The organism is Streptomyces sp. NPDC046261 (assembly GCF_040646235.1).
GTDB lineage: Bacteria > Actinomycetota > Actinomycetes > Streptomycetales > Streptomycetaceae > Streptomyces.
The window spans coordinates 115,019-172,689 of record NZ_JBEYZU010000011.1 but is presented as its reverse complement, the minus strand read 5'-3'; the positions used below and the strand labels follow the sequence as shown (position 1 = coordinate 172,689).

Sequence of the window (57,671 nt, the reverse complement as noted above, 5' to 3'; positions counted from 1 at the left end):
CACCGGTGACCTCGCCCGCTGGACGCGGGCCGGAGTGCTGGAATTCCTCGGCCGGACCGACGACCAGGTCAAGATCCGGGGCTTCAGGATCGAACTCGGGGAGATCGAGGCGGTGCTCACCCGGCAGCCGTCGGTCGCCCGCGCGGTCGTCGTGCCACAGCGGAACCGGCTGGTCGCCTATCTGGTGCCCGCCGCCGGGGAGCGGGAGGCGCTCGACACGGAGGCGATCCGGGCCGCTGTGCACGCCTCGCTGCCCGAGTACATGGTCCCCGCGGCCTTCGTCGCCTTGGCGGAGCTGCCGCTGACCGCGAACGGCAAGCTGGACCGCAAGGCCCTGCCCGCGCCCGACTTCACGCCCGCGGTGTCCGGCCGGGCGCCGCGCACGGCGCGGGAGCGGGCCCTGTGTGCGGCGTTCGCCGAGGTGCTCGGCCTCGACGAGGTCGGCGCCGACGACGACTTCTTCGCGCTCGGCGGCCATTCGCTGATGGTGATGCGCCTGGTCAGCCGGGTCCGGGACGCTCTGGGCGCCGAGGTCTCGGTCCGTGCCGTGTTCGAGGCCCCGACGCCGGCCCGGCTGGCGGAGCGGCTGGGCGACGGCGGGCCGGTGCGGCCCGCGCTGACGGCGGGCGGGCGTCCTGAGGTCCTGCCGCTGTCGTTCGCCCAGCAGCGCCTGTGGTTCCTGCACGAGCTGGAGGGCCCCTCGGCGACGTACAACCTGCCCCTCGCCCTGCGCCTGACCGGCGACCTCGACCGCGAGGCCCTGCGGGCCGCGCTGGACGACGTCGTCGCACGCCACGAATCGCTGCGCACGGTCTTCACCAAGGCCGACGGTGCGGCCCGGCAGACGATCCTGGCCGCCGGGGACGCGCGCGTCGACTGGGAGGTCCTGCACACCTCCGGGGAGGAGCTCCCCGCGGCTCTGGAGGCGGCCGCCCGCCAGACCTTCGACCTGGCGGTCGATCTGCCCATCCGGGCCCGGCTGTTCGCCACCGGACCGGACGAGCACGTGCTGCTGATCCTGCTGCACCACATCGCCGGCGACGGCTGGTCCATGGCACCGCTCTCGCGCGACCTGGTCGCGGCGTACACCGCCCGCAGCCAGGGCGAGGAGCCCGCCTGGCAGCCACTGCCGGTGCAGTACGCCGACTACACGCTGTGGCAGCGCGAGCTCCTGGGCGACGCCTCCGACCCGGACAGTGTCCTCAGCGGCCAGGTCGCCTACTGGCGCGAGCAGTTGGCCGGTCTGCCGGAGCAGGTGACCCTGCCCACCGACCGGCCGCGCCCTGAGCACGCGAGCTACACCGGTGACATCGCGCGGTTCGCGATCGACGCCGGGCTGCACCGGGGTCTCACCGAGCTCGCCCGGGCCCATGACGCCACGGTGTTCATGGTCCTCCAGGCGGCTCTGGCGGCCCTGATGACGCGCCTGGGCGCGGGCACCGACATTCCGCTCGGCTCGCCCATCGCGGGCCGTACGGACCAGGCGCTCGACGACCTGATCGGCGACTTCGTCAACACGCTCGTCCTGCGCACCGACACCTCCGGCGACCCCACGTTCGCCGAGCTGATCGCGCGGGTGCGGGAGACGAGCCTGGCCGCGTACGCCCACCAGGACGTCCCATTCGAGCACCTGGTGGAGGAACTCAACCCGCAGCGCTCCACCGCCCACCACCCGCTGTTCCAGGTGATGCTGGCCTGGCAGAACAACGAGCAGGCCGACTTCGCCCTGCCCGGTCTCACGGCCCGGCCCGAGTCCGCCACCACCGGCGTCTCGCGGCTCGACCTGACGCTCAGTCTCGTCGAGCGGCACGACGACGAGGGGCGGCCCGCCGGCATCGACGCCTTCGCGGAGTACTCCACCGACCTCTTCGACCCCGCCACCATCACCGGTCTCACCGCGCGCTGGACGGCCCTGCTCGACGCCTTCGTCGCCCGGCCCGACCGGACCGTCATGGACGCCGACGTTCTCACCGCCGAGGAGCACGAGCGCTTCCTCGCGGAAGCGGCCGGGGCGCACACGGCCCGTGAGCTGCCCGCCGGCATACCGCACCTGATCGAGTCGTTCCGGGCCCGGGTGGCCGGCACGCCGGACGCGGTCGCGCTGGAAGGCGACGACGCCGAACTGACGTACGCGGAGCTCGACGCCCGGTCCAACCAGGTCGCGCACTGGCTCGCCGGACGCGGAGCCGGACCCGACCGGACCGTCGCCGTCCTCCTCGAGCGCACACCCGAGCTCGTCGTCACCCTCCTGGGCATCCTCAAGACCGGAGCCGCCTACCTGCCCCTCGACGCCGGATACCCGGCGGCGTATGTGAGTCGTCTGCTCACCGACGCCGCCACCGATCTGGTCGTCACCGCCGGTCCGCTCGCGGACCTGCCGGGCGGCGCGGCCGCCGACGTCGTCCTCCTCGACGACCCGGAGACCGCCGCCGCGCTCGCCGCGCAGCCGGACACCGACCCGGGGCAGCGGCTCCGGCCGGAGCTGCCGGCCTGCGTGCTGCACACCCCGGGTTCCGGGCGCGTCGTGGTCCCGCACGAGAGCATCGCGGCTCTGGCCGCGTCGCTGCGCCGCGAGGACATCGCGAACGGTGACTCGCGTGTGCTGGCGCTGGCCTCGCCGGCGCTCGGGACGGCCGTGCTCGAACTCGTCACGGCCCTCACCGCGGGTGCCACCCTGGTGATCGCCGGCCGGGAGCGTCCCGTCGGCGAGGAGCTGGCCCGGGAGCTGGCCGGCCGCCGGATCACCCACGCGTTCGTCGCGCCCTCGGCGCTGGCGACGCTGCCGGCCGGCGCGGCCGAGCGGCTGACGGACCTCACCACGCTGGTCGTCGGCGCGGAGCCGGCTCCGCCCGGTCTCGTCGAGCAGTGGTCGGCCGGGCGCCGGGTGGTGGAGACCTTCGGCGCCGCCGGACTCCCGCTCGTCGCCCCCGCGTCGTACGTCCTGGACGAGCGGCTGCGCTTCGTGCCGCCGGGCGTGCCCGGTGACCTGTACGTCGCCGGTCCCGCCGCGACGGTCGGCGACATCGTCGCCGACCCCTACGGTCCGGCCGGGGCGCGCATGGTCCGAACCGGGGACGTGGCGCGGCGGGACGGCGCCGGCCGGGTGCGGCTGCTCGGCCGTACCGACGGCCGGGTCACCGTCCGCGGCGTCCTCGTCGCACCCGCCGAGGTCGAGGCCGCGCTGCGCGGCCGGCCCGGCGTGGCGCAGGCGGCGGTGACGGTCCGCGAGGAGACGCCCGGCGACCCGCGACTGGTGGCCTATGTGGTGCCGGTCGTCGCGACCGAGTTCTCCGCGGCACGCGTCCGCGAGGACCTCACGTACCAGCTGCCCGCGCCCATGGTGCCGTCCGCGGTCGTGGCGATCCCCGTGCTGCCTCTCACGCCCGACGGCGCGCTGGACCGGGCGGCACTGCCGGAGCCGGACTACGCCCCCGCCGCCGAGCGGGGCCCGCGTACGCCGCGCGAAGAGCTGCTGTGCGGCCTGTTCGCCGAGGTCCTGGAGCTGGACCGGGTCGGCGTGGACGACGGGTTCTTCGGCCTGGGCGGGCACTCGCTGCTCGCCACGCGGCTGGTCGGCCGCATCCGCAGGGCGCTCGGCGTCGAGCTGCCGCTGCGGGCCCTGTTCGAAACCCCGACCGTGGCCGGACTGGCCGCGCGGCTCGACAAGGCGGACGGTCCCCGGCGCGCGGAGCTGGTGCCCGCGGCGCGTCCCGAGGTGCTGCCGTTGTCGTTCGCCCAGCAGCGTCTGTGGTTCCTGCACGAGCTGGAGGGCCCCTCGGCGACGTACAACATGCCGCTGGCCCTGCGCCTGACCGGCGACCTGGACCGCGAGGCCCTGCGGGCCGCGCTGGACGACGTCGTCGTGCGCCACGAATCGCTGCGGACCCTGTTCACCCAGGTCGACGGTGAGCCCCGGCAGGTCGTCCTCGCTCCGCGTGAGGCGCGCATCGGCTGGACGGCCGAGGACGTGGACGAGCGGGAGCTCGACGAGCGGATGTCGGCGGCGGCGCGGCACGCGTTCGACCTGAGCGCCGAGATCCCGGTACGGGCCTGGTTGTTCGGCACGGGCCCGGCGGAGCACGTGCTGTTGATCCTGCTGCACCACATCGCCGGTGACGGCTGGTCCCTGGCGCCGCTCGCCCGTGACCTCGCCGGGGCCTACGCCGCGCGGAGCCGCGGCGAGGAGCCCGGCTGGGAGCCGCTGCCGGTGCAGTACGCGGACTACACCCTGTGGCAGCGCGACCTGCTCGGCGACGCCTCCGACCCCGACAGCGTGCTGAGCGGCCAGGTCTCCTACTGGCGCGAGCAGTTGGCCGGCCTGCCGGAGCAGGTGACCCTGCCCACCGACCGGCCGCGACCCGCGCACGCCAGCTACACCGGTGACGTCCTGCGCTTCGAGCTGGACGCCGGCCTGCACCGGGGTCTCACCGAGCTCGCCCGGGCCCATGACGCCACGGTGTTCATGGTCCTCCAGGCGGCTCTGGCGGCCCTGATGACGCGTCTCGGCGCGGGCACCGACATTCCCGTCGGCTCGCCCATCGCCGGCCGTACCGACCAGGCCCTCGACGACCTGATCGGCGACTTCGTCAACACCCTCGTCCTGCGCACGGACACCTCCGGCGACCCCACGTTCGCCGAGCTCATCGCCCGCGTACGGGAGACGAGCCTGGCCGCGTACGCCCACCAGGACGTCCCGTTCGAGCACCTCGTGGAGGAACTCAACCCACAGCGCTCCACCGCCCACCACCCCCTGTTCCAGATCATGCTGGCCTGGCAGAACAACAAGCAGGCCGACTTCGCCCTGCCCGGTCTCACCGCCCGGCCCGTACCCGCCACCACCGGCGTCTCCCGCGTCGACCTGACGCTCAGCCTCGCCGAGAAGCAGGACGCGCACGGCCGTGCCGCCGGCATCGACGGGTACGCGGAGTACGCCACCGACCTCTTCGACCCCGCCACCATCACCGGCCTCACCAGCCGCTGGACGGCCCTGCTCCACACCCTCGTCGCCCACCCGGACCGGCCCATCACGCACGCCGAGGTCCTCACGGACCGCGAACGCGCCCTGGTCCTCACCGAGTGGAACGACACCGTCCGGGACGTCCCGGACGCGACGGTCGCGGAGCTGTTCACCGCGCAGGCCGCCCGTACGCCGCAGGCCACCGCGCTCGTCTTCGACGGCGTGGAGCTGACGTACGCGGAGCTCGACGCCCGGTCCAACCGGATCGCGCACTGGCTCGCCGGGCGCGGAGCCGGACCCGACCGGACCGTCGCCGTCCTCCTGGAGCGCACCCCCGAGCTCGTCGTCACGCTCCTGGGCATCCTCAAGACCGGCGCGGCCTACCTGCCCATCGATCCGGAGTACCCGGGCGACCGGGTGGCCCACATGGTCACGGACGCGGCTCCGGCCCTGGTCGTCACCACCGGTCCGCTCGCGGAACTGCTGCCCGCGCCGGCCGCCGACGGCGTCGTCCTCCTGGACGACCCGCAGACGGCCGCCGCGCTCGCCGCGCAGCCGGACTCCGGCCCCGGGCGCCGGCCGCGGCCGTCCCACCCGGCCTACGTGATCTACACCTCGGGCTCCACCGGCACCCCCAAGGGCGTCGTCGTGCCGCACGGCGCGCTGGCGAACTTCCTCGCGGACATGGCCGTACGCTTCCCGCTGGCCACCGGTGACCGCTGGGTCGGGGTGACGACCGTCGGCTTCGACATCTCGGCGCTGGAGATGTACCTGCCGCTGATCAGCGGCGCGGCGCTGGTGCTGGCCGACCGCGACACGGTCCGCAACCCCCGCGCGCTGGCCGGGCTCATCCTCGACAGCGGGGCGTCCATCGCGCAGGCCACCCCGACCCTGTGGCGGGCCCTCGCCGAGGAGCGGCCCGACGCGCTCGACGGGCTGCGGGTCATGGTCGGCGGCGAGGCCCTGCCGTCCGACCTCGCCCGGACCCTGACCGCGCACGCGGCGGAGGTGACGAACCTCTACGGGCCGACGGAGACCACCATCTGGTCGACCGCCGCTCCCGTGCGGGCCGGCGACGCCCCCGCCATCGGCGCCCCGATCGCCAACACCCGCGCGTACGTGCTGGACGAGCGGCTGGGCCTGGTGCCTCCGGGCGTCCCCGGCGAGCTGTACATCGCCGGAGCCGGCCTGGCCCGCGGCTACCTGGGCCGACCGGGGCTGAGCGCGGAGCGCTTCGTCGCAGACCCCTACGGTCCGGCCGGTTCGCGGATGTACCGCACCGGTGACCTGGCCCGCTGGGACCGCGACGGCGCCCTCCGCTACATCGGCCGGGCGGACCAGCAGGTCAAGGTCCGCGGGTTCCGCATCGAGCCCGGCGAGATCGAGGCCGCGCTGTGCGAACAGCCCGGTGTGGCCCAGGCCGTCGTGGTGGTCCGCGAGGACGCGCCGGGCGACCGCCGCCTGGTGGCCTACGTCGTGCCGGGTGACGGCACGATGCCCGGTGCGCCGGAGTCGCGCGACCTGCTGCGCCGGCGCCTGCCCGAGTACATGGTGCCGTCGGCGGTCCTGACCGTGCCCGAGCTGCCGCTGACGCCCAACGGCAAGCTGGACCGGCGGGCGCTGCCCGCCCCGGACTACGCCGCCGCCGGCGGTGGGCGCGCACCGCGCACCCCGCGCGAGGAGGTGCTCTGCGCGCTGTTCCGCGAGGTCCTGGGCATCGACCGGGTCGGGGTCGACGAGGGCTTCTTCGACCTGGGCGGGCACTCGCTGCTCGGCGCCCGGCTGATCAGCCGCATCCGCGGCGTGCTGGGGGTCGAACTGCCGCTGCGGGCCCTGTTCGAGACGCCGACCGTGGCCGGACTGGCCCGCCGGCTCGACGAGGCCGAGAGCGGTGGCGAGAGTGGCGGTGAGAGCGGCGGCGACGCGTTCGACGTGGTGCTCCCGCTGCGTCCGCGGGGCCGGCACGCTCCGCTGTTCTGCATCCACCCCGGTGGCGGCCTGAGCTGGTCGTACGCCGGTCTGCTCCAGCACCTGGACCCGGACTTCCCGGTCTACGGCATCCAGGCGCGCGGACTGTCCGAGCCGGACCATCTGCCGCGGTCCGTCGAGGAGGTGGCCGAGGACTACATCGGCGAGATCACCCGGATCCAGCCGGAGGGGCCCTACTACCTGCTGGGCTGGTCCTTCGGCGGCGTCGTGGCCCACGCCATGGCCGCGAAGCTGCGCGAGCGCGGCCAGGAGGTGCCGCTGGTCGTCATCCTGGACGCCCAGCCCGCCCGGCCCAGGACGGAGGAGGAGCTGGCGGAGGAGGCGACGCTCGACGCGTCGATGGTCTACCTGACGCTGCTCAAGGCGCTCGGTGTCGACACGGACGCCCTGCCGGGCCAGGTGGCGGGCGAGCCGGTCACGTACGAGCGGTTCGTCGAGCTCGCCCGGGAGCGGAACTCGGTCTTCGCGGACTTCGAGGAGGAGCGGATCACCGCGATCCTCAACGTGATGATCAATGACATCCGCATCAGCCCCGCGTACCGGCACGGGCGCGTGGCGGCCGACGCCCTGGTCTTCGCCGCCACGGACAAGCCGAAGGACGTGCTCACGCCGGGCGTGTGGGACCCGTACTTCGACGGGGCGGTCGACTTCCACGAGGTGGACTGCGAGCACGCCGCGATGGCGACGCCCGAGGCGCTGCGGGTGATCGGGCCGGTCCTGGCGGAGAAGCTGAGCAAGCTCGTGCGCTAGGCGGTAGGCGGTAGGGAGAAAGGAGGCGGGGCCCGGTCGAAGGACCGGGCCCCGCTTCTTCGTCTTGTGGTGCTCAGCCGAGTCCGTCGACGAGGTCGATGAACTTGGAGGCGGTGGAGTTGCTGTAGAACTGCCGCATCGTCACCTTGGGCAGGCCCTGGGCCTTCATCTCCGAGAGCAGCCGGACGACGAGCAGCGAATTGCCGCCCAGCTCGAAGAAGTTGTCCTCCGGCCGCACGTCGACGCCCAGGAGACCGGACCACAACGCGAGGAGCTGTGGCCCGAGCTCACTGGCCTCACCAGCCTCACCGGCCTCCGGCACGGTGCCGGCCGGTGACGGCTGCGGCTCTACGGCGGCGGGGCGGGCGCCGGGTTCGGGCAGCCGGGCGGTGTCGACCTTGCCGTTGATGGTCAGCGGTATCGCGGGGACCGGGGTGAACGTGGCCGGCATCATGTAGTCCGGCAGCACCCGGCGCGCCGCCTCGTACGCGTCCTTCTCGGTGCCGCCGTCGGTGAGCGCGACGTACGCGTGGATGCGGGTACTGGCCGCGTCCCCGGGGGTGTCCTGGCGGAGGACCACGGCGGCCCCGCTCACCTTCGGCTCGGCGAGCAGGACGGAACGGATCTCGTCGAGCTCGATGCGGTGGCCCCGGACCTTGACCTGGTTGTCGAGACGGCCCAGGTGGTCGAGGCGGCCGTCCGGCGCGAGCCGGCCGCGGTCGCCGCTGCGGTAGACGCGTTCGCCGGTGAGCGCGTCGACGACGAAGCGCTCGGCGGTGAGTTCCGGGCGGCCCAGGTAGCGGTCGGCCACCCCGGCCCCTCCGACGTAGATCTCGCCGGACGCGCCGGGCGGCAGGATGCGCCCGCGCCCGTCCCGTACGGACACCGACCAGCCGGGCAGCGCCCGGCCCACGGACCGGGAGCGGGCGATCACCTCGGTGGGCGTCACGGTCTGCGCGGTGACGTGGACGGTGGTCTCGGTGATGCCGAACATGTTCACCAGGCGGCACCGGGTGTGGGAGTGCCGGGTGAGCCACTGGGCGAGCATCGTCACGTCGAGCGGCTCACCGCCGAAGACGACCAGCCGCAGTGCGGCGAGCGCGGTGGGCGCGGCGGATCCGGCCGCCGGGGCGGACTGGCGATCGGCCTCGGCGAGCTGCGCGAAGGCCGACGGCGTCTGGCTGAGGACCGTGACCCGCTGCGCGGCGAGCAGCTCGTGGAACTCGTCGGGAGCGCGCGTCACCCAGTACGGGACGACGACGAGCCGGCCGCCGGTGAGCAGGGCGCCCCAGATCTCCCATACGGAGAAGTCGAAGGCCGTGGAGTGGAAGAGGGTCCACACGTCGTCCGGGCCGAGCCCGAAGTCGGGCGCCGTGGCTTCGACGAGGGCGATGACGTTGCGGTGGGGGACGACGACGCCCTTGGGGCGGCCGGTGGAGCCGGAGGTGTAGATGACGTAGGCGGCCCGGCTGTCGTCGGTCGGATCCTCCGGCTCCACCAGCGAGCCGGATTCCACGAGTTCCGCAGGAGTGACCACACGTATGCCGTCGATGTGCGGGAACTGTCCGGGGTCGCCGATCACGACGCCGACCCCGGCGTCGGTGGCGGTGTGGCGGAGCCGTTCGTCGGGATAGCGGCTGTCCATGGGGACGTAGGCGCAGCCTGCCTTGAGGACGGCCAGCAGCGTGACGACGAGCGTGGCGTCGCGTTCCAGGCACACGCCGACCATGCCGCTGCCGGCCTGTACGCCGAGCGCTGTCAGCCCGGCGGCCATCCGTCCGGCCTGCTCGTCCAGTTGCCGGTAGGTCAGCTCCCGCTGTCCGTCGGTGACCGCGACGGCGTCGGGCCGGTGGCGGGCCGTCTCGGCGATGCGGGCGTGGATCGTGGTGGGCGAGCCGGTTCCTGCCGCCTGGTGTGCGGTGCCGAGGCCGCCGAGCCGCAGGACGTCGAGGGCTTCGCCGGCGTCCAGGAGTGCGACGTCCAGGAGGGGGCGCTCCCCCGGCAGCGCGGCCAGGTGCCGGGCGGCGTGCGCGACGCGGGTGGCGAACATGTCGCCGATCGCGGGGGCCACGGCACCTTCGTCGTACCAGCAGGTGCCGGTGACCGAGCCGTCCTGCTGCCGGACGAAGTGGAGGGTGAGGGGTGCGGGGGGCGCGAGGAACGGGCGGTAGTGGGTGCCGGGACGGGCCGTGGTGAGGACCACGGCGACCGGCGAGGCGTCGGCGGAGGGGGTTCCGTACGGGGGCCGGCAGCGGTCGAGGTGGGCGGCGACGGTGTCGTCCTCGTCCACGGTGACGGTCCAGGAGCGGAAGCCGTCGCGGTCGCTGTCGCCGTCGCTGTCGCCGGAGTGGGCGTGCCGGACGTCGAGCGTCACCTCCGGCTGGGCGGCGTAGCGGGCGAGGGTGAGCGATACGGCGGCGAGGAGCAGGTCGTCGCCGGCGGCTTCCAGGGCGAGGGGGACGGTCCCGTGGCGGCCGGCGCCGGCGGGTGTGCCGAGGCCCCATTCCGGGCCGGGCCGGTCGGTGCGCGGCGGGCGCCCGGCGGGCAGCGTCCGGCCGGTGGGCAGGGGCGCCGGCTCGCCGGCGCTGTCGGGCCCGTCGAGGACGAGTGCGGCCAGCTGCTCGAGCGTCTCCAGGGGCACGAGCGACCGGGCGGCGACGAGGACGAGGTCGGCGAGCCCGTCGGCGTACTCGACGAGGACGGCCCGCAGGGGACCGCCGTCCGGGCGTACGGGCCGCTGGGCCTCGGCGCGGACCCGGGCCCGGCCGGCGGGGTCCTGGGAGTCCACCGGCAGGCGCAGGGTCCACAGTCGCAGCGCGGTGGCGTCCTGCAGGCGACGGGCGGCCTGGGCGGTGTCGAGGGGGCGGTCGGCGCGTACGGTCAGGCTGTGGCAGGCCCGGCGCAACGCGGCTGCCCGCGGCGGGCGTGGGGTGGCTGTGGCCATGGGCGGCCTCCTGCGAGAAGAGTTGCGGTGAGGGAGGTGAACGGTCCGGTCAGCGGGCGCTGAATCCGCCGTCGACGGTGAGAACCGTTCCGGTGGCCTGGCGGGAGTCGTCCCCGGCGAGCCAGACGGCCGCGCCCGCCACGTCCTCCGGCTCGATGAGCGCGTTCATCGGCTGGTCCCGTACGAAGACGTCCTCGTGCTCGCCGACCGGGACGTCGAGCGAGCGGGCGATCTCCGAGAGCATGCGGCCCTCGACGGCCAGGTCGTCGCGTACGGATCCGGGGCAGAGCGCGTTCACGCGCACGCCGAAGGGCGCGTAGTCCAGGGCGGCCGCCTTCGTCAGGCCGACGAGGCCGTGCTTGGCGGCCACGTATCCGGCGAAGTGGCGGTAGCCGACGAGCCCGGCGGTCGAGGAGACGTTGACGATGCTGCCGGCCTGCTGCTCGATCATGGCCGGTGCGACGGCCTTCATCATCCGCCACGCGCCCGACAGGTCGATGTCGAGCATCAAGGACCACTCGGCTTCGGTGATCTCGTGGGTGCTCTTGCCGGAGGGCGCGGCGATGCCCGCGTTGTTGAGGAGGATCTCCACGGTCCCGAACCGGTCGAGCGCCTGGTCCACCGCCGCCGAGACGGCCTGCGGGTCGCGCAGGTCGGCCGCGGCGGTGGCGACGGCCACGCCGTGCCGCTCGCAGAGGGCCGCGGTGTGCGCGAGCTGGCCGGCGGACCCGAGCGGGTAGGGCACGCCGGGCAGGTCCCCGGCGATGTCCATCAGGAACAGGTCGGCCCCCTCCCGCGCGAACCGCTCCGCACAGGCCCGGCCCAGCCCGCGGGCCGCACCGGTGATGACGGCGGTCTTGCCTTGCAACAGCACGCCGCCCCCTCAGCCGGCGTGGGCGGCGGCGCCCAGCTCGTGTGCGACCGTCTCCAGCAGGCTCTTGGGCGAGTCGACGAGGTACATGTGCCCGCCCGGCAGCTCACGGTAGGAGAACCGCCCGCTCGTGGCCGCCTGCCACTCCTCGGCCTGCGCCCGGCTGACGAGCTGGTCGTCGGCGCCGCGCAGCGAGGTGACGGGAATCGGCAGCGGTTCGTCGGAGGCGGGCTTGTAGTTCTCGTGCATGGCCACGTCGGCGCGCAGGAGGGGCAGCAGTATCTCGCGCAGATCGGGATCGTCGAACGCTTCGTGCCGGTACCCGGCGAATTCCCCGACCCGCTCGATGAACTCCTCGTCCCCGAGCCCGGTCGCCCGCTCACTCCGCCCGCTCCAGGGCCCGGGAGAACCGCTCACGAAGAGGTGAGTGAGCCCGGGATGCCCCGATCGCTGGATTTCCCGCGCGAGTTCGAAGGCGAGAACGGCACCGAGACTGTGCCCGAACAGAGCGATGGGCGCCTGCTCACCGACGAGCTCGACAACCCGCGGCGCCAGCTCCGCGGCGGCGACGGCCGCATCCTCATAAGGGTCGTCGAGGAACAGCTCCTCCCGCCCGGGAAGTTGCAGCGGAACGACATGAACCCCTTCCGGCCCCAGCCCGTTCCAGGGCCGGTAGAACCCGGCCCCGCTCCCGGCATAAGGCAGGCACACCAACGAGAACGACGCTGCCGACATTGCTTTCCCAACCTCCTACACGCCGTGCCACAGGCGCGCTGGCCGCGCACGGCTTCACGTTCAGAGAACATCTCACGCGGGGCCGAAGGCGACCGCCGGCCGGGAACGCGGCACGGCGCGGGCGGGGACGAATGGCCGAACGACGATCAGCTGGCGCATCTCCGCGCAAGCCCGAAGACAACGACGACGGCCATACCAAACTCCCCCGAACTTCCCCCGATTCGTCGGCACTGCCCCCATACGAATATGACCAGCCCCGACCAGTTGTGATCGTACAGGCCGGGGGGTGGGTTTTCCATGGCGGTTGAACGCAGGTGAGGAGGGCGCCCTGAAAGGCGAGGTTGGCGATCCCTAGTGGCGTCTCGAAGATCGTTCGCGGCAGGAACAGCACAACACGACGCATTCCGCCCTCGCCATAGGCGGAGGAGCCATCGTCCTCGCTCACCGCCCGGCGGCGTCCGGCCAGCGGCGACGACTCATACCTCGCAGGTCTCACAAGGTCAGGACCGCAGTCCGTCGCCGAGCTCCGCAACAGCCTCACTGGCTTCGGACAAGTCCGGTACGTCCCGAACGCTCGCCAGAACAGTTCGTCGAGCCGAGCCTGATCAAAACGCTTCTCACGTGCGGCCGAAGCCCGAAGCCGACTACGCAGGGTGGCCGGCGCCGCGTAGCAAAGGCGGACTGAGAAGCCACGCGCTTCCCCGCCGGTAGAGGGCGGCTGGACGTCCGGTGGGGGGCAGCCGCTGTCCCCCTGTGGGTTGCACGAACCCCGCGGTGTTGAGCACTTTGCGGCGGAAGTTGCTCGGATCCAGGTTCTGCCCCCAGATCACTTCGTAGACCGTGCGCAGCTCGCTCAGGGTGAACGAATCTCCACAGAAGACCGTAGCGATAGCTGTGTACTCGAGTTTCCTACGGACCTCCTCCAGGGCGTCCGCGAGAATGACCGAGTGATCGAACGCCAGCTCCTGCGCACCGTCCGCCAGTTCTGACACAGGGGCCCAGTAGGCACGCCTGGCATCGGTACCACCCACAGGAACGGGAAGATCCGGCCCCAGGGCGAGATAGGCGATGGTGACCACTCTTCCCCTCGGGTCGCGTCGAGGGTCTCCGTAGGCGCCGAGTTGCTCCAAGTGCATTCGGCTGCCGTCGATCCCGGCCTCCTCCCGGAGTTCACGCAGCGCCCCCTCGCGCAAGGTCTCGCCCTTCTGGACGTAGCCACCGGGCAGTGCGGGCCGACCGAGGAAGGGCTCCAGCCCGCGTTCGATCAGGAGCACCATCAACTGATCGCTCCTGACGGTGAAGATGGCCAAGTCCACGGTCACCCACGATGCCTCCACCTCAGCGGAGTCTTTCAGCCAGTCATCCACCAGAGCCCCTAAAGGTCGCATTGACTTAAACACCCTCGACACTTATGGTCTCACAGACCATAACCCTACGAGGCAAGGGCAGGGCATGATCACTTCCGATGTGCCACCGGCCAAGGAAGCGACCGGCGAACCGAGCGCTGCCACCCGTCACTTATGCACCGGCGTGTACGTGGACGAACGATTCCGCGACCTCGTGATCGACAAGGTGTGCACCGCGCCGCACCGAAGGGTCGCCCCGTCCTACGGGTTCGACATCGTTCCCGTCATGCACCATGCGTGGCGGGCCGCCGCGCTGACTGCGCTTCTCCGCATGACACTGGTAGGGGCCGTGGTCACCCCGGCCTTCGCGGGCGCCCTGCCGACCAGCATCCTCATCATCTGCGGCCTCGCCCTCCTATGGCTGCTCCGCCTCACCCTGCTGCTCCAGAAGAGCGATTGGGAACCGAGGCCAAGACGGAAGCCCAAACGCCGCGGCCTGGGGCCTGCACGAGGCCATCGACACCCCCTCAGACTGCTCTTTCCCCGAAGGTGTTCCGAGAAGGAACGTGCACTCAGACGCATCGGTGTCGCCGCGTTATCCCTGGCGCTGACCGGTCTGGCCGTCGCCCTTTCCCATCCGGGCCACGCCACGACGGCCCTCCATGTGGCCGCAGGAATCATGCTCATGTGCCTCGGCGTCGGAGCCACACGGCAACTGATGCTCGACCACGTCTTGCATGCATCATCTCTTAGGCCCACACGCCTGTCCGGCCGACAACGAGCGGCAGACGTACAGCAGCGACACGTCTGTGCCGTATACCGCCGCCCTCGCCACAGTGATGACGAGGGCGAGGACGAGGACGACCTCACCGTGTTCACGCTCTTCGGGGACGAGTCACCATTCATCGGGGCCGGCGAACTCGTCTACCAGTGGAACCCACCGATGAGCATCCAGTTACTGCGCCCCGGCGACGACGATGCGCCGCTCCATGAACGCGAGCACCCCGTACCCCCCTTTCAAGCACACGAACTGGTCGAGTACCTGCGCGAGGCGGTTCAGCTGCTGGACACCGACAGCCAGGAAGTCCGGCTTCCCGCACAGGTCCGCGACCGCATCTACGTAGCCGAAACCGACGTGGCGATAGACCGCTGCCTCCTTCCACGAGAGTTCGGCGAGGCCGATCTGCGCGACATCATCAACACGCCCGGAACCAAACAACACCACTTCCTTGAAGTCGTCACTCCCACAGAAGGATCAGAGTTCGTCGCAACCGTCCTGTTGCGCGTCAGCCTGCAGGGACGCACTTTGATGATCTCTACAGCAGCATGCGTCCTCGCCCACACGCCGAGATCATTCCAGCGGACCGAGGAATTTGGTCACCACGGAGCCATAGCCGTCGTCTGGGCAGCATTCCGTGAACTGACCGCGCTGCCTTTGGAGATCCAGAACTCATGGCGGATCGCCCGCTACTTCTACACCCTGGGCAAGGCCGCCTTACTCCCTCGCGACCTCACGTCTATACCGATCCGCAACGTATTGATCGGCAGCCGAATAAGCATACGGGAGAGATCGGCCCAAGCATGGTCCAAGGTCCAACTGGAGAAGAGCGACATCCTGGGCCGAATGAAGACGATCGAGCGGCGTCTGCTCCGCGCCACCAGCGACTTTCCGCACGCTAAGGAAGTGGACATATCCGAGTTCAACGACCGCGCACTCAAGATCATCAACAGCGGCATCTTCAACTTCGGCGACAACAATACTTTCAGCAACAACGCCGTGGGTGACGAAGCCCAGGTCAGCATCTCCGGGAACCAGCCGACAGGCTCCAACAACCCAGGCAATGGAGGAAATCAGTGATCAGCAATCGAGGAATCGTCAGCCACGGCAACAACAACAACTTCAGCAACAACGCAGTCGGAAAACACGCCCGCGCCTCCATGGCTGTCCCCTCCCACGACGCCGGCACTCCCACCGACGAAGGGGCTCCCGACGAACGGACCGTTACATGGGACGTCGGAGTGGTCACAATCCTTAGCGAGGAACTGCGCTCTGTAGTAGATGAATTAAAACTGGAGCGCCACAAGGAACCTAGCGGACTGTACTTCTACCGGGGCGAACACACCACACCGGAATCAACCATCCGCATCGTGGCCACTCAGAGCCAGAGCCAGGGACAACGATCGGCGATGGCGGCCCTGGAGAACCTGCGTCGCCATTACGACCCGCGCCTGTGGGCCCTGGTCGGCGTGGGCGGCGGCATACACAACGAGCACGCTCGCATCGGCAACGTCATCATCTCCACCGACATCGTCTACTACGAGAATCGCAAGATCAATCCACATGGGAACGTTCGTCGCCGTGGGGAGCACCGACAAGCGCCGGCACCAGTCGTCCATGCGGTGAACGCCTTCTTTACCGATCACGGAACCCCAGCACGCGTACCCGGTCAGCTCTCCACGCACGCCTCGGAGGAATTCGAGGTCTATCCAGGAGTGATCGGATCAGGCGAAGCAGTAATCGCCGACCGCGAGAGCGATATCCGGAGCTACCTCACGACCTATCACGAGAAGGTCCTGGCGGTTGACATGGAAGCCGGAGGACTGAGCCAATACTGGCAGGAGAATTCCTTCCATGGCGCAATCAACCCCGGATGGATCGTCATCCGAGGCGTATCCGACAACGCCGACGAGAAGAAGGGCCACGGATATCACGAACTCGCGGCTCGAAACGCCGCACACATTCTGCGGCAACTCCTACCCTATCTCTGCTGATCGCGAAGCCAAACCATCGGGATCACCCAAACACAGGGAGATGGCTCGCATGACTGATTTTCTGTTCGGGATACTCAGTTCTCTGGCAGCCAGCGCGATTGTGCTCGTCCTCGGCCTCCTACGCGGCTCACGCCCACTATGGTGGCTGATCGCCGCATGCTCTTGGTGCACCGGCACAGGGCTCGGCCGCGTGTACCGTCATCAATCGTCTGCCGAGCAAGACATCGCACGCGACCTGAGCCGGGCCCGCTGGATCAAGGTTCTGGCAGGGCGTGGAAACGTGCTCACCCGCGAGGTCTTCTCCCCTCTGTGGTCGGGTGAGCTGTCCCCGGATTCCGTTCAGGTCCTGCTGCCCGACCATCGCACCCAAGCTGACTCCTGGCTTGACCGGCGCTCGCACGACGTGCGCCGGTTCGATCCCGGCTTCACCCCGGACCTGCTCAGGAGCCAGGTCCGGACGAACATCGATTACCTGACCCGTGTGACCCGCACACAACGCAACGTCGAGCTTCGCAACTTCAACCTGCCGAATACCTGCCGCGTGATCGCAACAGACCGGGCTGCCTACCTCACCTTCTACAGCCGCTCCGCTCACGGCAGGAACTCCCCGTGCCTGTACGCCCGGGCGCCCGGACTCCTGTACTCCATCGCCCTGCAGCAGTTCGATGCAGCCTGGACGAACAGCTCACCCGCACTCCCGGCATCCCAGCCCTGATGACCTCAGCAAGCGCCCAACTTCACCGGCATCAGGATCACCGTGATTGGCACGCTGGTCCCAGGTGTGTGACCGGAAGTCGGGGCGTCCTTACAGAACCACCCGCTTCCCGGCGTACATACGGATCATCATCGACCGCGTCGGGAAGAGTTGTGACGCCGACTGGCGGCCTGCGGAGGCAGCGAGGGAACGGCCCGCGCACCGCTGACGATCCCAGGCGTGCGGCCGTCCCCGCGCCTGGACGGGGCATCCGCCCGGCGCCCGCACCTGCCACCCCGCCCTGGACACGGACGACGACTTCACCCCCTACATGACCACCCTGTGCACCGCCCAGAGACGCAAGCGCAAACTGACGGCGATGCTCGAACCAACACGTCCGGTAGCACCCAGGCCTCATGCGGTCAGCCGGTCAGCCCCGGCTTCCGCTCCAAATCGGGGGCATGCTGGTGCAGGTCCGACCCGTAACGGCGCAGCCGATAACTCGTGTGCGCCGCGCTCCCTTACACCGCGCCGGGTCGAGCAGACGGCCGTCTGTAACGCTCCTGTCGAGGTGATCCCCTCCAGCAGGTGTCGCAGACCCCGGCGAGCGCGGCCTCGCCCCGGCGGGTCAGTAAGTATTGGAGGTTGCGCGGCTCGTACTGCTCGGCCGTGCGGTAGTTCCCAGGGTGGGCGTGGACCACGTCCAACAGCTCCCACTGTGTCGGCTGTCACAGGACGTCGTGCAGCTCATCGTCTTCCAGTGCGGCCTGCCACCCCACCGTAGGCAACCGCCCGCGCACGTCGTCGAGCCCCAGCGCCCAGGCGCTCCCCAGCCGCGCCGAAGGCGCCGAGCACCGCCCTATAGAGGTCTGCTTTGTCTCCCGTGGTGAACCGGAACATCTCCGGCGGAACCCTGCGCACGGCTCTCGGCCCCTCCTCGACGCTCAGGCTGCGGAGACCGACGGTGAACCGGACGCCGGCCCGTCCGGACCGAGCAGGTCCGTGGCCGGCAGGGCAGTGTCGTCCGCGTCCGGCGGCAGGAAGCGGCTGGCCTTGCCGCTCCACGTCACGACGAGCTCGTCACGGGCCCGGGTCGCGGCGACGAACACGAGCGACCGGGCGCGCTGCTCCTCCTGGCGGTAGCGGTCCAAATTCGAGAGCCGGTACTGCTCTATACGCTGGTACAGCACTTGCCCCTCGCCCACGGACGTCAGAAAGACCCGCTGGAATTCGAGCCCCTTGAATCGGTACATCGTGCCGATGCGCACGGCGTCCACGTCCGAGCGGACGCCCTCCTTGCCGAGCGGGGCGACCGGGATCCCGAACCTGCTCGCGAGCACATAGGCGAACTCCTGGGCAGAGCCGCCATCGGGCACCGCGATGGCCATCGCCGCGTAGGACGCCCCGTACGCGTCGTGGCGATCCTTGATGAGCGTCGCCACCGCCCGGATCCCGGTCTGCCAGTCCGACGCCCGCCAGAACTGCGGCGCGGGCCCCGCTCAGCACCGAACGTAGCCGTCGAGCGTGTCGGATCCGGTGTCCAGATCGTCGAAAGGGGCGCCGTCGATAAGGCGGTTGGCACTGCCCAGGATCTGCCGGCGGTTCGGTAGTTGAGCGTCAGCCACCGTGAGGCGCGCCCCCGGATTCGACGGTGGGTGAGCCACATGCCACTTCCGGCCTCACGGTGGAAGAGGTCGCGGCCGCCCTGCTCGTCCTTGTAGTAGGCCTGTTCCTCGACGCGGTGCATGCGGTGCTGCTCCAGGCCGGCCGCCCGGGCGGCGATGAGCGCGTACGCCGTCTGCCGTGACGCGTCCAGGTGGGCCCGGTACGCCTGCACCAGATGCCAGACTTCATGCTGCTGGGCGGTGCTGATGCGAGGCCACCCCGTGCGGCCGACGCGCCCGTACAGCTCCCACGAGCCGCACCGGTTGGCCAGGATGACGTGCTTGAACTCGGCGTCGAGAAACTCCGCTTCGTAGTCGAGCAGGCCGGTCTCGGCGCCTACGGTGTGCCACAGGTTCATCGCCGCGTCGTCGTCCAAAGGCCGCCCCCGTGCGGGTCTCGTGGACAACCTCGCGGGCCAGCATGTCTACTGCCTTGACATCGACCCGGTGCAACAGCTCCTCGCCGTGGTGATCTTCCGGTTCGTCAGCAGGAGGGACGGAAGGACACCCAGCCCGGTAAGGAGCTCGTCGTCATAGGTGGCGAAGAGCGGTTTACGCAGACTGCTGGGAGCCGACGGGACGTCCTCTGCGGCGGAGGCGGGCTCGGACCGGTCGGGCAGGGCCCCGACGTTGGCACTGACCTCGCTCTGGTCGACCACCTCGACCGCGCCCGACACGGAGTTGATCGCCATGGTGAAGGGGGGAGCTCGTCGCGAGCGAGGGCGCCGTTGCGCACCGCGAGAATCCGCATCTCGTCGCCGCCCTCCGTCGCCAGGAGCACGCACAGCCACCCTCGCCGACGGGAAGCCCGACCCCGGTCGCCCCGACGCCGACGAGTTCGGCGCCACGCTCACCGAGCCTGCCAAGCTCTACGAAGAGGTACGGCGCCGTTCCGCCGACGAGCCGCTCACCCTGTCGATCCGGGACTTCCTCGCGGTCTGGGGCGTTCCGCGTCGGTACCCTGCCGCGGTCGAGCAGATCGAGAACGACCTCGACGCCAACGGCCTCGACACCGTTCCGCCGTTCACGGAGGGCAGCCTAGAGACTCAGATCGCGGTCCTGGCCAGTGGCGCCGAACCCGACGAAGCGGGGACGAGTGCCGTCACCCGGCTCACCGTCACGACCAGTTCGTCTGCGGTGGTCCAGAGAGTGGCGGACAACGCCCGGCACCTGGTGAACGATGACTCGCAGGCGAAGACCGTCGCCTACCCGGTGAGCAACCTGGACTCCGCCAACCGCATGCCCAAGTGCGTACGGGCCGGCGACAGCCTCCGAACCGCCATGACGCTCATGATGCTCCGCGACGACAGCCAGCTCCCCGTCCTCGACGCGGATGGCCGAGTGCGCGGCGTGGTCAGCTGGGAGTCGATCGGGCGTGCTCACATGGCCGACTCCCAAGCCAGTCTTGCGGCAGCCACGGTCCGCGCCCAAGAAGCAGACCGCTCAGACGACCTTCTCGACTGGGTCGGGACCATCCAGAGGTCCGGCTACGTTCTCGTGCGCGACCACGATCACAAGGTGTGCGGGCTGGTCACCGACTCCGACCTCACCGTCCAGTTCGGCATCCGGGTTCGTCCCTTCGTCCTCGTCGAGGAGATCGAGCAGCGCCTGCGGCGGATCGTCGACCGCTGCCTACCGACCGACCGCATTCGGGCAGTGGTGCCCAGGCACCGCGCCTCCCGGGTGAACTCCGCGGCCAACCTGACGTTCGGTGCGTACGGACACCTGCTGAAGGTTCCGGAGAAGTGGGCCGAACTCGGATGGCTCATCGACCAGCAGCACTTCGTCGCCGCACTCGAGGAAGGCCGCAATTTCCGCAACAGCCTGACACACTTCAGCCCGGATCCCGTCACAGACGACCAGCTGCGCCCGGCCCAGGGCCTTCTCGAACTGCTGCGCTCCGCTGGCGAAGGCGACGCCGATCCCTACTGAAAACGCAGCTCACGCGTCCTTAGCCACCGGCTTCAAAATCGCCACGCACTCCACATGGTGCGTCATCGGGAACAGGTCGAACGCCCGCAGCTTCACCACCCGGTAGCCCGCCTCCGCGAAGTACTTCAGGTCGCGGGCCAGGGCCGCCGGGTCGCAGGCTACGTAGGCGATGCGGCGGGCGCCCAGGGAGGCGAGGTGGCGGACCGTTTGCTTGCCGGCGCCGGCGCGTGGGGGGTCGAGGACCACGAGGTCCGCCGAGTCGATGCCGGTGCGCGGCAGGACGTCCTCGACCTTGCCGTGTTCGATGCGGACGCGGTCGAGGTCCTGGAGGTTGTGGCGGGCGTCCTCCACCGCGCGCTTGCCGGATTCGATGCCCAGCACCGCGCCCTTCTCGCCCACGCGCTCGGCGAGGGAGCCGGCGAAGAGGCCCACGCCGCAGTAGAGGTCGAGGGCCATGTCGCCCTTGCGGGGCATGAGGCCCTGCATGACGGCCTTGACCAGGGTGTCGGCCGCCTGGGGGTGGACCTGCCAGAAGCCGCCCTCGCCGACGCGGTAGGTGCGCTCGTCGGCGCGCTCGCGGACGAAGGGGCGGCCGTGGACGCGGTGGACCCTGCCGTCCTTCTCGCCGACGCGCATCACCGAGACCGGCTTGTCGAGCTCGACGATCGGCAGGCGGCCGCCGGGCTTCGGGGTGAGGATGACCTGGCGGTCGGCCGAGCCCGAGGCGGCGATGGCCTCGACGGTGGCGATCTGGGGCCACTCGCGCTTCTCGATGCCGAGCTCGGTGACGCCGGGGGCCGCGATCAGGCAGCGGTCGATGATCTGGACCTCGTGGGAGCGGTGCTTGCGCAGGCCCGCGTGGCCCTCGGCGTCGATCGCGTACTGGACGCGGGTGCGCCAGGCGGGGACCTGGCCCGCCGGGAGCTTGTCGCCCTCGGCCGGCATGACCGTGCCGTCCCAGCCGGCCTCCTCCGGGGTGAGGCCCGCGAGGCGCTTGAGCTGCTCGGCGATGACCTCGCCCTTGAAGCGGCGCTGGGCGCCGGGCTTGGCGTGCTGCCAGTCGCAGCCGCCGCACTTGCCGGGGCCGGAGAAGGGGCAGGGGGCCTCGACCCGGTCCTTGGACGCCTCCAGCACCTCCACCGCGTCCGCTCGCAGGAAGCGGGACGTCGCCTCGCCCTCCGTCACCCGCGCCACGACGCGCTCGCCGGGCAGCGTGTGGCGGACGAAGAGGACGCGGCCCGACTCCGTGCGGGCGACGCAGTGACCGCCGTGGGCGACGGGGCCGACCTCGACCTCGTACTCCTCGCCGACCAGCGATTCCTGCGGTGCGTTCTGCATGGGGTCGGCTCCAGAGACGTAAAAAAGGGGTGAGGCGGGACAGCCGTCCAGTCTACGGCCCGTCCCGCCCCACCTGCGAATTCAGTCTTCGCGACTTCTTCGCCTACTTCTTCGCCTACGTCGTCGCGTACGCCCTCGCGTACGTCGACGCCTACTTCTTCGTCGCCGCCTTTTCCTTCCGCGGCTCCGTCACCGGGCCGCGCCGCACCGCGCCCGGGGCGTTCCACTCGGCGCGCTTGCGGGCGCGCTGCTTGGCCGCCTCGGAGGAGTCCAGCTGCCAGGGCACGGAGGTGACCATGACGCCGGGCGTGAAGAGCAGGCGGCCCTTCAGGCGCAGGGCGCTCTGGTTGTGCAGCAGGTGCTCGTACCAGTGGCCCACGACGTATTCGGGGATGTAGACGCTGACCACGTCGCGCGGGCTCTCCTTGCGCAGCCGCTTGACGTAGTCGATGACGGGCCGGGTGATCTCGCGGTAGGGCGAGTCGAGGACCTTCAGCGGTACGTCGATGCCGCGGGCCGACCAGTCGTCGCGCAGCGACTTGGTCTCGGCCGCGTCGACGCTGATGGTCAGGGCCTCCAGCGTGTCGGAGCGCATGAGCTTGGCGTAGGCGAGGGCCCGCAGGGTGGGCTTGTGGATCTTGGAGACCAGGACGATGGAGTGCACCCGGGAGGGGCGTACCGTCTCGTCGGTGGGCCCCTCGCCGGCGGCGATCTCCTCGGCGACCCGGTCGTAGTGCTTACGGATCGCGGTCATGGTGGCGAAGAAGATCACCATGCCGAGGAGGGCCACCCAGGCGCCGTGCGTGAACTTCGTGACCAGGACGACCACGAGCACCAGGCCGGTGAAGAAGGCGCCGAAGGTGTTGATCGCCCGGGAGCGGATCATGCGGCGGCGCTTGGCCGGGTCGCTCTCGCCGCGCAGGTGGCGGTTCCAGTGCCGCACCATGCCGATCTGGCTGAGGGTGAAGGAGACGAAGACGCCGACGATGTAGAGCTGGATCAGCTTCGTGGAGTCCGCGCCGTAGATGTAGACGAGTATCGCGGCGGCCGCGGCGAGCAGCACGATGCCGTTGGAGAACGCGAGCCGGTCGCCGCGGGTGTGCAGCTGTCGCGGCAGGTAGCGGTCCTGGGCGAGGATCGAGCCGAGCAGCGGGAAGCCGTTGTACGCGGTGTTGGCGGCCAGGAAGAGGACCAGGGCGGTGGCGGCGGCGAGCACGATGAACAGGAACGAGCCGTTGCCGAAGACCGCCTCGGCGACCTGGGAGATCACCGGGTTCTGGGTGTAGTCCTCACCGACGGGCACGCCGTCGCGCAGCAGGTCGGTGGCCGGGTTCTCGGCCATCCGGACCTTGGTGACCATGGCCAGCGCGATGATGCCGCAGAACATGGTGACGGCGAGGCCGCCCATCAGCGCCAGCGTGGTGGCGGCGTTCTTCGACTTCGGCTTGCGGAAGGCGGGCACGCCGTTGCTGATCGCCTCCACGCCCGTCAGGGCGGCACAGCCGGAGGAGAACGCGCGCAGGAGCAGGAAGACCAGCGCGAAGCCGGCCAGGCCCTGGTGCTCGGCGTGGATGGTGTAGTCGGCGGTCGGGGCCTTCATGGTGTCGCCCGTGAGGCCGCGGTAGGCGCCCCAGGCGATCATCGCGAAGACGCCGCCGACGAAGACGTACGTCGGGATCGCGAAGAGCTTTCCGGACTCCTTGACGCCGCGCAGGTTCATCAGCGTGAGCAGCACGATCACGGCGACGGCCGAGAGCGTCTTGTGCTCGATGACGAACGGGATGGCGGAGCCGAGGTTCTCGATGCCGGAGGAGATCGAGACCGCGACGGTCAGGACGTAGTCGACGAGCAGGGCGCTGGCGACCGTCAGTCCGGCCTTGGGCCCGAGGTTGGTGTTGGCGACCTCGTAGTCGCCGCCGCCGCTCGGGTAGGCGTGGACGTTCTGGCGGTACGAGGCGACCACCGTGAACATCAGCACGACGACCGCTACCGCGATCCAGGGGCTGAAGTGGTAGGCGGACACGCCTGCCACGGACAGGACGAGCAGCACTTCGCCCGGCGCGTACGCCACGGAGGAGAGGGGGTCGGACGCGAAGACGGGGAGGGCGATGCGCTTGGGGAGGAGAGTCTCCCCAAGCTTGTTGCTGTGCAGCGCCCGGCCGATGAGGATCCGTTTCGGCAGGTCGGTCAGTTTGGACACGCAGAGGATCGTAAGGGTTCGGTATCGATACCGCCCACCCGGCTACCCGTCGGAGCCCGGATGCGTTAAGGGGCCGTTAAGACCCCGGGACCGGCCTTGACGGGCTCCGCGGCGGCGGGTGACGGCCTTACGGGCGCAGTCGGACGGGCAGCGACCGGTGGCCGTTGGAGATGAAGGAATCCACCGGGAGCAGCTCGTCCGGGGCCACGGCCAGGGTCATGTCGGGGAAGCGCTCGAAGAGGGCGGGCAGGGCGATGTTCGCCTCCAGCCGGGCCAGCGGGGCGCCGAGGCAGAAGTGGACGCCGTGGCCGAAGGAGAGGTGCTCCTTGGTGGCACGAGTCACATCGAAACGGGCACCGTCGTCGCCGTAGAGCTCCGGGTCGCGGCCGGCCGCCGCGTAGGAGGCGAGGATGGCGTCGCCCTTGCGCAGGGTGACGCCGCCGTCGAGGGGGATGTCCTCGGTGGCGTAGCGCAGCGGCAGGTTGGCGACGGGGGCCTGGACGCGCAGTGTCTCCTCGATCACATCGTTCCAGCCGGCCTTGCCGGCGCGGACGAGGGCCAGCTGGTCGGGGTGGGTGAGCAGCGCGTGGATGGCGTTGTCGAGGAGGTTGACCGTGGTCTCGTGACCGGCGCCGATCATGAGCAGGAGGGTGTCGACGAGTTCCTGCTCGCTCAGGGGCGCGTCGGCGTCGTCGTCGCGGGCGGAGATCAGGACGCTGGTCATGTCGTCGCCCGGCGTCTCGCGCTTGGCGGCGACGATCGAGCCGAGGAGGCCGTAGAGCCGGCCGTAGGTGGCGGTGACCTCCTCCGGGTCGGCGGAGGTGTGGAAGATCGAGTCGACGCACTCGCGCAGCCCCTCGCGCGTGGGCTCGTCGTCGACGCCGAACAGCTCGCAGATCACCTGGATCGGGATGGAGTAGGCGTAGCGCTCGCGCAGGTCGACGCTCTCACCGGGCGGGGTGGCGGCGAGCTCGTCGAGGAGGTCGGCGGTCATCTTCTCGATGCGGGGGCGCAGGGCGGCGGTGCGGCGGGCGGTGAAGGCCTTGGAGACCAGGACGCGCAGCCGTTTGTGGTCGCCGCCGTAGGCGGTGAACATGTTCCGCACCGCGACCCAGGTGTACAGCGGCCATTCGGGGGAGATCTCGCCGTTGATCCAGGCGGGCCAGTGCCGGCGCGGGTCCTTGGAGACGCGCGGGTCGGTCAGCAGCTGCTTGAGCAAGGGCTGGGCGGTCACTGCCCATGCCACCACGCCACCAGGGAGCTCCACAGGGGTGGCCGGCCCGTGGGCGCGGATGCGGGCTGCCTCGCCGTGGATGTCACGGCCGGTGGGATCGATCGTGACGGGGCAGGTCTGGCGTTCCATCGGCTCTCTCCGGAGGTCTCGGGCGGCAGGTGGTCGGCGGACGGGTGGCCCGGCCGGTCACCAGGGGGTCCGGGGCGGTCGGGCTGCCCCGGGTGGACGGGGGCGGGCGCCGGTGCGGGCACCGGCACCGGGGGGAAGCGGACGGGCAGGGCGGTCAGGGCGCGGTGGAAGGGCCCGGGGCGCCACACCAGCCGGTCGGCGGGTACGGCCAGCTCCACGTCGGGCAGCCGGTCCAGGAGCTTCTCGACGGCGGCGGCCGCGATGAGGCGCGCCGCGTCCTTGGCGGGGCAGTGGTGCGGGCCGGCGCTCCAGGCGAGGTGGGCGCGGTTGCCGGTGCGGCGGTCGGAGCGCAGGGCGGGGTCGGTGTTGGCGGCGGCGAAGCTGACGACGACGGGCTCGCCGGCGCGCAGCGGCACGCCGCCGAAGTCCAGGTCCTCCAGCGGATAGTGGATCCCGTAGTTGGCCATGGGCGGGTCGAGCCAGAGGACCTCGTCGAGAGCGTCCTCGACGGGCATGCTGCCGCCGGCCAGGTCGCCGGCGAAGCGGTCGTCGGACAGCAGCAGGCGCAGGGCGTTGGCGATGAGGTTCTGCTGGGGTTCGGTGCCGGCGCCGATGAGGACGACGAGCTGATGGAGCATCTCCTCGTCGCCGAGCTGGACCGGGTGCGCCATCAGCCAGGAGGTCATGTCCGCGCCGGGCTGCTCGCGCTTGAGGGCGATGAGTTCCAGGAGGCTGCTGGTGATGAGGGCGTCGGCCCGTTCGGCGTCCACGCCGTCGAAGATGCCGGAGAAGCCCTCGACGAGGCGGTCGCCGAGCTCGGGCGGGCAGCCGAACAGCTGCTGGAAGACCAGGAGCGGCAGCACCTTGGCGTAGCTGCCGAGCAGGTCGGCCTCGCCGAGCGCGGTGAAGCGGTCGATGAGGCTGTCGGCGCTGCGCTCGGCGTAGCCGCGCAGGGCGTTGGGGTCGATCCGGGCGAGGCTGTCGTCGACGGCCTGCCGGTAGCGGAGGTGGTCGTCGCCGTCGGAGAACAGACAGTTGGGCCGGTAGGCCATCATCGGCACGACGGGGTTGTCGGGGGCGACCCGGCCGTCGGCCAGGGCCCGCCAGTGGCGGGCGTCCTTGACGAACCGGTCGGGGCTGCGGAGCACTTCGAGCGCGGCGCGGTAGTCGGTGACGAGGGTGGCCTGCACGCGGGGTGCCAGCTCCACGGGGGCGGCGGGCCCGTTCTGCCGCAGCCGCCGGTAGACGGCCTGGGGGTCGGCGGCGAAGTCGGGGCCGTACAGCGGGGTGCCCGGCCCCTGGTAGGCCGGCGGGGCCTGGTGGGGCGGGCGGGCTTGCTGGGCCTGATGGGCCTGGTGGGCCTGGTGGGCCTGGTGCGCGGGGCAGCCCGGTGGCGGCGTGGGGCCGGCGTCGGGGCGGTGGGTCACACGTGCTCCTGGGCGGTACGGGTCTGCAGGTACTCCACGAGGGTGATCAGCGCGCGCGTGGAGGAGATCCGGTCGCGGGCGTCACAGGTGATCAGCGGGGTCTCGGGCAGCAGGTCGAGGGCCTCGCGGATCTCCTCGTCGGGGTGGGTGGGGGCGCCGTCGAAGTGGTTGATCGCGACGGCGTACGGCAGTCCGTGCTCCTCCAGCAGGCCCATGACGTCGAAGGACTGCTCCAGGCGCCGGGTGTCGGCGAGGACGATCGCGCCGAGCGCCCCCTGGGTCATGTCCTGCCACAGCCGGGTGAAGCGCTGCTGGCCGGGGGCGCCGAAGAGATAGAGGACGAGGCTGTCGCTGAGGGTGAGCCGGCCGAAGTCCATGGCCACCGTGGTGGTGGTCTTGCCCTCGATGCCGGCCAGGTCGTCGACGAGCGCCCCGGCCTGGGTCATGGTCTCCTCGGTGCGCAGCGGCCGGATCTCCGACAGCGACCCGACGAAGGTCGTCTTGCCGACCGCGAAGTGTCCGACGACGAGGATCTTGGCGGCGGTCCGTACGGTCCGCCGCAGATAGACACCGCCGTCGGGGTGACCGCCGTACGCGCCGGGGTCAGAGGCGAGCGCGGAGTCCATCGAGCACCTCCTGGAGGATCTGGGCCTCGGGCAGCTGTGCCGAGGGGATGGGGGCGCGGGTGGAGAGGTGGCCGCTGTCCACGAGGTCGCCGAGCAGCACCTTGGTGACGCTGACGGGCAGCATCAGGTGGCCGGCGATCTCGGCCACGGACAGGGCGCCGCCGAGGCAGAGTTCCATGAGCGCGCGCTTTTCGGGGCTGAGTCCGCCGAGGGGCAGGTCGCCGTGCGCCATGACCAGGGTGACCAGGTCGAAGGTGTTGCGGGTGGGGTGGGAGCGCCCGTCGGTGACGACGTACGGGCGCACCAGCCCTTTCTCGCGCCTCGGCGCCGGCGGGGTCATGCCGGGCTGCCCGGGCCCTGCCAGCCGTCCTGACGCGGCGGGCTCACCAGCTCCTTGCCGAGCCGGTCGACCGTCTTCTGCATGCGGTAGGTGACGGCTTCCATGTCGACGTTCTCGCCGGCGGAAACGGCGAGGTAGGCGCCGGGACCGGCGGCTATGAGGAAGACGTAGCCGTGGGCGAACTCCACCAGCGTCTGCCGCCAGGGGCTGTCCTGGTGGGTGGGGTGGGTGCAGAACTCGGTGGTGGAGCGGCTGATGGACTGCAGTCCGGAGAGGGCGGCGGCCTGACGCTCGGCCTCGTCCCGGTCGATGCCGCGGGAGTGGGCACGCAGCATGCCGTCGGCGGACAGCAGGATCGCGTGCCGGGCCTCCGGCATCTTCACGACCTCGTCGAGCATCCAGCCCAGCTCTTTGTTCATGTGGTCGTTCACGCGTGCGGGTTCCCTTCGTCTTCTGCGGGGGTGCCGGGTCGGCGGGCGGGGGCCTGACGGTCGTCATGGCTGCCGGGCCGGCGGAAGCCGGCGTCCGGGCCGGCGCCCGGCGGTACGGCGCCGGGGGCGCCGGGCGGCGGGCCGGCGACCGAACCGGAGGCGGCGGGCCCCCGGTACGGCGGCTGTCCGGGCGGCGGGCTCGCGGGGACGCCGGACGGCGGGCCGGCGACCGAACCGGAGGCGCCGGGGCCCCGGTGCGGTGGCTGCCCGGACGGCGGGTCGCCGGCCGGCGGTACGGCGCCGGGGGCGGCGGCCGGACCGGGGGCCGCGAGCCCCCGGCGTGGCGGCTGTCCGGGGCCCTGGTCGCCGGGGAGGTGTGGGAGGGGGTGGTTGCCGGTGCGGCCGGAGCGGGTGCCGCGGGCGAAGGCGCCCATGCGACGGGCGGTCTCCTCGGCGGTGCGCTCCTGGGGCGGCTCGGCGGGCATCGGGGCCGCGGGCCGGCCGTGCGCCGCGGCGCCCGGCTGCCGGCGGCGGCGCTTGGGCAGCCCGCCGGCGGTGGAGCCGGTGACGGCGGAGGGGCCGGCGGCACCCGGGGCGACGGGCGGCACGCCGTCGGCCGGCGGGCCGAACGCCGGGGGCTCCTGGGGGGCGTGCGTCCGCTCCGCGGGGCGCGCGTGCGAACGGGATGCCTTGTGCGTCGCGCCGTGCCCCGGGGCGTTGCGGGCGCGCCCGTGCCCGGACAGGGGCGTGGTGCTCGGCCCGTCGATGTCGAGCTGGGTCAGCAGCGCGCTGGGCAGGAACAGGACGGCCCGTACACCGCCGTACGGCGAACGCGTGTCGACCGAGACGCTGAAGCCGTAGCGGGCGGCGAGCACGCCGATGACGGGGAAGCCGAACTGCGGGGGGTCGCCGAGCCGGGAGACGTCCACGGCCTGCCGGCCGGACAGCATCGCCCCGGCATGCTGCATTTCCCGCCCGTCCATGCCCACGCCCGCGTCGTCGATGACGACGCAGGCGCCGTTGTGCACCGGCTGGAGGCTGACCTCGACGGTGGTGTTGGGCTGCGAGTGGCGGGCGGCGTTGTCGAGGAGCTCGGCGACGGCGAGCACGACGGGCTCGACGGCCCGGCTGACGACGGCGAGATCGGCCTGCGGGTGCACCCGGACCCGGCGGTAGTCGCGGATGCGGGAGGTGGCGCCCCGGACGACGTCGGTGAGCGGGGAGGCGACGCGCTGCCGGCCGGGCCAGGAGCCGCACAGCACGGCGATGGCCTGGGCGCGGCGCCCGAACTGGGAGTTGGCGTGGTCGATCTCCAGCAGGTCCCTGAGCACATCGGGGTTGTCGTGCCGGTCCTGCATGTCGGAGATGGCCAGCTGCTGTTCGTGCGCCAGCCCCTGCAGGGCGCGCATGGACGCCTTGAGCGCGGCCTTCGCCGACTGGTCGGCGCGGGCCTGGGCCTTCTCCACTGCCTGGGCGAACAGATCCATCACCTGCTGCAGACGCTGCGCGAAGGCGGTGCCGGTCAGCCGGTCGTCGAGCGGTCCGGGCAGCGGCACGTCCTGGCTGGCGGCGTCCGCGACGGCCGGCAGCCGGACGCCGACCAGGTGGCCCAGTTCCTCGTCACGCGCGCGGAGGCTCTCCTCCAGTTGGGCGACGCGCCTGCGCACTCCGGTGGTGATCGTGCGCTGGCGCTGCAGCAGGACCGCGACGACGGTCAGTGCGATGGCCAGGCACCAGATCACCACCTCGGATATGTGATGTGACATCAATTCCTCTTGGCCGACGGGGGCATGGGGGCGGCGGCGGGACAGGTTCGGCGTCCTGACTTCCCGTCCGGAAGCGGAATACGCCGATCATCCTAGCCGTGTGGGTGACCGTGTGTCCGATCTTCGTCACGAATACCGAACAGGCTTACGTCCGTTCTTCCCGCATATGCCGGGGAACGGGAGAGGTAAGGCGATATCCGGCCGAAGTCCGGCGACAGCCGACGGGCCGTCACGGGACCGGCACCGCCCGGACGCGCGCCGCCCAGCAGGAGTACCACGGCGGAGCCACACCCTCCGAAGGCAAGGGCCGCGGCGGGCGGGCGTGACGTGATCAGGCCGGTGCGTTCGGGCCAGGACGGCGGGGGCGCCCGGGGCCGTCGCCCCGGCCGTCCCGCGCATCCGCTCCGGCGTTCCGCGCGTCGTGATCATTGACCCGAGCCTATGGCGAACGCCTCGCGTGCCGAAGGGGAGGGTCTCCGGACCGTCTCTCGCGCCGGGGATGCACGGGCCGGGGTGCGGGCGCACCATGGGTGAGGAAGCAGGCGCCGGGGAGGCCGCGACGCGCGGCGGGCCCCACGGGCCGGGCAGCAGCAGCCCCCGGCCGGCCCGCCGATGAGCGGCACGCTCCTTCCCCCCGTGCCGGGCGCACGGCCCCCGGCGCCGGTACCGCCGGCTCTCCTCCGGACGGATTTCCCCCGCACTCCCCCTGTAGTCCCCCGCAGCGACCCAGCGACAAGGTGGGCAGACTCATGCGCGAAACGAGCATGCGCGAAACGAGACGGACGAGGCGGCGCGCCAGGCCCGCCCTCGTCGTGGCCGGAATCCTCGTGGTCTCCACGGTCGGGGCCACCGGCGCGGACGCGCGGACGGACCCGGCCGTGGCCGCGGAGCCTGCCGCCGGCCCGGACGCCCCGGACGCGGCTCCTCCGGACGCGGCCTCGATGCCTTCCTCCGGACCGGACACCTGTGTGCGGGGCATGGTCTGGCGCGAGGCGATCCCCGGCGACCATGTCTGCGTCACCGAGCACGGGCGCAGCCTGGCCAAGCTGCAGAACGCCCAGGCCCGGGAGCACACCCGGCCCGACGGCAGCTGTACGCCCTCGAACTGGGTGCGGCGCTGGGCGGTGCCCAACGACCGCACCTGCGTCCATCCGACCGCGGCCCGGGACGCACAGGGTGCCACCAAACGCGCGACGTCGTACTGGGTGGCCACCCGCGACCGCATCCAGGGGAACGAGGTCGACAGGCATCCGTTCTGGTACGCCGCCAACTGGTACCGGATCCGCAGTGTCCAAACCACGCCCTGGCTGTACGCGAACGTCTTCGGGGGAAGCGTCGCGGACGGCACCAAGGTCACCCTCCGCAGCGACACCCCGGGCCGTCAGAACTTCACGTTCCGGCGGGCGGGAGGCGACGTCGCCTACCAGAACACCTTCGAGATCGTGGCGCGCCACTCGGGCAAGTGCCTGGACGTCCAGGGCGTCAGCAAGAACAACGGCGCACCCGTGATCCAGTGGCCCTGTCACGGCGGCGCCAACCAGAAGTGGTACTTCCACCGCCGGGCCGACAATTTCTGGGAGATACGCTCGGTCGGCAGCGACAAGTGCCTGGACGCCGCGAACCCCGACAACCCGGCGGTGAATCCGCCCCGGACCGGCACCCACCTCCAGCAGTGGACGTGCCTGGGCAACAACAAGAACCAGGCCTGGATTCTCTCCCCTCCGAACTGAGCGGAGCTTCCCCACGCCCTTGTCCGCGGGCGGCCCCCGGGGCAGGGGCCGGGGCGCCGGTCGGCGGTCCGGGGGCCCGGTCGGCACGGCGTTGCGGATACGGTGGTGGCATGCGCCCTGCGCGGACGAGGCTCCGCTGGGCGCATCGCGTCGTACCCACGGGCTGATTCCCGCGGGGCCGTGAGCCGAAGAAGGAAGATGTGAGCAGGGTGTTGGTGCAGGTCAGCGCGGTAGACCGGAGCACGGGGCAATAATCATGCATATCGTGATCATGGGGTGCGGACGAGTGGGCGCTGCCCTCGCGCAGACCCTCGAGCAGCAGGGCCACACGGTCGCCGTCATCGACCAGGACCCCACGGCCTTCCGGCGCCTGGGCTCCGGCTTCGGCGGCCGCCGGGTGACCGGCGTCGGCTTCGACCAGGACACCCTGCGCGAGGCGGGCATCGAGGAGGCGGGCGCCTTCGCCGCGGTCAGCAGCGGCGACAACTCCAACATCATCGCGGCCCGCGTGGCCCGCGAGATGTTCGGCGTGGAGAACGTGGCGGCCCGCATCTACGACCCCCGCCGTGCCGAGGTCTACCAGCGGCTGGGCATCCCGACCGTGGCCACCGTGCGGTGGACCGCCGACCAGATGCTGCGCCGCCTGCTGCCGTCGGGCGCGGAGCCGCTGTGGCGCGACCCCAGCGGTGGCGTCCAGCTCGCCGAGGTGCCCGCCTCGGACGCCTGGGTGGGCCAGAAGGTGAGCCTGCTGCAGGAGGAGACCGGCGTACGGGTGGCGTTCCTCACCCGGCTGGGCGAGGCGATGCTGCCGACGTCCGCGACGGTGCTCCAGGAAGGCGACCTGGTGCATGTGATGATGCGCACGGACGAGGTCGAGAAGGTCGAAGCGGCGTTCGCCGCCGGTCCCGAGGAGGCGGCACACTCATGAGGGTTGCCATCGCAGGTGCCGGCGCCGTCGGCCGGTCCATCGCGGGCGAGCTGCTCGAGAACGGCCACGAGGTCCTGCTCATCGACAAGGCCCCCTCGGCCATCTCGGTGGAGCGGGTGCCGCTGGCGGAGTGGCTGCTGGCCGACGCGTGCGAGATCACCTCGCTCGACGAGGCCGCGCTGCAGCGCTGCAACGTCGTCATCGCCGCGACCGGCGACGACAAGGTCAACCTGGTCGTTTCGCTGCTCGCCAAGACCGAGTACGGGGTGCCGCGGGTGGTGGCCCGGGTGAACAACCCCAAGAACGAGTGGCTCTTCAACGAGTCCTGGGGCGTGGACGTGGCCGTCTCCACCCCGCGCCTGATGTCGGCGCTGGTCGAGGAGGCCGTGAGCGTCGGCGACCTGGTGCGCCTGCTGCGCTTCAGCCAGGGCGACGCCAACCTCGTCGAGCTCACCCTGCCGCCGGAGGCCGCCCTGGCCGGCACCCGGGTCGGGGACGTGGACTGGCCGGAGGACACCTCCCTGGTCACCATCATCCGCGGCAACCGCGTGCTGACCCCCAGCCGCGAGGACGCGCTCGAGGCGGGCGACGAGCTGCTGTTCGTGGCCGCCCCCGCGCGCGAGGAGCAGCTGGAGGACCTGCTGTCGGTGCGCCGCGAGGACATCACCGGCTGAGGCCGCGAGGCCGCGCACGTACGAGGAGGGCCCCCGGGAATCGTCCCGGGGGGCCCTCCTCGTCTCCGTACCGCGTACGGTCAGCCGGCCGTGGCCTTGGCCTTGGCCTCGCGCTCGGCGGCCTCGGCCGCCTCCATCTCCGCGAAGACGTCGATCGGCGGCGGCGCCTTCGACAGGAAGATCCAGGTCAGATAGACCGACAGCAGCATCGGCGGGATGCCGAGGGCCACCTTCACCCAGCCCAGCTGAGTGGCGTCCCCCCACCAGTACAGGGGGAAGAGGATCGCGGACTTGGCGAGCAGGATCAGGCCCCACGCCCAGCTGGCCTTGGTGTAGGCGGCCTTGCGGCCCGGGTTGCGGGTGCGCCAGGAGAGGTTCTCCTTGAACACCGGCCCCAGGATCAGGCCCATCAGCGGGTAGCCGGCGATCGAGGAGACGATGTAGGCCACCGCCAGTCCGAGGCTGTAGAGCATGCCCGGCAGGTAGAAGTTCTTGGCGTCGCCGGACATCATCGCGAAGACGGCGCCGAAGGCGACCCCGAAGACGCCGCTGAAGGCGTGCTTGAGGGTGTCCTTGCGGACGAGCCGGGCGAGGCCGAGCACCAGGGACAGGCCCAGTGCGGCGATCGCCGCGATGTGGATGTCGCGCTTGACCGTGTAGATGGCGACGAAGACCAGACCGGGGACGGTGGTCTCCACCATGCCCCGCACCCCGCCGAAGGCTTCGAACAGGGCGGCCTCGGTGACGGATCTGGAGTCGGCCGCCTGCGCGGGCGACGCGCTCCGCGCGTCAGGGGTCGTTCGGTGATCCGTCGGCTTGTCGAGGGACGACAACGGCTACTCCTGTCCGAGCGGTCGGAGTTCGTATCTGGGGTTGAACAGCACTCTGCGGCCACGGCTCATGGAGATCCGGCCGGAGGCGATCAGCTTACGGCCGGGCTCTATGCCCGCGATGGAGCGGCGCCCCAGCCAGACCACGTCGAGCGCGGCGGAACCGTCGAAGAGCTCCGCCTCCAGCGCGGGCACGCCGGCGCGCGGCCGCAGGGTCACGGTCCGCAGCGTGCCGGTGACCTTGACTATCTGCCGGTCGTCGCAATCGCATATGCGCGTGCAGCCCACGGCCTCCGTGTCCTGCTGCAGCTCGGCGTGGTGCAGCTCCTCCTGCGAGGTGGACAGCCGGTCGAGCATCCGGCGGAAGCGGCCGGTCGGCCTCTCGGAACGGGGTACGGCACTCATGCCCCCAGCGTACCGGGGGCCGGGGCCGCCGGGATCGGCGCTCACACCGCGAAAACCGGGCGGAACAGGGCGCTCCGGCCCCCCGGCCGAGGCGGCCGCACGCCCCCAGCCGACCCCTCACGCCTCGAACCGGTACCCCATCCCCGGCTCGGTAATGAAGTGCTTCGGATGCGAGGGATCAAGCTCCAGCTTGCGCCGCAGCTGGGCCATGTAGACCCGCAGGTAGTTCGTCTCCGTCCCGTAGGACGGCCCCCAGACCTCCTGCAGCAGCTGCTTCTGGCTGACGAGACGGCCCGTATTGCGTACGAGCACCTCCAGCAGGTGCCACTCCGTCGGCGTGAGGCGTACGTCCTTGCCGCCACGGTTGACCTTCTTCGCCGCCAGGTCGACCGTGAAGACCTCGGTCTCGACGATCGCGTCGTCGCTTCCGGCGGACGGCCCCGCGGGCTCCGCGCGGCGCACGGCGGCCCTGAGTCTCGCCAGCAGCTCGTCCATGCCGAAGGGCTTCGTCACATAGTCGTCGGCGCCCGCGTCGAGCGCCTCGACCTTCTCGTCGGAGGTCTGCCGGGCGGAGAGGACCAGGATCGGCACCCGGGTCCAGCCGCGCAGGCCCTTGATGACCTCGACGCCGTCCATGTCGGGCAGGCCGAGGTCGAGGATGACCACGTCAGGGTGGCGCGCGGCGGCGAGCTGGAGGGCGGTGGCGCCGTCGGGCGCGGCGTCGACCTCGTACTTCCGCGCCTTGAGGTTGATCACGAGAGCGCGGACGATCTGCGGCTCGTCATCCACCACGAGCACCCGGTTCATGCTGAACCACCTCTGCTGTTCATGCGGGCCCCGCGACGGGGCCCGGGGTCCTGGTCCGATTGGGTCTGTGCGGCGGCGGGCGTCACGTCGTGGCCTGGGCCGGCAGGTCCGCCCGCACGGGCGGCCGGCCGGCGGCGGCCCGGAGCGTGAGGACCATGGTCATGCCGCCGCCCGGGGTGTCCTCGGCGGTCAGCGTGCCGCCCATGGCCTCGGCGAAGCCCCGCGCCACCGCGAGGCCGAGCCCGACGCCGGCGCCCCGTGGCGCGTCGCCGTAGCGCTGGAAGGGCTCGAAGATGCGGTCCTTGGCGGTGTCGGGGACGCCGGGCCCCCGGTCCGCCACCCGTACCTCGACCCGGTCGCCGAGGGCGCTGGCGGCCACGAGGACGGGCTCCGCGCCGCCGGGGTGGTACTTGACCGCGTTCTCGACGATGTTCGCGACGCTGCGCTCGAGCAGGCCCGGGTCGACGGCCACCATCGGCAGCGTCTCGGGGATGTCGAGGGTCACGCTGCCCTCGGGGACGCCGCCCAGCGCCATCGGGACCACCTCGTCGAGGTCGATCTCCCTGATCAGCGGGGTGACGGTGCCGGTCTGCAGGCGGGACATGTCCAGGAGGTTGCCGACCAGGTGGTCGAGCCGGTCGGCGCCGTCCTCGATGCCGGCCAGCAGTTCGGCCTCGTCCTCCTCGGACCAGGCGACGTCGTCGGAGCGCAGGGACGTCACGGAAGCCTTGATGCCGGCCAGCGGGGTGCGCAGGTCGTGGCTGACGGCGGCCAGCAGGGCGGTGCGGATGCGGTTGCCCTCGGCGAGCTGCCGGGCCTGCTCGGCCTCGCCGACGAGCCGCTGGCGGTCCAGGACGACCGCGGCCTGCGCGGCGAAGGCCGCCAGCACCCGGCGGTCCTCCGCGGGCAGCACCCGGCCGGAGAGGGCGAGCGCCATGTTGTCGCCGACCGGCATGTCGACGTCGGCGTCCTCGGGGCGCAGCAGCGGCTTGCCCGTGCTCGTCACGACGCTGCTGGCGCAGGTCCACGGCTCGACCTCGCTGGCGCGCTCCAGCAGGGCCACGGATTCCATGCCGAAGGTCTCGCGGACCCGCTCCAGCAGGGCGTCCAGGCTGGTCTCGCCGCGCAGGACGCTGCCCGCGAGGAAGGAGAGGATCTCCGACTCCGCGCGCAGCCGGGCGGCCTGGTGGGTGCGGCGGGCGGCGACGTCGACGACGGAGGCCACGGAGATCGCGACGAAGACGAATATCGCGATGGCGATGATGTTCTTGGTGTCGGTGATCGTCCATTGGTGAACGGGTTCGACGAAGAAGTAGTTCAGCAGGAGCGAGCCGAGGGCCGCCGACGCCAGGGCGGGCCACACGCCGCCGAGCAGGGCCGCCACGATCGTCATGCACAGGAAGATGAGCATGTCGTTGGCGAGCCCGAGGGGCGGGACGACCCGGGTCAGCAGCAGGCTGAGCAGCGCGGGGACCAGCACGCCGACCGCCCAGCCGGCCACGATCCGGCCCCGGCCGAGCCGGGCGCCGCGGGCCACGGGCAGGCCGCGGCCCTTGGCGACCTCCTCGTGGGTGACGATGTGGACGTCGAGGTCCGGGCCGGAGTCACGGGCGACGGTGGCGCCCACGCCGGGCCCGAAGATGTACTGCCAGGTCTTGCGGCGGCTGGAGCCGAGCACGATCTGGCTGGCGTTGACGCCGCGCGCGAACTCCAGCAGCGAGGCGGGCACGTCGTCGCCTATGACGTGGTGGAACGTACCGCCCAGGTCCTCCACCAGCGTGCGCTGGACGGCCAGCTCCTTGGGCGAGGCGGACGTCAGGCCGTCGCTGCGGGCGATGTAGACGGCGAGGATCTCGCTGCCGGAGCCCTTGGCGGCCATGCGGGCGGCCCGCCGGATGAGCGTACGGCCCTCGGGGCCGCCGGTGAGGCCGACGACGATGCGCTCGCGCGCGTGCCAGATGGTCGAGACGCTGTGCTCGGTGCGGTACTGCCGCAGGTACTCGTCGACGCGGTCGGCGGTCCACAGCAGGGCCAGCTCGCGCAGGGCGGTCAGGTTGCCGGGGCGGAAGTAGTTGGAGAGGGCGGCGTCGACCTTGTCGGACTTGTAGATGTTGCCGTGCGCCATGCGGCGGCGCAGCGCCTGCGGCGACATGTCGACCAGCTCGATCTGGTCCGCGCGGCGCACGACCTCGTCGGGGACCGTTTCGCGCTGCCGTACGCCGGTTATCGACTCGACGACGTCGCCCAGGGACTCCAGGTGCTGGATGTTGACGGTCGAGATGACGTCGATGCCGGCCTGCAGCAGCTCCTCGACGTCCTGCCAGCGCTTGGTGTTGCGGGAGCCGGGGACGTTGGTGTGGGCCAGCTCGTCCACGATGGCGACGCGGGGGCGGCGGGCCAGGACGGCGTCCACGTCCATCTCGGTGAACACGGCGTCCCGGTAGGCGATCTCCCGGCGGGGCACCTGCTCCAGGCCGTGCAGCATGACCTCGGTGCGGGGACGCCCGTGGTGCTCCACGAACCCCACGACCACATCGGTGCCGCGCTCCACCCGGCGGTGGGCCTCGGAGAGCATGGAGTACGTCTTGCCGACGCCCGGTGCCGCGCCGAGATAGATCCGAAGGTTGCCGCGTCCCATGGCCCCATTGTCTTTCACGAGTCGCGACGGTGTTCGGGCCGGTTCTCCGTCCTGAGGTGCTGCACTGCCGCGTAGGTCGACCTTACGGCCAAGGTTTTGGACATAACGGGCGTCGAGCGGTCGGGCGTCAGGTATTGACGCAGCTCTGACGCCTGCTATTTCCTGACACACCCCCCTGACGCGAGGACGCCACCATGACCGACGTGCGCACGGCCCACACCTTCGAGCTCACCGAGGCGGAGCTGGCCGCCGTCCGCGCCCTCATGGACGACGCCTTCGAGGGCGACTTCTCGGACGACGACTGGGACCACACCGTGTGCGGCGTCCACGCGATGGTCCTGGACGGCGACGAGCTGATCGCCCACGGCTCGCTCGTGCAGCGCCGCATGCTGCACGCCGGGCGCGCGCTGCGCACGGGCTACGTGGAGGCCGTGGCCGTACGCGCCGACCGCCGCCGCCAGGGCCACGGCTCGGCGGTCATGGCGGCCCTGGAGCACGTCCTGCGCCACGGCGGCTACGAGCTGGGCGCGCTCGGCGCCTCGGACGAGGCGGTGCCGCTGTACACGGGCCGCGGCTGGCAACGGTGGCGCGGCCCGTCCGCGGTGCTCGCCCCGACGGGGATCGAGCGCACACCGGACGAGGACGGCTGCGTCTTCGTGATGCCCGTGGCCGGGGTGCGGCTCGACCTGGACGCGGAGATCGCCTGCGACTGGCGGCCGGGCGACGTGTGGTGAGCGCGGGGCGCGGCGGTGCCCCGCCGACGGCCGGCTACCGCGCGTCCGTACGTGGCCGGGACCGCCGCCCCAGCAGGTCGGCGAGCCCCTGGCGCGTCGCGGCCACCACCACCCGGTCCCCGGCGCCCAGGACGTGGCCGGCGGGCAGGTCCCATACCGGGACGGGCCGCGGCTCGCCCGCGTCGGCGCGGCGGCCGTCGCCGCCCGGTTCCCACGCCAGCACCCGCCACTGCCCCGGCCGGGACGCCTCCGCCGCCGGACGGCCCTGAAGCTCCGGGTGGCCCTCCGTCTCCAGGGCGGCGATCAGCAGCACCCTGCGCTCCACGGGGATCGCGCCGAGGATCGTGCGGCCCACCATGGCCCCGGCGAAGGCGGGGGCGGCCAGTGAGGAAACGCTTCGGCTGCGGGTCCGCGCCTGGGGGTGGGAGTCGCGCAGGGTGCGGTAGACGGCACGGGCGAACCGGTCCTCGTACAGGCGCATGACCACCCGGACGTCCGGCTTGACGGCCCGTGCGTACAGGACGGCCTCGAGGTTGGTGGTGTCGCTGCTGGTGAGGGCCAGCAGGGTGCGGCTGTCGCCGATCTTCGCGGCCTCGAGCACGCCCTCCTCCGTGACGTCACCGATGACGGTCGGCACCCGCAGCGAACGGGCCAGGGCGACGCCGCGGGCCTGCGGGTCGCGCTCCACGCACACCACGGGGATGTCCAGTTCGCGCAGGCGCGTCAGCACCCGTGTGCCGATCTTGCCGAGCCCCAGCAGCACCACGTGACCGGACAGGCCGCGCGGCGGGCGGCGCAGCGCGGAGGCGGACCGGAAGGTCCCCAGCCCCTCGAGCGCCGCGGCCAGCAGCAGCGGCAGCAGCAACAGCCCCACGAGGCCGGAGAGGAGTTGGAGGACCTTGCGGCCCAAGGACTCCTCCTTGGCGGGGTCGTTGATGGCGAACAGGTCCAGCAGGGAGAGATACACCGCGTGCTGTGCGCTGCTCTCCTCGACGACCAGCCACGAGGCCACCGCCAGCCCCAGGACGGCCGCCGCGAGCACCGCCAGCGCCCAGCGCAGCCGCCGCGAGAAGAAGGTCCCGAGCGGCAGGCTGCGGGCGGCCGCCAGCCGGGACGGCGTGGGCCGTACGGCTCCCGGGTACCGCACGGTCTCCAGCACGATGCGGCCCCGCGTCACGGCCTGCCGCGCCTCCCGCTCGCCGGGCAGCAGTTCGGGCCCGTCGCCGTCGGAGAGCAGCGCGAGGGTGCAGCCGGCGGACTCGGCGCTCGCGCCGGGGCCCGGGGCGGGGCGCTCGGCCGCCCGTAACAGCAGCCCGCCGGCCTCGATGACCTTGCTGGTGCCGGCGACGGCGGCGGCGACCAGGGCCGGGGCGGCGGTGTCGGCGTCGGAGAGGACGGTGGTGCTCGCGTCGGCGTCGCCCACCGGGGCGGCCTGGTCGAGGAGTTCCTCGAGGTACTGGCCGAGGCGGCGGTTGTAGAGGCGGATGACCAGCCGCAGGCGCGGGTTGAGGCGGCGGGCGCGCAGGGCGGCGTGGATGTTGGTCTCGTCGTCGTCGTGGACGAGCGCCAGTGCCGCGGCCCGCTCGATGCCGGCCTCGGCCAGCGCCTCGTCGTCGGGTTCGGGCGCTTCCAGGACGCGCACCGATCCGGCGGCGGGCGTTCCGTTGGCTCCGCCGCCGTGCGCCGCGCCGTTTCCCGCGCCGCCGTTCGTCCCGCCGTTCGTCCCGCGCCCGACGGCGCCCGTCACGCGTCCGAACAGCGCGGCGGCCCGGCCCGTCGCGGCGGCCGGCCGGCGGCGGCCGTCGCGCGCCGCCGGTACGACGAGTGTGACCTGTTCTCCGTACACGCCGGAGAGCTCCGCCGCGAGCCGGTGCGCGAGCCCGTCGTCGCCGAATACGACCATATGAGCGGCGGGTGACGGGGGATGAGGTTGCTGAGGCAAGGTGACCACGCCCCCAGAGTGCCTCCTCGGGCGCCGCCCGGCACGCGAATGCGCCGGTGGGCCGGGCATATGCCCGGCCCACCGGCGTACGAGGCGTTGTGCCGTCAGCCCTTGGCGAGCTGCTTCAGCGCCACGTTCAGCTTGAGGACGTTGACGCGCTCCTCGCCCATGAAGCCCAGGACGCGGCCGTCGACGTGCTGCTCGACGAGCTTGTCGACCGTGCCCTGCGGCAGGCCGTTCGCCTTCGCCACGCGCTTGGCCTGCAGCCGGGCGTACTCCGGCGAGATGTCCGGGTCGACGCCCGAGGCGGAGGCCGTCAGGGCGTCCACCGGGACCGAGGACGGGGAGACGCCGTTGAAGGCGGCCACGTCCGCGCGGCGCTTGCCGACGTTCTCCAGCAGCACCTTGCTGTCGGCGGAGAGGTTGGAGGCGCCGGAGACCAGCAGCTGGTACCGCGTGTTCTCGGTGTTGGCGCCGGCCGCCGAGGCGCGCGGCTGGAAGTACTTCGGGTCGGGCAGCGGGTTGCCGTCCTGGTCCTTCTCCTTGAGGTCGTAGCGCTGGCCGAGCCGCTCGGAGCCGACGGACCTGCCGCCGGCCTTGATCTCCGAGCCGTTGGCCTTGTCGTGGAAGGCCGCCTGGGCGATGCCGGTGACGACCAGCGGGTAGATCACCCCGCAGACCACCGTGAGGACGAGCAGGGCGCGCAGCCCCGCGCCCAGCAGGCGGATCGTGCTGTGTACGGAGTTGTTCATGGTGACGTCACCCGATGCCAGGGATGAGGGAGATGAGCATGTCGATGATCTTGATGCCGATGAACGGGGAGATCAGGCCGCCCAGTCCGTAGATCAGGAGGTTGCGGCGGAGCATGGCGTCCGCGCTCATCGGGCGGTAGCGCACACCCTTGAGGGCGAGCGGCACCAGGGCCACGATGATCAGCGCGTTGAAGATGACGGCCGACAGGATCGCCGACTCCGGGGACGTCAGGCTCATGATGTTGAGCTTGTCCAGGCCCGGGTAGGCCACCGCGAACATCGCCGGGATGATCGCGAAGTACTTCGCGACGTCGTTGGCGATCGAGAAGGTGGTCAGCGCGCCGCGCGTGATGAGCAGCTGCTTGCCGATCTCGACGATCTCGATGAGCTTGGTGGGGTCGGAGTCCAGGTCCACCATGTTCCCGGCCTCCTTGGCGGCCGAGGTACCGGTGTTCATGGCCACGCCGACGTCCGCCTGGGCGAGCGCGGGGGCGTCGTTCGTACCGTCGCCCGTCATCGCGACGAGCTTGCCGCCGGCCTGCTCGCGCTTGATGAGGGCCATCTTGTCCTCGGGGGTGGCCTCGGCGAGGAAGTCGTCGACGCCGGCCTCCTCGGCGATGGCGGCGGCCGTCAGCGGGTTGTCACCCGTGATCATGACGGTCTTGATGCCCATGCGGCGCAGCTCCTCGAACCGCTCCCGCATGCCCTCCTTGACGACGTCCTTGAGGTGGATGACGCCCAGGACGCGCGCGCCCTTGTCGTCCTCCTGGGCCACCAGCAGCGGCGTGCCGCCGGCCTGGGAGATCTCGTCCGTCAGCGCCCGGGCGTCGTCGGCGACGCGGCCGCCGCGCTCCTCGACCCAGGCGATGACGGAACCGGTCGCGCCCTTGCGGACCTTCCTGCCGTCCACGTCGACGCCCGACATGCGGGTCTGGGCCGTGAAGGGCACCCACTCGGCGCCCACCAGCTCGCCCTCGTGGCGCTCGCGCAGGCCGTACTTGTCCTTGGCGAGGACGACGATCGAGCGGCCCTCGGGCGTCTCGTCGGCGAGCGAGGACAGCTGTGCGGCGTCGGCCACCTCGGCGGCCGTGGTGCCCTTGACGGGTACGAACTCGGCGGCCTGGCGGTTGCCGTAGGTGATGGTGCCGGTCTTGTCGAGCAGCAGCGTCGAGACGTCGCCCGCGGCCTCCACCGCGCGCCCGGACATCGCCAGGACGTTGCGCTGCACCAGCCGGTCCATGCCCGCGATGCCGATCGCGGAGAGCAGCGCGCCGATGGTCGTCGGGATGAGGCAGACCAGCAGGGCCGCGAGCACGATCATCGTCTGCTCCGCCTTCGCGTAGATCGCGAAGGGCTGGAGGGTGACGACGGCCAGCAGGAAGACGATGGTGAGCGAGGCCAGCAGGATGTTGAGGGCTATCTCGTTCGGCGTCTTCTGCCGGGCGGCGCCCTCGACCAGGTTGATCATGCGGTCGATGAAGGTCTCGCCGGGCTTCGTCGTGATCTTGATGACGATGCGGTCCGAGAGGACCTTGGTGCCACCGGTGACCGCCGAGCGGTCACCGCCCGACTCGCGGATGACGGGGGCCGATTCGCCCGTGATGGCGGACTCGTCGACGGAGGCCACGCCCTCGACCACGTCACCGTCGCCGGGGATGATGTCGCCGGCCTCGCAGACGACGAGGTCGCCCACGCGCAGCTCGGTGCCGGGCACCGACTCCTCGGTGTCGCCGTTCAGGCGGCGGGCCACCGTGTCCGTCTTGGCCTTGCGCAGCGTGTCGGCCTGGGCCTTGCCGCGGCCCTCGGCGACGGCCTCGGCGAGGTTGGCGAACAGGACGGTCAGCCACAGCCAGACGGTGATCGCCCAGCCGAACCAGTCGCCGGGGTCCTTCAGCGCCAGCACGGTGGTGGCCACCGAGCCGACCAGGACGACGAACATGACCGGGGCCTTGACCATCACCCGCGGGTCGAGCTTGCGGAACGCGTCGGGCAGCGACTTCAGCAGCTGCGCCGGGTCGAAGAGCCCACCGGAGACGCGGCCGGACTCCTCGGAGCCGTGCGGACGCTCGTCCTGGGGCTCGTCGGGGGCGGTACGGACAGGGGTGGTGGTGCTCATGAAAGTCCCTCCGCCATCGGGCCAAGGGCCAGGGCCGGGAAGTAGGTCAAGCCGGTGATGATGAGGATCGCGCCCACGAGCAGACCGGCGAAGAGCGGCTTCTCGGTGCGCAGGGTTCCCGCCGTCTCGGGGACGGGCTTCTGCTCGGCGAGCGAGCCGGCCAGCGCCAGGACGAAGACCATCGGCAGGAAGCGGCCGAGCAGCATGGCGAGGCCGATCGTGGTGTTGTACCAGGGGGTGTTGGCGTTCAGACCGGCCATGGCCGAGCCGTTGTTGTTGGCGCCGGAGGTGAACGCGTAGAGGACCTCGGAGAAGCCGTGGGCGCCGCTGTTGTTCACGGAGTTGCCCGCGGTGTTGAGGATCGACTCCGGCGGGGTCGACAGCGCCATGGACAGCGCGGTGAAGCCGAGCACCAGGGCCGGGGTGATGAGGATGTAGCACGCGGCGAGTTTGATCTCGCGGGTGCCGATCTTCTTGCCGAGGTACTCGGGCGTCCGGCCGACCATCAGGCCCGCGATGAAGACCGCGATGATCGCCATGACGAGCATGCCGTAGAGGCCGGAGCCGACGCCGCCGGGCGCGATCTCGCCCAGCATCATGCCGAGCAGGGTGATGCCGCCGCCGAGGCCCGTGAAGGAGGAGTGGAAGGAGTCCACGGCGCCGGTGGAGGTCAGCGTCGTCGTGGTCGCGAAGATCGCGGACGCGCCGACGCCGAAGCGCTGCTCCTTGCCCTCCATCGCGCCGCCGGCCGCCTCGAGCGCCGCGCCGTGGTGGGCGTACTCGGTCCACATCATCAGCGAGGTGAACGCGAGCCAGATCAGGCCCATGGTGGCCAGGATCGCGTAGCCCTGCTTGACGTTGCCGACGAGCCTGCCGAACGTGCGGGTCAGCGAGAAGGGGATGACGAGGATCAGGAAGATCTCGAAGAGGTTGGTGAACGCGTTGGGGTTCTCGAAGGGGTGGGCGGAGTTGGCGTTGAAGTAGCCGCCGCCGTTGGTGCCGAGCTCCTTGATGACCTCCTGCGAGGCCACGGCGCCACCGTTGACCTGCTGGGTGCCGCCCGTGAGCTGCCCGATCTCGTGGATGCCCGCGAAGTTCTGGATCGCGCCGCAGGCGACCAGGATCAGCGCGCCGATGACGGAGATCGGGATCAGGATGCGGACGGTGCCGCGCACCAGGTCGGCCCAGAAGTTGCCCAGGTCGCCGGTGCGCGAGCGGGCGAAGCCCCGGACCAGCGCGATGGCCACGGCCATGCCGACGGCGGCGGAGACGAAGTTCTGGACGGCGAGGCCGAGCGTCTGCACGGCGTGGCCCATGGCCTGCTCGCCGGAGTACGACTGCCAGTTGGTGTTGGCGACGAACGAGGCGGCGGTGTTGAACGCCTGGTCGGGGCTGATCGCCGTGAAGCCCAGCGACAGGGAGTCGGGCAGGACGCCCTGGATCCGCTGCAGCAGGTAGAGGAAGAGGAGCGAGACGCCGGAGAAGGCGAGGACCCCGCGCAGATAGGCGGGCCAGCGCATCCCGGCGCCGGGGTCGGCGCCGATGAGGCGGTAGATCCACTTCTCGGCGCGCAGGTGCTTGTCGGAGCTGTAGACGCCGGCCATGTAGTCGCCCAGCGGGCGGTACACCAGCGCCAGCGCCGCGACGACCGCGGTGAGCTGGAGAACTCCGGAGAGAACGGGGCTCATATCTGTGCTCAGAACCTCTCCGGGAAGACAAGGGCGAGGATCAGGTAGCCCAGGAGGGCGACGGCCACGACGAGGCCGACGATGTTCTCGGCGGTCACAGCTTCGTCACCCCCTTGGCGACGAGAGCCACCAGCGCGAAGACCGCGATCGTGGTGACGACGAAGGCCACATCGGCCATCGTGTGCTCCTAGAGAGGTTCGGATGAACGGACCTCTAGAGGAAACAGCGAATACCGATGCGTTCGAAGTCCGTTGACGCCTCCCTTACGGCCATTAGCGCGCCCTTGACGAGATCCATACGCGTGCCACCTGGACCTGCGGAAACGCCGCTGGGCCGGAACCCGTACCTCGGGTTCCGGCCCAGCGAAACGGCCTCTTCCGGCCGCGCGGCGGCCTGCTTGCGGCGCCGTGCGGCAGCCTGTGGCTCAGCGCACCTCGGTGATCTCCGGGCCACGCTGGAGGCGGTCCACGCCGCCCGCGAAGCGCGAGCCCTGCTCCTCCTGCTGGAGGCCCTCGGCGACCATCTGGGCGTCCTCCGGCAGCTTCAGCACGATCGGGTCGCGCGGGGCCATCGGGGACTCGCCGCGCACGACGACCGTGTCACGGAAGATCTGCTCGAGCAGCCCGGCGGTCTGCGGCTGCACCGCGCCCTGGCCGGAGATGACACCGCGCAGGAACCAGCGCGGCCCGTCACAACCGACGAAGCGCACCAGCTGCACGCCCTGGGTGCCGTCCGGCAGCGCCACGGGCACCTGGGCCCGCAGCTCCCAGCCGAGCGGGCCCTCGACCTCGTCCACGACACCGCCCTGCTGGGTGATGCCGCCGGCGATCTCCTCGCGGACCTCGTGCCAGATGCCCTCGCGCTTGGGAGCGGCGAACGCCTGCAGCTGCACGGCGCTGTCGCGCAGCACCACCGTCGCGGCGACGATCGCGTCCCCGGCGACCTCGACCCGCAGCTCCATGCCCTCGACACCGGGCACGTACAGCCCGCCGAGGTCCACCCGGCCGTCGCCGGGCTCCATGACCTCGGAGATGTCCCACGGCCCGTCGGGGCGCGGCTCCGGCTCCAGCCGGATCCTGCTCTCGGCCGCGGAGGCATGTGCGTCCTCGTTGGCGAGGGCGTCCTCGGCCAACTCATCGGAGGTCACGTCGTCGATACGATCACGATCGACAACGTCCTCGCTGCGCTTGCGGCGACGACCGAACACGTCACTGTCCTTCCCGGTCGCAGGCGACCGAAGCGAATCCATTCCCCACGGCAGCGTGGCCACCGGTGGACCCGAAGCCCCCTTCGGCCCGCGCCGAGCCGGGAAGCTCCGCCACCTCGTGGAAGCGAACCTTCTCGACCTGCTGTACAACCAACTGGGCGATGCGGTCGAACCGCTCGAACCGAACGCTTTCGCGCGGGTCCAGATTGACCACAATCACCTTGATCTCTCCACGGTACCCGGCATCGATGGTGCCCGGGGCGTTGACCATGGACACTCCGCAGCGGGCGGCGAGGCCGGAGCGGGGGTGCACGAACGCGGCGTACCCGTCGGGCAGGGCGATCGAGATGCCGGTGGGCAGCACCATCCGCTCGCCGGGCGCCAGCTCGGCGGCCTCGGTGGTCACCAGGTCGCAGCCGGCGTCACCGGGGTGCCCGTACGAGGGAATGGCCACCTCGGGGTCGACCCGGCGGATCAGAACGTCGACGGGCTGACGGCTCACTGCGTACTCCTGCTCGTTGCTGCGCCCGCGGGGGTGGCCCGCGGGCGGTCGGCCGGCGGCGCCTGCGGGGCCCGGCGCGGGGCGCTCACGGGTTCACCTCGAAGGCGCGCGCGACCTTCACCTGGTCGGGGTCGGCGAGTGCCGCCTGGATCTCTTCCTTGCGGCCGTTCTCGATGAAGTGCTCGATCTTGACCTCGACGAAGACGGCGTCCGCGTGGACGGCGACGGGCCCGTCCGGGCCGCCGATCCGGCCCGTGGCCGTGCAGTAGATCTTGCGGCCGTGCACCGCGACGGCCTCCGCGCTCAGGTGCAGCACCGTGCCCACCGGCACCGGACGCAGGAAGTCGGTCTCCAGCCGGCCGGTCACCGCGATCACCCGCAGGAGCCAGCCCAGTCCGCCCAGCGTCTCGTCGAGGGCCGTGGCCAGCACGCCGCCGTGTGCCAGGCCGGGGGCGCCCTGGTGGGCCTCCTTGACCTGGAACTCGGCGGTGACGCTCACGCCCTCGCCGGCCCGCGTCTGCAGGTGCAGCCCGTGCGGCACGCCGCCGCCGCAGCCGAAGCAGTACTCGTAGTGCGACCCGATGATCTCGCCGGGCGCGGGTGCTTCGGGGTGCCGCACCGGGGGCCCGGCGTCGGCCGGCGGTGTCAGTGCTGTCGTTCGTCCACTCACAGGGGCTGACCTTACCCGCGCCGACGGCACCCGGTCCTGTCCGTGCCAAGCTTGTGCGTATGCAGCCTTACGAAGAACGCCTGACCGCGCCCCGTTCCTGGTGGTTCATCGCCGTTCTCGCCGGTATCGCCATGGCGCTGATCCTGCTGCCCCTGGGCACCCTGCCGATGCTCGGCGGCCTGGCCGGCGGCGGGGCGCTCGCGGCGGTCGCGGTCAGTTCGTACGGCTCGGTACGGATCCGGGTGGTGGGCGACTCGCTCGTGGCGGGGGACGCGAGGATCCCCGTCGGGGCGCTGGGGGTGCCGGAGATCCTGGACGCCGAGGAGGCCCGGGCCTGGCGCACCCACAAGGCCGATACCCGCGCGTTCATGCTGCTGCGCGGGTACGTGCCCACGGCGGTGCGCATCGAGGTCACGGACCCGGCGGACCCGACCCCCTACGTCTACCTCTCCACGCGCTCCCCCGAGCGCCTGGCGGCCGCTCTGGCGGCCGTACGGGCCTGACCGGCCCCCGCGCCTAGCCGGGCAGCGCGGGCGGCTCGTCCCACCCCACCTGTTTGGTGCGCAGGTCCTCGCGGACCTTCGCGGCGAGCCGCTTGGTGTCGCGGCGGTTCATGGCCGCGCCGACGGCCGCGCCGATCATGAAGGGCGCGACGTTGGGCAGGCTGCGGAACGTGCGCTTGAGGATCTGCTGCCGCAGCTCGCGCCTGAGCTGGCCGCCGAGGGCGGCGTTGACCGTCAGGGGGGACGTGACGTCGATGCCCCGTTCGTCGGCCCACGCGCCGAGGTAGGCCGTCGCCCGCTGGCGGGCGGTCCCGGGCGCGGGGACGCCGTAGACCTCGTGCAGCTCGGCGATCAGCTTGAACTCCACGGCGGCGACGCCGATGATCTCCGCCGCCAGCTCGGCGGGCATGGCGGGCGGCACCGGCAGCATCGCCGCCGCGCCGACGCCGGCGCCCACGGTGGACGTGCCGTAGACGGCGCCGGCCACCAGTTTGTCCGCCAGCTCCTCGGGGCCGAGGCCGGGGAACTGGGCGCGCAGGGTCGCGAGGTCGCGCACGGGGATGCGCGGGGCGTTCGCGATGATCCGGTCGGCGACGGCGGACAGGCCCGCCCGCGCTCCCCGGCCGCCCTGTTTCACCTTCTGGGCGCCGCGGCCGACCACGGCCGCGAGCGAGGCCTTACGGCCCCGCTCGATGCTCGGGTCGACGTCGGCTCCCGCGAAGCCGCCAGATGCGCTCTCGGCAGGCCCGGTGGTCAGCTCGGGCTGCCGGGAGCGCCGCTTCCGGAACGGGGTCGAGCCTGCCATCGCAGACCCTCGCCTCACTCGCAGTCGCGGCAGATCGGCTGGCCGTTCTTCTCACCGGCCAGCTGGCTGCGGTGGTGCACGAGGAAGCAGCTCATGCACGTGAACTCGTCGGCCTGCCGGGGCAGGACCCGTACGGACAGCTCCTCGTTGGACAGGTCCGCGCCGGGCAGCTCCAGACCCTCGGCGGCCTCGAAGTCGTCGACGTCTACCGACGAGGTCGACTTGTCGTTCCGCCGGGCCTTCAGTTCTTCGATGCTGTCCTCGTTGACATCATCATCGGTCTTACGTGGGGTGTCGTAGTCCGTTGCCATGTCGCTCTCCCCCTCTGGGTGTCTGCGGTGTCTCCAGCGCACGTAACGCGTGAGAGGCCGGACTTGTGCCCGACCCGAGGCGGAGATTTTGCCTCACATCAAGGTCTGTTACTCAATCGACACCCAACCGCACACCTGAAGAGGTGATCGGGATGGGTGGCGATCGGGACCGTACACGGCCGGAATGCCGGGTGCGGCCGCGCCATCTCGTGTACTTCCCGTGATCAGGACCCCCGGAAACCCCCATTTTTCAGGCGTTCCCGAGGCTTCTTCGGTCACGGAGAGTAGATGGCCGGAAGTCTGCGCATGTGACTGAACACACACAGCCACAGCGTCGGTCGGAACGGGAAAATTCCGCCCAAAGCGAACCTGCGGCCGACCCATTCTCGCAGACTCCCGGACCGGGGTCAGGTCGGCAGGACCACCCGCATGACCAGGCCGCCCCCTTCGCGCGGCTCCGCGGTGATCCGGCCGCCGTGCGCGCGGGCCACCGAGCGCACGATGGACAGGCCCAGGCCGACGCCCTTGTCGCTGCCCGTACGCTCCGTACGCAGCCGCCGGAACGGCTCGAAGATGTTGTCCAGCTCGTAGGCGGGGACGACCGGGCCGGTGTTCTCCACCACCAGCACCGCCTGTCCCGGCTGCGCCTGGGTCGTGACCTCCACCCAGCCGTCCGGGGTGTTGTAGCGCACGGCGTTCTGCACCAGGTTCAGCGCGATCCGCTCCAGCAGCACGCCGTTGCCCTGGACGACCGCGGGCTGGCGGGTGCCCCGCAGCTCCACGCCCTTGCTCTGCGCCTCCGCGCGGGCCTGGTCCAGGGCCTGGGAGGCCACCTCGGCCAGGTCCACGGGCTTGCGGTCCACGATCTCGTTGTCGCTGCGCGCCAGCAGCAGCAGGCCCTCCACCAGCTGCTCGCTGCGCTCGTTGGTGGCCAGCAGCGTCTTGCCCAGCTGCTGCAGCTCCGGGGAGACCCCCGGGTCGGAGAGATGGACCTCCAGCAGCGTCCGGTTGATCGCGAGCGGGGTGCGCAGCTCGTGCGACGCGTTGGCCACGAAGCGCTGCTGCGCGGTGAACGCCCGCTCCAGCCGGTCGAGCATCTCGTCGAAGGTGTCCGAGAGCTCCTTCAACTCGTCGTCCGGCCCGCCCAGTTCGATGCGCCGGGTCAGGTCCGTGCCGGCGACGCGGCGGGCGGTACGGGTGATCTTGCCCAGCGGCGAGAGGACCCGGCCGGCCATGGCGTAGCCGAAGGCGAACGCGATCACGGCGAGCCCGAGCAGCGCCAGCAGCGAGCGGCGCAGCAGGGACCCCAGGGCCTGGGCGCGCTGGTCGCGCATGCAGGCTTCGAGGATGCCGTTGGCCTGCTCGGCGGTGAGGCCGGGGCTCTTCAGCTCCGGGCAGGTGTTGCGGGTCACCTGGACCTGGCTGCCGTTGACCAGCTTGATCAGGGGCTCGCTGCCGACGCTCAGCGCGTGGGCGGCCAGCAGATAGATGATCGTCAGCAGCAGGACGCCGGCCATCAGGAACATCCCGCCGTAGAGCAGGGTGAGCCGTATGCGGATGGTCGGGCGCAGCCACGGGAAGGGGCGCACGACCGGCTGGCGGGGGTCCCAGGTGGGCTTCGGCGGGGTGGCCGCGTCCTGCCGGGACCCGGGCTGCGGGGGCGTGGGGGGCGCCGGGGTGGCGGGGGAGGATGCCATCGCGGGTCAGATCCGGTATCCGGAGCCGGGCACGGTGACGATCACGGGGGGCTCCCCGAGCTTGCGGCGCAGCGTCATCACGGTGACGCGGACGACATTGGTGAACGGGTCGGTGTTCTCGTCCCAGGCCTTCTCGAGCAGCTGCTCGGCGGAGACCACGGCGCCCTCGCTGCGCATCAGCACCTCGAGCACCGCGAACTCCTTGGGCGCCAGCTGCACCTCGCGGCCGTCGCGGAACACCTCCCGGCGGTTGGGGTCCAGCTTGATGCCGGCCCGCTCCAGGACGGGCGGCAGGGCGACGGTCGTCCGCCGGCCCAGGGCCCGGACGCGCGCGGTCAGCTCGGTGAAGGCGAAGGGCTTGGGGAGGTAGTCGTCGGCCCCGAGCTCCAGGCCCTCCACGCGGTCGCTGACGTCGCCGGAGGCGGTCAGCATCAGCACGCGCGTGGGGATGCCGAGCTCGACGACCTTGCGGCAGACGTCGTCGCCGTGGACGACCGGCAGGTCACGGTCGAGCACGATGACGTCGTAGTCGTTGACGGCGATACGCTCCAGGGCGGCGGCCCCGTCGTACACGACGTCGACGGCCATGGCCTCCCGGCGCAGTCCGGTGGCTACGGCGTCTGCGAGCAGCTGCTCGTCCTCGACGACGAGTACGCGCACGGCGCTGGTCCTTCCTTTTGAGCCCTTGTGGGCGGCTTCGATGACCCCGGTGGGTCACTCCATCCTGCCTCGGATGTCGATAAACCGGCCGTAAGGGGTGCCCGCTGGCCAGGTTGGGAAGGGATTCCGGATTGCTCGGGGATCGCAGGTTTCCCCCCGGACGGGGGTGGGGAAGACGTCTGCACACCCGCGATCACGCTTCTCCGTACGTATACGCGTACGCGGATACCCACGCACGTGATCGTTTTCGCCGTGGCACACCCCCGTGCCGCCTATCCACGACGAGGGGGCGCAGAACCATGGACGCGTTCACCGCTGGCATCCTGCAGCGCATAGAGAGCACCCGGTCCGACCTGGACCACGCCCGCCGGACGGGCGACGACTACCTCGCCGAGGTCGAACTGGCGGAGCTGGAAGACCTCCACCGCCTCGCCGCCGAACACGGCGTACCGATCAGCGCCGCCTGATCCCCCACGACCGGGGCCTCGCCCCACCTCCGAACGCCGGGCAGCTGCCCCCCACCCAGCGGCCCGGCGTTCGCCGTTTTCTGTGTCCCTTGCGTCCCTGAGCGCCCGGACGGGCCGGGGCCGGCGCACCTCAGTCGTGCCAGGCCCCCAGCTCCTCCAGCCGCCCCTGCAGCACCTCGAAGAGCCCCGTGGGGGCCGCGACCGTGAGCTCACCGGAGGCCGCCTCCCCCGGGCGTCCGCCCGTCAGCGCCCCCGCCTCGCGGGCGATCAGCGCGCCGGCCGCGAAGTCCCAGGGGTTGAGCCCCCGCTCGTAGTACGCGTCGAGCCGGCCGCAGGCCACGTCGCAGAGGTCGATCGCGGCGGAGCCGCTGCGCCGGATGTCCCGCACCTGCGGCAGCAGCGACCGCAGCACCTCGGCCTGCGCGGCCCGCCGGGTGGTCAGATAGCCGAAGCCGGTGCCGAGCAGGGCCTGCTCGAAGGCGGGCGCGGGCCGGCAGCGCAGCCGCCGGTCGCCCGCGAAGGCGCCCTCGCCGCGCACGGCCCGGTACGTCTCGCCGCGCACCGGCGCGGCGACGACCCCGACGACCGCCTCGCCGTCGATCTCGGCGGCGATGGACACGGCCCAGGACGGCAGGCCGTACAGATAATTCACCGTCCCGTCGAGCGGATCGATCACCCAGCGGACCCCACTGGTGCCCTCGCTCAGAGCGCCCTCCTCCCCCAGCAGCCCGTCCCGCGGGCGCCGCTCCGCGAGGAATTCCGTGATCAGCTTCTCGGCGGCGATGTCCATCTCGGTCACGACGTCGATGGGGCTGGTCTTGGTGGCGGCCACGCCCAGGTCGGCGGGGCGGCCGTTCCTGAGCAGGGTGCCCGCTCGGTCCGCGGCCTCCAGGGCCACGGCCAGGAGTTCGGCCTTCAGGGTCTCGCTCACGGTGCTGGTGCTCCTTACGCGTACGGACTGTCGGCGCCCGCGGCGGCCGGGCGCGGCGCCCGGGCCGGGCAGCAGCCGACCGGGCAGAGGTCGGGGGACGGCCCCAGGGCGCCCAGCGCGCAGCGCTCGGGCAGCTCGCCGCGCTCGCTCGCGGCCCGCTCCAGGACCAGCTCGCGCACGGCGGCGGCGAAGCGCGGGTCGGCCCCGACCGTGGCGGCCCGGGCGACGGGCAGGCCCAGCTCCGCGGCCTTGGCGGTGGCCTCGGTGTCGAGGTCGTACTTGACCTCCATGTGGTCCGAGACGAAGCCGATCGGCACCATCACCACGCCCGGCGCGCCCTCGCCGTGCACGGCTTCCAGGTGGTCGCAGATGTCGGGCTCGAGCCAGGGGATGTGCGGGGCCCCGCTGCGCGACTGGTAGACCAGGCTCCAGGGCCGGTCGGTGCCGGTCTCCTCGCGCACCGCCTCGGCGACGATCCGCGCGACCTCCAGGTGCCCGGCGACGTACGCCCCGCCGTCGCCGTGGCCCTCGACGGGGCCGGAGGTGTCCGCGGCGGCCGTCGGGATGGAGTGCGTGGTGAAGGCGAGGTGCGCCCCGGCCCGTACGTCCCGCGGCAGCCGTTCCAGCGCGGCCAGCGTCGCGTCGATCATGGGGCGCACGAAGCCGGGGTGGTTGAAGTAGTGCCGCAGCTTGTCGACGCGCGGCAGCGGCAGCCCCTCCGCCTCGAGCGCGGCCAGCGCGTCCGCGAGGTTCTCCCGGTACTGCCGGCAGCCGGAGTAGGAGGCGTAGGCGCTGGTGGTCAGGGTGAGCACGCGGCGGTGTCCGTCGGCGACCAGCTCGCGCAGGGTGTCGGTCAGGTACGGCGCCCAGTTGCGGTTGCCCCAGTAGACCGGCAGGTCCATGCCCTGGGCGGCGAAGTCCTCGCGCAGGGCGCTCAGGAGCGCGCGGTTCTGGTCGTTGATGGGGCTGACGCCGCCGAAGAGGAAGTAGTGCTGCCCGACCTCTTTCAGCCGCTCGCGGGGAATGCCGCGGCCACGGGTCACATTCTCCAGGAACGGGACGACGTCGTCCGCTCCCTCGGGTCCGCCGAAGGAGAGCAACAACAGGGCGTCATAGGGGGCGTGGGCTGGCTGATCCGACATGGCTCCGATCCTGCCACCCGGCAGTGACAGCCGGGAAATGCGCGTGCGTCGCACGAACGTCCGCACGTAAGCTGTATCGGCCACCTTCATCCCTTACGGCACCCTCGTCCCGTCACCCTGTCCCGAGCATCCTGGGAGCCGTCTTTGTCCAGTCCGTACAGTGCGATATTCGCCGCCCCCGGCGCCAAGGGCTTCTCCGCGGCGGGCTTCTTCGGCCGGCTGCCGCTGTCGATGATGGGCATCGGCATCGTCACGATGGTCTCGCAGCTGACCGGCCGGTACGGCCTGGCGGGCGCGCTCTCGGCGACGATGGCGCTGTCGGCGGCCGTGTGCGGTCCGCAGGTCTCCCGGCTGGTCGACCGGCTGGGACAGCGCCGGGTGCTGCGGCCGGCGACGGCGATCGCGCTCGTGGCGGTGGCCGGGCTGCTGGTGAGCGCGCAGCAGCGGTGGCCGGACTGGACGTTGTTCGTCTTCTCGGCGGGCGCGGGCTGCGTGCCGAGCGTGGGCTCGATGGTGCGGGCCCGGTGGGCGGCGATCTACGCGGGCTCCCCGCGCGAACTGCACACGGCGTACTCCGCCGAGTCGGTGATCGACGAGGTGGTCTTCATCGTGGGGCCGATCCTGTCGATCGGCCTGTCGACGGCGTGGTTCCCGGAGGCGGGCCCCCTGCTGGCCGCCTGCTTCCTCGCGGTCGGCGTCTACTGGCTGACCGCGCAGCACCGCACCGAGCCCAAGCCGCACCCGCGCACCGACCACGCGGGCGGTTCCGCGCTGAGCTCACCGGGGCTGCAGGTGCTGGTGGGGGTCTTCGTGGCCACCGGTGCCATCTTCGGCGCAGTCGAGGTGGTGACCGTGGCCTTCGCCGAGGAGGAAGGGCACAAGGCCGCGGCGAGCCTGGTCCTCGCGGTGTACGCGCTGGGCTCCTGCCTGGCGGGGGCGGTCTTCGGGCTGCTGCACCTGAAGGGCGATCCGGCCCGGCGCTGGGTTCTGGGCGTCTGTGCGATGGCCGTGAGTATGATCCCCCTCCAACTGGTCGGGAACCTGCCGTTCCTGGCCGTGGCGCTCTTTGTCGCGGGCCTGTCCATCGCGCCGACGATGGTCACGACGATGGCCCTCGTCGAGCAGTACGTACCGCGCGCGAAGCTGACCGAGGGCATGACCTGGACGAGCACCGGGCTCGCGGTCGGCGTGGCGCTCGGCTCGTCGGCCGCCGGCTGGGTGGTGGACGCCGCCGGTGCCGCCGCGGGGTACGCGGTGCCCGGCGTGGCGGGGGTGCTCGCGGCCGCCGGCGCGTTCCTCGGGTACCGCCGGCTCCGGCCGGCGCCGGAGCGGGTGGGGGTTGGCACTGATGTCGGCGACGACGAGGACAAGAACGAGAGTTGCGTGGCGTAACTGGGCGGGCAACGTCACCGCCCGTCCCACGCGGTCGGTGGCACCGGCCACGGCGCGGGAACTGGCGGAGGCGGTCGTCCGTGCCGCCTCGGACGGCCTGAGGGTCAAGGCGGCCGGCACCGGCCACTCCTTCACGGCGGCGGCCGCCACGGACGGGCTGCTGATACGCCCCGAACGCTTGACCGGCATCCGTGCGGTCGACCGGGCCGCCGGCACCGTGACGGTCGCCGCGGGCACGACGCTCAAGGACCTCAACCACAGCCTGTCGGCCCACGGTCTGTCGCTGACGAACATGGGCGACATCATGGAGCAGACGGTCTCGGGGGCCGTCAGCACCGGCACCCACGGCACGGGCCGCGACTCGGGGTCGATCGCCGCCCAGATCACCGGCCTGGAGCTGGTGACGGCCGACGGCTCGGTACTGACGTGCTCGGCCCGGCAGAACCCGGAGGTCTTCGCGGCGGCCCGGGTCGGCCTCGGCGCGCTGGGCGTGATCACGGCGATCACCTTCGCGGTGGAGCCGGAGTTCCTGCTGCGGGCCCGGGAGGAACCGATGCCGCTCGCCCGGGTGACGGCGGAGTTCGACCAGCTCGTCGCTGAGAACGAGCACTTCGAGTTCTACTGGTTTCCGCATACCGAAAACTGCACCACCAAGCGCAACAACCGCAGCGCGGGCCCCGCCGCGCCGATGGGCCGTGTCGGCGCCTGGGTGGAGGACGAACTGCTGTCCAACGGCGTCTTCGGGGCCGCCTGTGCGGTGGGCCGCGCCGTCCCGGCCGCCGTTCCGGGCATCGCCGCCCTCGCCGCCCGCGCCCTGTCGGCGCGTACCTACACCGACGTCCCGTACAAGGTCTTCACCAGCCCGCGCCGGGTGCGCTTCCTGGAGATGGAGTACGCGCTGCCGCGCGAGGCGGCCATGGCGGCGTTGCGGGAGCTGAGGGCGGCGATCGAGCGCAAGCGGCTGCGGATCGCCTTCCCCGTGGAGGTACGGACGGCTCCGGCGGACGACATCCCGCTGTCCACGGCGTCCGGGCGGGACACCGCCTATGTGGCCGTACACATGTACAGAGGGACGCCGCACCGGGCGTATTTCACCGCGGCCGAGCAGATCATGACGGCGCACGGCGGCCGGCCGCACTGGGGAAAGCTGCACAGCCGTGACGCGGGGTATCTGGCCGGCGTCTATCCGCGCTTCGCGGAATTCCTCGCGGTGCGGGACCGGCTGGACCCGCACCGCGTGTTCGGCAACGACTACCTGCGGCGCGTCCTCGGGGAGTGAGACCGCCGGCGGCCGGTCAGGTGGTCGTGCCGGTGGTCGTGCCGGTGCCCGCGCCCGTGCCCGCCGCCGCGTTCTGGCCCGGCGGCGGTGCGGACTGACCGCCCGCGGTGCCGCCCGCGCCCTGGCCGCCGGTGGTGGTGCCCTTGCCGTCGTCCGCGCCCTTGTCCCCGCCGGGCGACGCGCCGGGCGTGGGGGTCGCGGGGCCCGGCGACGGCGAGGAACCGCTGCCGGAGGACGGGGAGGTCCTGGGGTCCGGCGACTGCTTGCCGGCGTCGCCGCCCTGCGACACGCCCGGGGACGGCGACGGGCCGTCACTTCCGCCCGTCCGCTCGTCGGCGCCGTCCGGGGAGTGGCCGGAGTCCGGCGAGGGCGACGGGCCCCGGTCCTGCTTCTGCTCCTGCTTCTGCGGCTGGAACAGCCGGCTGACGGTCGTGCCGTCCTTGCTGCCGTCCGCGCTGGAGCCGGAGACCAGCTCCACGGCGGTCACCGTGCCCATGGCGAGCACGAAAACGGCACCGGCCGCCAGCAACGGGCGCTTCCAGCCGCGCAACCGTGTGCCGTGGGTCGTGCCCGGCGTGTAGTCCTCGGCATACCCGTGGAAGTGCGCGTGATCGGGTGCGCCGGTGTACGCACCGGCGTGCGCCTCGGATTGCGCCGGGTTTGTTCCCGGCTGTGGCGCCTGGTGCAGCAGTTGCGTACGGTCCGCGGCCTTCGGC

The 57,671-nt window shown here is 71.7% G+C and carries 45 protein-coding genes and 1 pseudogene (2 of these 46 running past the window's edge); 14 read left to right on the top strand and 32 right to left on the bottom strand.

Annotated features, from left to right (window positions below; all coding sequences use genetic code 11):
• Positions 1-7,696, top strand: partial view of a non-ribosomal peptide synthase/polyketide synthase gene (locus ABZ956_RS20830; protein WP_361895506.1) — the 3' portion only. 15,719 nt of this gene lie to the left of the window's left edge; the window shows 7,696 of its 23,415 coding nt (coding positions 15,720-23,415); its start codon lies off the left edge, out of view; the stop codon is at positions 7,694-7,696.
• 73 nt (positions 7,697-7,769) lie between these two features.
• Here the strand turns inward: ABZ956_RS20830 and ABZ956_RS20825 are convergent, their stop codons facing one another.
• From ABZ956_RS20825 to ABZ956_RS20810, 4 genes are all read right to left on the bottom strand, one after another.
• Positions 7,770-10,640 (bottom strand): amino acid adenylation domain-containing protein, encoded by a 2,871-nt coding sequence (locus ABZ956_RS20825; protein ID WP_361895503.1) that lies wholly within the window; start codon positions 10,638-10,640, stop codon positions 7,770-7,772.
• Between the two features lie 49 nt (positions 10,641-10,689).
• Positions 10,690-11,514 (bottom strand): SDR family oxidoreductase, encoded by an 825-nt coding sequence (locus tag ABZ956_RS20820; protein WP_361895500.1) that lies wholly within the window; start codon positions 11,512-11,514, stop codon positions 10,690-10,692.
• Between the two features lie 9 nt (positions 11,515-11,523).
• Positions 11,524-12,246 (bottom strand): alpha/beta fold hydrolase, encoded by a 723-nt coding sequence (locus tag ABZ956_RS20815; RefSeq protein ID WP_361895498.1) that lies wholly within the window; start codon positions 12,244-12,246, stop codon positions 11,524-11,526.
• Positions 12,247-12,890: 644 nt separating this feature from the next.
• The gene (locus ABZ956_RS20810; RefSeq protein WP_361895496.1) at positions 12,891-13,613 is read right to left on the bottom strand and encodes an NUDIX domain-containing protein; all 723 of its coding nucleotides are present in this window, start codon (positions 13,611-13,613) and stop codon (positions 12,891-12,893) included.
• An 85-nt stretch (positions 13,614-13,698) separates the two neighbouring features.
• Here ABZ956_RS20810 and ABZ956_RS20805 point away from each other — a divergent pair, with 85 nt between their 5' ends.
• The 3 genes from ABZ956_RS20805 to ABZ956_RS20795 are packed head-to-tail and all read left to right on the top strand — an operon-like array spanning position 13,699 to position 17,079.
• Positions 13,699-15,450, top strand: a complete 1,752-nt coding sequence (locus tag ABZ956_RS20805; RefSeq protein ID WP_361895493.1) for a hypothetical protein — start codon at positions 13,699-13,701, stop codon at positions 15,448-15,450.
• Entirely contained in the window at positions 15,447-16,364 is a 918-nt protein-coding gene (locus ABZ956_RS20800) for a hypothetical protein (RefSeq protein ID WP_361895490.1), read from the top strand. The genes ABZ956_RS20805 and ABZ956_RS20800 overlap by 4 nt, the downstream gene beginning before the upstream one ends.
• 49 nt (positions 16,365-16,413) lie before the next feature.
• A complete protein-coding gene (locus tag ABZ956_RS20795; protein ID WP_361895487.1) occupies positions 16,414-17,079 on the top strand; it encodes a hypothetical protein in 666 nt (221 codons plus the stop codon).
• Between the two features lie 923 nt (positions 17,080-18,002).
• Here ABZ956_RS20795 and ABZ956_RS20790 read toward each other — a convergent pair.
• Entirely contained in the window at positions 18,003-18,500 is a 498-nt protein-coding gene (locus ABZ956_RS20790) for a 3'-5' exonuclease (protein ID WP_361895484.1), read from the bottom strand.
• 209 nt (positions 18,501-18,709) lie between these two features.
• On the opposite strand from ABZ956_RS20790, the gene ABZ956_RS20785 reads away from it, so the two are divergent.
• Complete coding sequence (locus tag ABZ956_RS20785) at positions 18,710-18,865, top strand: hypothetical protein (protein WP_361895482.1); 156 nt, start codon at positions 18,710-18,712, stop codon at positions 18,863-18,865.
• A gap of 394 nt (positions 18,866-19,259) precedes the next feature.
• Complete coding sequence (locus tag ABZ956_RS20780) at positions 19,260-20,654, top strand: CBS domain-containing protein (protein ID WP_361895479.1); 1,395 nt, start codon at positions 19,260-19,262, stop codon at positions 20,652-20,654.
• A gap of 9 nt (positions 20,655-20,663) precedes the next feature.
• Here ABZ956_RS20780 and ABZ956_RS20775 read toward each other — a convergent pair whose 3' ends face one another.
• The 8 genes and pseudogenes from ABZ956_RS20775 to ABZ956_RS20740 form a co-directional block, all read right to left on the bottom strand.
• The gene (locus tag ABZ956_RS20775) at positions 20,664-21,992 is read right to left on the bottom strand and encodes a class I SAM-dependent RNA methyltransferase (protein ID WP_361895476.1); all 1,329 of its coding nucleotides are present in this window, start codon (positions 21,990-21,992) and stop codon (positions 20,664-20,666) included.
• A 151-nt stretch (positions 21,993-22,143) separates the two neighbouring features.
• Positions 22,144-24,192, bottom strand: a complete 2,049-nt coding sequence (locus tag ABZ956_RS20770) for an APC family permease (protein ID WP_361895474.1) — start codon at positions 24,190-24,192, stop codon at positions 22,144-22,146.
• Between the two features lie 127 nt (positions 24,193-24,319).
• A complete protein-coding gene (locus tag ABZ956_RS20765; protein WP_361895471.1) occupies positions 24,320-25,441 on the bottom strand; it encodes a cytochrome P450 in 1,122 nt (373 codons plus the stop codon).
• The gene (locus ABZ956_RS20760) at positions 25,423-26,982 is read right to left on the bottom strand and encodes a cytochrome P450 (protein WP_361895468.1); all 1,560 of its coding nucleotides are present in this window, start codon (positions 26,980-26,982) and stop codon (positions 25,423-25,425) included. Before ABZ956_RS20760 ends, ABZ956_RS20765 begins: the two co-directional genes overlap by 19 nt.
• Positions 26,979-27,608, bottom strand: a complete 630-nt coding sequence (locus ABZ956_RS20755; RefSeq protein ID WP_361895465.1) for an ATP/GTP-binding protein — start codon at positions 27,606-27,608, stop codon at positions 26,979-26,981. Before ABZ956_RS20755 ends, ABZ956_RS20760 begins: the two co-directional genes overlap by 4 nt.
• Positions 27,586-27,948, bottom strand: coding sequence for a DUF742 domain-containing protein (locus ABZ956_RS20750; protein WP_361895462.1), 363 nt, complete (start codon positions 27,946-27,948; stop codon positions 27,586-27,588). Before ABZ956_RS20750 ends, ABZ956_RS20755 begins: the two co-directional genes overlap by 23 nt.
• On the bottom strand, positions 27,945-28,379 hold the full coding sequence (locus ABZ956_RS20745; RefSeq protein ID WP_071965821.1) for a roadblock/LC7 domain-containing protein: 435 nt from the start codon (positions 28,377-28,379) through the stop codon (positions 27,945-27,947). Before ABZ956_RS20745 ends, ABZ956_RS20750 begins: the two co-directional genes overlap by 4 nt.
• A gap of 398 nt (positions 28,380-28,777) precedes the next feature.
• A pseudogene (locus ABZ956_RS20740) lies at positions 28,778-30,145 on the bottom strand (ATP-binding protein); the annotation flags it as partial.
• Positions 30,146-30,894: 749 nt separating this feature from the next.
• Here ABZ956_RS20740 and ABZ956_RS20735 point away from each other — a divergent pair.
• The 3 genes from ABZ956_RS20735 (at position 30,895) to ABZ956_RS20725 (ending at position 33,477) form a co-directional block, all read left to right on the top strand.
• Positions 30,895-31,875 carry an RICIN domain-containing protein gene (locus ABZ956_RS20735; protein WP_361895459.1) on the top strand — a complete coding sequence of 327 codons (981 nt, stop codon included), beginning with the start codon at positions 30,895-30,897 and terminating at the stop codon, positions 31,873-31,875.
• A 256-nt stretch (positions 31,876-32,131) separates the two neighbouring features.
• Complete coding sequence (locus tag ABZ956_RS20730; protein WP_361895456.1) at positions 32,132-32,803, top strand: TrkA family potassium uptake protein; 672 nt, start codon at positions 32,132-32,134, stop codon at positions 32,801-32,803.
• The gene (locus ABZ956_RS20725) at positions 32,800-33,477 is read left to right on the top strand and encodes a TrkA family potassium uptake protein (RefSeq protein WP_361895453.1); all 678 of its coding nucleotides are present in this window, start codon (positions 32,800-32,802) and stop codon (positions 33,475-33,477) included. Before ABZ956_RS20730 ends, ABZ956_RS20725 begins: the two co-directional genes overlap by 4 nt.
• 80 nt (positions 33,478-33,557) lie before the next feature.
• On the opposite strand, the gene ABZ956_RS20720 is transcribed toward ABZ956_RS20725, so the two are convergent.
• The 4 genes from ABZ956_RS20720 to ABZ956_RS20705 form a co-directional block, all read right to left on the bottom strand.
• Positions 33,558-34,310, bottom strand: a complete 753-nt coding sequence (locus tag ABZ956_RS20720; protein ID WP_361895450.1) for a DUF3159 domain-containing protein — start codon at positions 34,308-34,310, stop codon at positions 33,558-33,560.
• Between the two features lie 3 nt (positions 34,311-34,313).
• Positions 34,314-34,712 carry an OB-fold nucleic acid binding domain-containing protein gene (locus ABZ956_RS20715; RefSeq protein WP_079273549.1) on the bottom strand — a complete coding sequence of 133 codons (399 nt, stop codon included), beginning with the start codon at positions 34,710-34,712 and terminating at the stop codon, positions 34,314-34,316.
• Between the two features lie 117 nt (positions 34,713-34,829).
• The gene (locus ABZ956_RS20710; protein WP_361895446.1) at positions 34,830-35,519 is read right to left on the bottom strand and encodes a response regulator; all 690 of its coding nucleotides are present in this window, start codon (positions 35,517-35,519) and stop codon (positions 34,830-34,832) included.
• Positions 35,520-35,601: 82 nt separating this feature from the next.
• A complete protein-coding gene (locus ABZ956_RS20705) occupies positions 35,602-38,157 on the bottom strand; it encodes a sensor histidine kinase KdpD (protein WP_361895443.1) in 2,556 nt (851 codons plus the stop codon).
• A 194-nt stretch (positions 38,158-38,351) separates the two neighbouring features.
• Here ABZ956_RS20705 and ABZ956_RS20700 point away from each other — a divergent pair, with 194 nt between their 5' ends.
• Complete coding sequence (locus ABZ956_RS20700; protein ID WP_361895441.1) at positions 38,352-38,891, top strand: GNAT family N-acetyltransferase; 540 nt, start codon at positions 38,352-38,354, stop codon at positions 38,889-38,891.
• A gap of 34 nt (positions 38,892-38,925) precedes the next feature.
• Here ABZ956_RS20700 and ABZ956_RS20695 read toward each other — a convergent pair whose 3' ends face one another.
• The 8 genes from ABZ956_RS20695 to ABZ956_RS20660 all read right to left on the bottom strand — a co-directional run bounded on the left by ABZ956_RS20695 (position 38,926) and on the right by ABZ956_RS20660 (position 47,768).
• The gene (locus ABZ956_RS20695; protein ID WP_361895438.1) at positions 38,926-40,794 is read right to left on the bottom strand and encodes an NAD-binding protein; all 1,869 of its coding nucleotides are present in this window, start codon (positions 40,792-40,794) and stop codon (positions 38,926-38,928) included.
• Between the two features lie 143 nt (positions 40,795-40,937).
• Entirely contained in the window at positions 40,938-41,585 is a 648-nt protein-coding gene (gene kdpC / locus ABZ956_RS20690) for a K(+)-transporting ATPase subunit C (RefSeq protein ID WP_361895436.1), read from the bottom strand.
• Between the two features lie 7 nt (positions 41,586-41,592).
• Positions 41,593-43,701: a potassium-transporting ATPase subunit KdpB gene (kdpB, locus tag ABZ956_RS20685; RefSeq protein ID WP_361895433.1), complete on the bottom strand. Its 2,109-nt coding sequence runs from the start codon at positions 43,699-43,701 to the stop codon at positions 41,593-41,595.
• Positions 43,698-45,389, bottom strand: a complete 1,692-nt coding sequence (gene kdpA, locus ABZ956_RS20680) for a potassium-transporting ATPase subunit KdpA (protein ID WP_361895430.1) — start codon at positions 45,387-45,389, stop codon at positions 43,698-43,700. Before kdpA ends, kdpB begins: the two co-directional genes overlap by 4 nt.
• 8 nt (positions 45,390-45,397) lie before the next feature.
• A complete protein-coding gene (gene kdpF / locus ABZ956_RS20675) occupies positions 45,398-45,487 on the bottom strand; it encodes a K(+)-transporting ATPase subunit F (RefSeq protein WP_043188605.1) in 90 nt (29 codons plus the stop codon).
• 326 nt (positions 45,488-45,813) lie between these two features.
• Positions 45,814-46,596: a DUF3710 domain-containing protein gene (locus ABZ956_RS20670; protein WP_361895427.1), complete on the bottom strand. Its 783-nt coding sequence runs from the start codon at positions 46,594-46,596 to the stop codon at positions 45,814-45,816.
• A gap of 1 nt (position 46,597) precedes the next feature.
• On the bottom strand, positions 46,598-47,098 hold the full coding sequence (gene dut / locus ABZ956_RS20665; protein ID WP_360910664.1) for a dUTP diphosphatase: 501 nt from the start codon (positions 47,096-47,098) through the stop codon (positions 46,598-46,600).
• An 85-nt stretch (positions 47,099-47,183) separates the two neighbouring features.
• On the bottom strand, positions 47,184-47,768 hold the full coding sequence (locus tag ABZ956_RS20660; protein ID WP_361895424.1) for a PaaI family thioesterase: 585 nt from the start codon (positions 47,766-47,768) through the stop codon (positions 47,184-47,186).
• Between the two features lie 59 nt (positions 47,769-47,827).
• Here ABZ956_RS20660 and ABZ956_RS20655 point away from each other — a divergent pair, with 59 nt between their 5' ends.
• On the top strand, positions 47,828-48,271 hold the full coding sequence (locus ABZ956_RS20655) for a DUF3093 domain-containing protein (protein ID WP_361895422.1): 444 nt from the start codon (positions 47,828-47,830) through the stop codon (positions 48,269-48,271).
• Between the two features lie 13 nt (positions 48,272-48,284).
• Here ABZ956_RS20655 and ABZ956_RS20650 read toward each other — a convergent pair whose 3' ends face one another.
• The 4 genes from ABZ956_RS20650 to ABZ956_RS20635 form a co-directional block, all read right to left on the bottom strand.
• Positions 48,285-49,076: a hypothetical protein gene (locus tag ABZ956_RS20650; RefSeq protein WP_361895419.1), complete on the bottom strand. Its 792-nt coding sequence runs from the start codon at positions 49,074-49,076 to the stop codon at positions 48,285-48,287.
• Between the two features lie 14 nt (positions 49,077-49,090).
• The gene (locus ABZ956_RS20645; protein ID WP_361895416.1) at positions 49,091-49,387 is read right to left on the bottom strand and encodes a DUF4193 domain-containing protein; all 297 of its coding nucleotides are present in this window, start codon (positions 49,385-49,387) and stop codon (positions 49,091-49,093) included.
• A gap of 407 nt (positions 49,388-49,794) precedes the next feature.
• The gene (locus tag ABZ956_RS20640; RefSeq protein ID WP_361895414.1) at positions 49,795-51,084 is read right to left on the bottom strand and encodes a HAMP domain-containing sensor histidine kinase; all 1,290 of its coding nucleotides are present in this window, start codon (positions 51,082-51,084) and stop codon (positions 49,795-49,797) included.
• A gap of 6 nt (positions 51,085-51,090) precedes the next feature.
• Positions 51,091-51,744 (bottom strand): response regulator transcription factor, encoded by a 654-nt coding sequence (locus tag ABZ956_RS20635; protein ID WP_071961699.1) that lies wholly within the window; start codon positions 51,742-51,744, stop codon positions 51,091-51,093.
• Positions 51,745-52,043: 299 nt separating this feature from the next.
• Here ABZ956_RS20635 and ABZ956_RS20630 point away from each other — a divergent pair, with 299 nt between their 5' ends.
• The gene (locus tag ABZ956_RS20630) at positions 52,044-52,211 is read left to right on the top strand and encodes a hypothetical protein (RefSeq protein ID WP_361895410.1); all 168 of its coding nucleotides are present in this window, start codon (positions 52,044-52,046) and stop codon (positions 52,209-52,211) included.
• Between the two features lie 130 nt (positions 52,212-52,341).
• Here ABZ956_RS20630 and ABZ956_RS20625 read toward each other — a convergent pair whose 3' ends face one another.
• Together ABZ956_RS20625 and ABZ956_RS20620 are read right to left on the bottom strand one after the other, a co-directional pair.
• Positions 52,342-53,142, bottom strand: a complete 801-nt coding sequence (locus ABZ956_RS20625) for an inositol monophosphatase family protein (protein ID WP_361895407.1) — start codon at positions 53,140-53,142, stop codon at positions 52,342-52,344.
• Between the two features lie 14 nt (positions 53,143-53,156).
• Complete coding sequence (locus tag ABZ956_RS20620; RefSeq protein WP_361895404.1) at positions 53,157-54,284, bottom strand: ferrochelatase; 1,128 nt, start codon at positions 54,282-54,284, stop codon at positions 53,157-53,159.
• Between the two features lie 144 nt (positions 54,285-54,428).
• Between ABZ956_RS20620 and ABZ956_RS20615 the strand changes: the two genes are divergently transcribed.
• Together ABZ956_RS20615 and ABZ956_RS20610 are read left to right on the top strand one after the other, a co-directional pair.
• Complete coding sequence (locus ABZ956_RS20615; protein WP_361895401.1) at positions 54,429-55,676, top strand: MFS transporter; 1,248 nt, start codon at positions 54,429-54,431, stop codon at positions 55,674-55,676.
• Positions 55,633-56,955: a D-arabinono-1,4-lactone oxidase gene (locus ABZ956_RS20610; protein ID WP_361895398.1), complete on the top strand. Its 1,323-nt coding sequence runs from the start codon at positions 55,633-55,635 to the stop codon at positions 56,953-56,955. The genes ABZ956_RS20615 and ABZ956_RS20610 overlap by 44 nt, the downstream gene beginning before the upstream one ends.
• Before the next feature lie 16 nt (positions 56,956-56,971).
• Here the strand turns inward: ABZ956_RS20610 and ABZ956_RS20605 are convergent, their stop codons facing one another.
• Positions 56,972-57,671: the 3' portion of a hypothetical protein gene (locus ABZ956_RS20605; RefSeq protein WP_361895396.1), read on the bottom strand. 233 nt of this gene lie beyond the right edge of the window; only the last 700 of its 933 coding nucleotides appear in the window; its start codon lies beyond the right edge, outside the window — the gene reads right to left on this strand; its stop codon occupies positions 56,972-56,974.

Coding starts and splice junctions, on each gene's coding strand:
- ABZ956_RS20825 (WP_361895503.1), bottom strand. CDS start 10,640: ATGGCCACAGCCACCCCACGCCCGCCGCGGGCAGCCGCGTTGCGCCGG.
- ABZ956_RS20815 (WP_361895498.1), bottom strand. CDS start 12,246: ATGTCGGCAGCGTCGTTCTCGTTGGTGTGCCTGCCTTATGCCGGGAGC.
- ABZ956_RS20805 (WP_361895493.1), top strand. CDS start 13,699: ATGATCACTTCCGATGTGCCACCGGCCAAGGAAGCGACCGGCGAACCG.
- ABZ956_RS20795 (WP_361895487.1), top strand. CDS start 16,414: ATGACTGATTTTCTGTTCGGGATACTCAGTTCTCTGGCAGCCAGCGCG.
- ABZ956_RS20775 (WP_361895476.1), bottom strand. CDS start 21,992: ATGCAGAACGCACCGCAGGAATCGCTGGTCGGCGAGGAGTACGAGGTC.
- ABZ956_RS20755 (WP_361895465.1), bottom strand. CDS start 27,608: ATGGACTCCGCGCTCGCCTCTGACCCCGGCGCGTACGGCGGTCACCCC.
- ABZ956_RS20750 (WP_361895462.1), bottom strand. CDS start 27,948: ATGACCCCGCCGGCGCCGAGGCGCGAGAAAGGGCTGGTGCGCCCGTAC.
- ABZ956_RS20735 (WP_361895459.1), top strand. CDS start 30,895: ATGCGCGAAACGAGCATGCGCGAAACGAGACGGACGAGGCGGCGCGCC.
- ABZ956_RS20730 (WP_361895456.1), top strand. CDS start 32,132: ATGCATATCGTGATCATGGGGTGCGGACGAGTGGGCGCTGCCCTCGCG.
- ABZ956_RS20725 (WP_361895453.1), top strand. CDS start 32,800: ATGAGGGTTGCCATCGCAGGTGCCGGCGCCGTCGGCCGGTCCATCGCG.
- ABZ956_RS20715 (WP_079273549.1), bottom strand. CDS start 34,712: ATGAGTGCCGTACCCCGTTCCGAGAGGCCGACCGGCCGCTTCCGCCGG.
- ABZ956_RS20710 (WP_361895446.1), bottom strand. CDS start 35,519: ATGAACCGGGTGCTCGTGGTGGATGACGAGCCGCAGATCGTCCGCGCT.
- ABZ956_RS20705 (WP_361895443.1), bottom strand. CDS start 38,157: ATGGGACGCGGCAACCTTCGGATCTATCTCGGCGCGGCACCGGGCGTC.
- ABZ956_RS20700 (WP_361895441.1), top strand. CDS start 38,352: ATGACCGACGTGCGCACGGCCCACACCTTCGAGCTCACCGAGGCGGAG.
- ABZ956_RS20695 (WP_361895438.1), bottom strand. CDS start 40,794: ATGGTCGTATTCGGCGACGACGGGCTCGCGCACCGGCTCGCGGCGGAG.
- kdpC (WP_361895436.1), bottom strand. CDS start 41,585: ATGAACAACTCCGTACACAGCACGATCCGCCTGCTGGGCGCGGGGCTG.
- kdpB (WP_361895433.1), bottom strand. CDS start 43,701: ATGAGCACCACCACCCCTGTCCGTACCGCCCCCGACGAGCCCCAGGAC.
- kdpA (WP_361895430.1), bottom strand. CDS start 45,389: ATGAGCCCCGTTCTCTCCGGAGTTCTCCAGCTCACCGCGGTCGTCGCG.
- ABZ956_RS20655 (WP_361895422.1), top strand. CDS start 47,828: ATGCAGCCTTACGAAGAACGCCTGACCGCGCCCCGTTCCTGGTGGTTC.
- ABZ956_RS20650 (WP_361895419.1), bottom strand. CDS start 49,076: ATGGCAGGCTCGACCCCGTTCCGGAAGCGGCGCTCCCGGCAGCCCGAG.
- ABZ956_RS20645 (WP_361895416.1), bottom strand. CDS start 49,387: ATGGCAACGGACTACGACACCCCACGTAAGACCGATGATGATGTCAAC.
- ABZ956_RS20640 (WP_361895414.1), bottom strand. CDS start 51,084: ATGGCATCCTCCCCCGCCACCCCGGCGCCCCCCACGCCCCCGCAGCCC.
- ABZ956_RS20630 (WP_361895410.1), top strand. CDS start 52,044: ATGGACGCGTTCACCGCTGGCATCCTGCAGCGCATAGAGAGCACCCGG.
- ABZ956_RS20620 (WP_361895404.1), bottom strand. CDS start 54,284: ATGTCGGATCAGCCAGCCCACGCCCCCTATGACGCCCTGTTGTTGCTC.
- ABZ956_RS20610 (WP_361895398.1), top strand. CDS start 55,633: ATGTCGGCGACGACGAGGACAAGAACGAGAGTTGCGTGGCGTAACTGG.